The organism is Thermodesulfovibrio sp. 3462-1 (assembly GCF_040451425.1).
In the GTDB taxonomy this organism is placed as follows: domain Bacteria; phylum Nitrospirota; class Thermodesulfovibrionia; order Thermodesulfovibrionales; family Thermodesulfovibrionaceae; genus Thermodesulfovibrio; species Thermodesulfovibrio obliviosus.
On sequence record NZ_CP144374.1, the window covers coordinates 346,030 to 403,700 of the forward strand.

A 57,671-nucleotide genomic window follows, 5' to 3' on the forward strand; every position below is an offset into this window, starting at 1 on the left:
AAATTACTTTTATCTCAGCTTCTATCAAGGCAATGTTTTCTTTTAAACTCGTTAGGTCTTTCATAATTTACCTCTTATTTGTTTCTTCTTTGTGCTCTCATTTTTTTGCGAAGCTTTCTGTATTTATGTTTTTTTATCTTTTTTTTCCTCCACTTAAGAACACTTCCCACTCAATTCACCTCCTTTTTTCATGTTTTTAATTGTTTCCATAAAAGCTTCAAGCCATAGTTCATTAACAGTTGAGTTTGTTCCATCATAGGCAAGAGATATTACAGGGATATTATAATCCTTTTGAATAAATCTCAACAAAGCTGTAACAATGGCGCCTGGCATACATCCAAAGGGCATTGCATTAACAATGCCGCTAACACCTTTTTTAATCAAATCAATGCTTTTGCCAATACTCAAAATACTCTCTCCTTCAAAACTATCAGGAACATAGGGTGATGCAAATTTAAAAATTTCCTTTATGGAGGGCTCATGTAAAAAATTCATTGCTCCTTTAAAACAAGAAGAAAATTTCTTCTCCACCCTCCACTGGAAAAATTTATTAACAAGAATTTTTATAATAGCAGATTTATCCTTTTTTATCAAGGCTTTTCTTAAGGCCATTTTATTTACATAGTGAATCCACTCTTCAATTGGTGTAAGATATACTTCTGCGCCTAAGGCTTCAAGTCTTTTAATTAAATTTTCATTTGAAAAAGGATGACTTCTAACAAATATTTCACCAACAATTCCTATCAGAGGCTTTTTGTCTTTGTATACTGGTATGTTTTTAAACTCCTTTTTTATATTTTTAAGCAAAACTTCTAAATCACCGTTTCTACTTTTTAAAGTTTCATAGATTTTTACCATATAATGTTCATATAATGCTTCAGTTTCTCCAGCATTTTTTTCGTAAGGTCTTGTTTGAAGTAATAATTTATTGAGTAACCCATAGGCAACAACTCCCTGCCATGCTCTGAGAGAAAATTCTCCTCCTGCGATATTTAAATCTTTGTAAAATTGGGCATCCTGCTGGGGTGAATAAATGGGAACGCTCTCAAATCCTAATTTTTTAAGTATTAGCCTGTGAGAAACATTATACTGACCAAATCTGCATGGACCAGCTCCAGAAGGCATGAAAAAGGCTGTCCTTTGAGGATTGAAATCTTTTGAAAAAACGATCTTCAGCATATCACCGAGAGTTACAACATAGGGAAAGCATTCTCCTCCTGATATATATTTTCTTGCAAGCTCAACTGACTGATTGTCAGAAGGAGGCATTACTTCTGCATCAATCCCACAGTAGTTAAAGGCTGCCTTTAGAGCAAAGGCATGGTCAGACATTCTTGGAATATATATAATTCTTTTTGATAAATCTGAACTTTTAATCAATAGGGGAATGAATTTTTTTTCTGAATCCTTTTTTTCTCTATCTCTTACACTATCTATAAAAGCCTCAAGTCTTGTAACAACTCCAGCGTCAGCACTGTGTTCATCGATCTCAAGTATCAGATAAGGCTTTTTAGCCATTTCTTCTTTGAAATAATTTATTATAAAGGAGTCAGGTCCGCAGGAGAAGTTGGTGATAAATACAGGATATACCTCGTCTGACTTATGAATAAATCTTGAGGCTCTTATAATTTTTTGCCCTGAACGCCAGTATAAGTTGCTCCATTCATCTTTTATGTTTATTCCCTCAAGAGGAAGCATATCCATTGGAATTGGAAGAACATTAAGGCGGGTAAGTTTTCCTGAGATATCAAGACTGACTGCCTGATCAAAGGAATTATATGACCTGCCTAAAATAACTACAGTAGCTTGCTGACCGAGGGATCTATCTTTTGCTGTCTCAAGAAGCTTTAAACCTTCCTTTTGAATTGAAATAACAAACTCTTTCTGCTTATGTTTTGCAGTAGCTATTTTTTCATCAAGGTTTTTTATATTTATAATTCCCTTAAATGCCTGAATCAGTTCCTTTTTGAGATAATCAAAGCCTCTTGAGAAATCTATTCTTGGTATAATAAACTTTGCTTCTCTAAATAGTCTTCTGCTTACATAAGGAATTGTCTGAACAAGAGGACATGCAAGACCTCTTTCATACTCATCATAAAGATTAAGATTTATAAAGCTCGGAAGAAAGATCAAATCAACTCCCTTTTCAATTAAGTCTGCTATGTGTCCATAGGCAACCTTAAGAGGGAAACACGCCTCAGATAAAACCTTTTCAACGCCTTTATTAATAATTTCTTTGTTCGTCTTATCTGAAACCTTTACATTAAAACCGAGCTCCCATAAAAGTGTACTCCAGAAGGGAAGATGGTCATGAAAGAAAAATATGTAAGGTATTCCAATTACAGGTGCCTTTCTATCTCTGTATTGAGCCTCATATTCTTTATGTGCCTTCCATAGTAATTCCTCTCTCAGTTTTACAGGATCTGGAAGTCTTGAAGTAACATCCTGTCTCTCATATTTATCGCATCTTCCACCATAAAAAAGATAGTTTTCTTCACCTTCTATCTTAACCCTGTTTATTTCACAATAGTTGGGACAGCCTTTGCATTCAAAGGAAGAGATGCTGTAAAGCCTGTCTTTTAAAGAAAAGCCTTTGAATTTGCTTTCTTTGCCGTTTTTCATAAAATCTTTTGCAATCAGGGCTACACCAATTGCGCCCATGACTTCATGATGAGGTGGAATAATTAGCTCCAAAACACTGTCAACTCTCTCTTTTAAGAAATTCTCAAAGGCTGCAACAACTGCTCTGTTAAATGCAACCCCGCCCTGAAAGAATATTCTTTTACCAATAGATTTTCCAGCTACAACTCTGTTTATGTAGTTTTCCGCTATACTGTAACAAAGACCTGCAACAATGTCTTCTTTGCGAGCACCTTTATGTAGATTTATGACAAGGGAGTTTTCCATAAAAACAGTGCATCTTTCGCCAAGTTTGCAGGGTGTTTTTGAGCTAAAGGCAAGGCTCTGAAACTCTTCAAGGGTTATACCAAGTTTGTCAGCCTGTTCTTCTATAAATGAGCCTGTTCCTGCTGCACAGGCTTTATTCATCTCAAAATCAACAACTTTGCCATCTTTAAGCTTTATGTATTTTGAATCCTGTCCACCAATTTCAAAAATCGTGTCAATACTCGGGTCAAAATGAATTGCACCTCTGGCATGGGCTGTTATCTCATTTTTCACCACATCTGCACCGACAAAATCTCCAATCATATAACGACCAGAGCCTGTAACGCCAACGCCTTTTATCTGAATATTCTGAATTTCCCTGTTTATCTCACTCAAGCCTCTTTTTACTGCATCAATTGGTTTTCCTGCTGTGGGAAGATATTTCTTTGTGATAATCCTACCTTCTTCATCTATAAGAACAATGTTTGTGCTTACAGAACCAACATCAATACCGAGATAAGCATGCTGAGGCTTAAGAGGTTGAAAGCTGAAGACTGAAGATTTAAGGCTGGAGGCTGAAAGAGGCGGAAGTCCGTATTCAATCTCTGCTTTGAGCTTACCGAGTTTTTCAATAATTGCCTCATTTAGATAAGCTCCCTCTTTTTGAGCCTTAATCGCGGCACCAATTGCACCTGTCACTTCAAAATGCTCAGGTATGAGTATTTCATTTATGCCCAGCACCTTCTTAAATGCTTTTATCATTCCCCTGTTTGCTGCAACTCCACCTTGAAAGGCAACTTCTTTTTCAATGCTTCTGCCCTTAAACATAGTTGCCTTAAAGTTTCTTGCAAGGGCAAAGCAAAGTCCTGCAATTATGTCTTCCAGAGGAGTTGCAATCTGCTGAAGATGAATCATGTCTGATTTTGCAAAGACACTGCAACGACCAGCAATCTTTGATGGTCTTTCAGACTTTGTTGCAAGCTCACTGAACTGTTCTATTGTAAGTCCAAGTCTTTCTGCCTGCTGCTCAAGAAAAGAGCCTGTTCCTGCTGCACATATACTGTTAAGGGAGAAATCCTTTATTCTTCCTTTTTTATCAAGAAAAACAAGCTTTGAATCCTCTCCTCCAATCTCAATAATTGTCCTTACTTGAGGATAAAAAAATGATGTTGCCGTTGCCTGTGATACAATCTCATTTACATAGGGAGCACCAGCATTCTTTGCAATAAATCTTCCCGAGACTCCAGTAAAACATATTTTTAAATCACTGTATCTTGAGGCAATATCCATTAAAATGCGGGATACTATCTCAGCAGGCTTTCCGAAATGTTTCAAATATAGTTTTTCAATAATTCTAAAATCACTGTCAACAACTGCTATCTTGGCTGTCTCACTTCCTACATCAATGCCAAGGGAAAGCTCAGAACCCATACTCATGCCATTTTTTTGTGACAAGCTCTTTTATCTCTTCTGCCTGAGTGATTTCCTCTGGCCAATCTCTCATCATTCCTTCTTCACGGGTTTTACGGGTTGCATCAATTCCCATTTTACCACCAAATCTTGGCATGCTTGATGCATGGTCAAGCTCATCAACAGGTCCCTGAGAGATTATCACATCTCTCTGCCAGTCCACATTGTTAAGGACCTTCCATGCAGTAGTTGATAAATCCTGAACATTGACATCTTCATCCACGACAATTATGAGCTTTGAAAACATCATCTGTCCCATTCCCCATAGCCCGTGAATTATCTTTTTACCATGCCCTGGGTACTGCTTTTTTATTGAAACTATAGCAGCATTATGAAATACTCCTTCCATTGGAAGATTCATGTCTATTATCTCTGGAAATTGTATTCTGAGCAAAGGAAGAAAGATTCTCTCTGTTGCTTTACCCATGTAACAGTCTTCCATTGGAGGCTTTCCAACAACTGTTGCAGGATATATGGGGTTTTTTCTATGGGTAATGCAGGTTACGTGAAAAACTGGAAATTTATCCACTGGAGAGTAAAAACCTGTATGATCGCCAAAAGGTCCTTCATCTCTTAATTCATCAGACTCCACATAACCTTCAAGGACTATCTCAGAATTTGCAGGCACTTCTATATCAGAAGTTACACACTTAACCATCTCAACAGGACTTTGTCTTAAAAATCCAGCAAATACCATTTCATCAATTCCATAGGGAAGAGGTGCTGTTGAAGAATAAATAACCGCAGGATCAGAGCCAATTGCAACAGCAACTGGCATTGTTTTGCCAAGTTCTTTATATTTTCTGAAATGCGTAGCTGCATCTTTATGAATGTGCCAGTGCATGCCTGTTGTTTTTTCATCATACACTTGCATGCGATACATTCCGCAGTTCTGTTTGCCTGTTTCAGGGTCACGGGTAAAAACCATGGGAAAAGTAATAAATCTTCCACCATCCTTGGGCCATGTTTTAAGGATTGGAAGTTTGGTTAAGTCAGGATTATGATTTATAACTTCCTGACATGCTGCTTTGTTTACTCTTTTTGGCAGGTATTTTCTAATCTCAATCAATTCAAAAACTGTTTTTATTTTGTCTTTCAATGTCTTTGGCGGAGTTTGATGGATAAGCTTTTCAATTCTTTTGCCAATATCATCAAGGTTTTCAACCTCAAGAGCAAGACACATCCTTTCAAATGAGCCAAAAATATTTGTAACAACAGGAATTTCTGATCCCTTCACTTTTTCAAAAAACAAAGCCTTTCCACCACTGGGAGATTTACACATTCTGTCAGTTATCTCAGCAATCTCAAGCACAGGGTCAACCTCTACACTGACTCTGTGAAGTAATCCTTTTTTTTCAAGTAGGTTTAAGAATTCTCTTAAATCGTTATAAGCCATATAAAGTTATTATCCATACTCATGTAAAATTCTGTCAATCATTTGAATGTCACAAGTAATGTTAATATTTTGTGTAAATTCATAAATGTTTTCATTTTTTTTTGCTTTTATCAAATCAATTAAGACCTTAATAAAAAATTTTACACTATCTGGATTTTATCCTGACAAAATTGAGTATAATATAAAAAATTTTTCAGGAGGTGGAGTATGGGATTTGAAAAATTTACAGAAGCAGTGGAAATTAAAAATGGGAAAGTTACAGTAAAAAATAAAGAATCAATTAAAAATTTAATGGATGAACTCATATTTGATGCAGTTTTTGAAGAATCAGATGATGTAAGAACAAAAAAGTTTTTAATAATTAAAGAAATTGCAAAAGAAATGGGAGCAATACCAGCTTCAATTCAGGCACTTTATGAGGAAATGGGAAGAGAGTTTCCTGGATTTACAGTTCCTGCGATAAATATCAGAGGATTAACATATGATGTAGCAAGAGCAATTTTCAGAAAAGCAAAGGAAAAAAATGTTGGTGCTTTTATATTTGAAATTGCTCGTTCTGAAATTGGTTATACAAAGCAAAGACCTCTTGAATACTCAGCCTGTGTTCTGGCTGCTGCTGTCAGAGAGGGATTTACAGGTCCTGTTTTCATTCAGGGAGATCATTTTCAGATAGTAAGAAGACATTTTGAAAAAGATCCAGAAGCTGAGGTTAATTATGTAAAAGGCTTAATAAAAGAGGCAATTGAAGCAGAGTTTTATAATATAGACATTGACACTTCTACTCTTGTTGACCTGAGTAAAGATACAGTATATGAACAGCAAAGACCTAATTTTGAATATACTGCTCAGCTTGCAGAATATGTCCGCAGTTTTGAACCTGAAGGTATTACTATATCAATAGGAGGGGAAATTGGCGAAATTGGCGGTAAAAATAGCACCCCTGAAGAAGCAAGAGCATATCTTGATGGATTCAGAGATGTTTATAAAGGAAACAAAGGCTTGAGCAAACTGAGTGTGCAGACCGGAACAAAACATGGTGGAGTGGTGCTTCCCGATGGAAGCATTGCACAGGTAAAGATTGATTTTGAAACTTTAAGAGTTCTTTCCGAACTTGTAAGAAAAGAGTATGGTCTCAGCGGATGCGTTCAGCATGGTGCAAGCACTCTTCCAGAGGAAGCCTTTGATAAATTTCCTGAAACAGGAACATCAGAAATACATCTTGCAACAGGATTTCAGAATATAATCTATGATAGTAAAGCTCTACCAGATGATTTCAGGAAAATGATATATGAATATCTAAAAAAAGAGTTTCGCTCTGAATGGAAAGAAGGACAGACAGAGGAACAGTTCATTTACAGCACCCGCAAAAAAGGGTTTGGTCCCTTTAAAAAGGAGTGGTGGAGCCTGCCAGGACAAGTAAAAGAGCCAATAATGCAGGAGCTTGAGAAAAAGTTTGACCTTCTTTTTGAAAAATTAAGAGTAAAGGGCACAGAGGAGCTTGTAAAAAAGATTGTTAAGCCTGTAAAAGTTTCTGTAAAAATAGAGCTTTAGGAGGCATTTTATGGAAACAGTGGGAATCATTGTAGGAGGAGGACCAGCTCCTGGAATAAATGGAACGATAAGTGCTGCAACAATTGAAGCAATAAATCAAGGTAAAAAAGTTGTGGGAATAAAAGGCGGATTTAAACCTCTCTTTGACGGAGATCTTTCCTGTGCCATGCCTCTTACTGTTGATGATGTTTCAAGAATACATACAAAGGGTGGTTCAATTCTTAGAACCTCCCGTGAGCGTACTGAAAAGGTAAGAGAGAAATTTCCGATTTTGATGGAAACATTGAAGAAACTCGGGATTAAATATCTTATAACAATCGGTGGAGATGGAACTCTTTTTATGGCAAATTGGATTGAAAGAGAAGCAAGAGGAGAAATAAATGTAGTTCATGTTCCAAAAACAATAGACAATGACCTTCCACTTCCAGGAGGTGCTTCAACCTTTGGATATGAAACAGCAAGGCATTGGGGAGTGGAAATTGTTAAAAACATTATGGAAGATGCAAGAGTGACAGCAAGATGGTATTTTCTTACAATAATGGGAAGATACACAGGACATCTTGCTTTAGGAGTAGGTAAAGCAGCGGGAGCAACTATTACAATAATTCCTGAAGAGTTTCCAGAGGAGAAAATTTCTTTCAAAAAAGTGGCTGATATTCTCACAGGAGCAATAATTAAAAGAATGAGTATGGGAAGAGATCATGGAGTTGCCATACTTGCAGAGGGTTTGTCAGAAAAATTTGATCCTGAAGAACTCAGTGAATATGAACAGCTTGAAAAGGATGAAACAGGCAGAGTTAGACTCAGCGAGATTCAGCTCGGCAGAATTATGAAAAATTTTGTTAAAAAATCTCTTGAAGAACTGGGAATTAAAATAACAATAGTTGATAAAAACATAGGATATGAACTGAGGTCTGCAGACCCTATTCCTTATGATATTGAATACACAAGAAATCTTGGCTATGGTGCTGTAAGATACTTACTAAGAGGTGGCACAGGAGCAATGATAACCTTTGAAGAAGGTCATCTCATGCCAATTCCATTTGTTGAGCTTATGGATTACAGAACAGGTAAAGTAAAAATAAGAAAGGTTGATATTACCTCAGAAAATTATGAGGTAGGAAGAAAATACATGATAAGGCTTGAAAAGGAAGATTTTGAAGGAGACCGTCTCAAGGCACTTGCCAGTGTGGTAAGAATGACAGGGAAGGAGTTCAGGGAAAGATTCTACCATGTCACTTCATAAAAAGCGTATAAAGAACAAAAAAGAATTCATTCCGCTTGATTGGGAAAGAGCAGAAAAAATAAGAGAAGTTCTTCATTATCTCTACGAAATTAACAAGCTTGTTCCAATCATTGTGGAGGGCAAAAAGGATAAGAAAGCTTTAAGAGACATTGGTTTTGATGGTGAAATAATTACACTGCACAGCGGAAAATCCATATATGAGTTTACTGAAACAATAGCTCAAAAATTTGAAAAGATTGTTTTACTTATTGACTGGGATGAAAAGGGTGAAGAACTTTACTGCAAAGTGGGTGAAAATCTTCAGGGAATGTGGGAAGACTTTGCCTCCATTCGTGAACTTTTAAAATTGCTATGTCAGAAAGAGATTACTGAAATAGAAGAAATTCCATCACTTTTTCAAAGAATTGCAGGACATAGCCTTGATGTAAGACAGTGGGACGAATAGACCTTGGCAAAGACGGAGAGAAACTGGCAGTTGATTACCTTCTGTCCAGAGGATATAAAATCCTTGAAAAAAACTTTCGCACCCCTATTGGCGAGATAGATATTATAGCAAAGCATGGCGAATATATTGTGATCGTAGAGGTTAAGAGAAGAATGTCGGAGAATTTTGGGAATCCTGAGATAGCAGTGAATTACAGAAAGCAGGAAAAACTTAAAAAATTGGCACTTTTTTATCTAAGTAAACTGGGTAAAGAATATCCTGTAAGATTTGATGTTATAGCCATAAAAGACAAACAGATTGAGCACATTGAGAATGCTTTTTATTGAAATGTATTGATTTTTTTATTCTGAGTTTGCTATTTTTAAACATGCCTGTATTAAGTTTGCCAAAATCAGTAAGAGAACGCCTCGGAGAAGATGCAGCAGAGGCATTCATTGAATTTTTAAAAGAGTTTGAAAAAGAAATAAAAGATGACCTTGCCACAAGAAGAGACATTAAAGAGATTGAAGCAAGAATTAGAGAAGTTGAAGCAAGAATTAGAGAAGTTGAGGCAAGAATCAAGGAAGTTGAGGCAAGAATCAAGGAAGTTGAAGCAAATATGGAAGTAAAACTTGCCCGGTTTAAAGTAGAAATAATTAAATGGGTAGCAGGATTTTTAATTGCTCAAACTGCTATTCTTGCTGGTATTTTTGCAGGTCTTCTCAGGTTATTTTTCTGAAAAAATCAGTTTCACTGTTTTATCGCATAAAAAAGCTTCATTGATACAAATCCAAAAATTAAAGGTGTAATCCATGGTGATACAAAGGATGGTAAGATTTTTGAATAGCCCATAAACATAAAGATTGAATATACAAGCCAGTAAACTATTGTTATAATCAAACCTATTCCTACAGTTATAATTCCACTGCCTCCTCTGGTTTTTGAGAAAATAAAACTGAATTTTTCATGAGCACCAAGAGGCAAAGAAATTCCAAGCACCATCATGAAAAATGTTACAAAGTTATATGAAAGCCTTCCACTTATATCTGTATCAATTTTAGGATTGCTCAGTCCCGCTCTTTTAAGTTCTTTTCTTTTCTGAATAAGTTCTAATATTCCTAACTCCTCGATTTTTTTAATATCTTTAAATGTAGCAACAGATATCTTCAAATTAATTGGATAGTCTATTGATTCGGATTTTTCAACTTTGCCAGATAAGAAGTCATAAATCAGGGTATTTTTAAAAATCCAGTGGTTTTCTTTGATTTCTGCCTCCTGAGCATCTATTCTTTTGGTTAAGATATTGTTTTTTATAATAAATGCCTTTACATCCTTTGCCTTTCTCTGTCCTGCTAAATATTCTCCAATTTTTATCACAGTTCCATCCTTGGCTCTGAGAAAAATATCTTTTTGTACAGAATTTTTCCCTTTCATGGTCAATTTTTCAACCATGATATTTAATTTTTTCGTGAATTCTGGCTGAATAAACTCTCCAAATATAAAGCCAAAAATAGAGATGACAATACCTAAAATTAAGAAGGGCTTTAAAATAACTCTTAATTTTCCACCAGAAACAGAAAGAATTAAGAATTCTCTGCTTCTTACACCAACTGAAAATATAAAGAGAGATGTTACAAGGGTGATAAAAGGCATAAGATAAAAAATGTATCTGGGGATGCTGTATAAAGCATATTCAACAAAAAAAGTAGCTGAAGGTTTATAAGGTATAAAATCATCTATTTTTTCAATAAGCCCAACAATTGAGAGAAGAAGAGACATTGAAAAAAGCAGAATTAAAAAAGTTTTTAAAAACTCTTTTATGTAGCTCTTACATACGATATTCATTTTCTTCAGCTCAAACCTGTATTAGAATAATTTTAATGGTCATTTTTTAATCCTGAAATAAATAATGAAAGCTAAAAATCCCATGACTAAAACAGGCATAAGAGAGCCGATTTCTGCTGATGTTTTTCCAGCCTTTGCAACATTTGCTCCGTATATCATGAAAATGTAATAAATTGCAAATATAGCAAGCCCTACTGTAATTCCTCCAATTCTACCACTTTTCCCGACAATAAGACATAATGAAGGAGCTAAAAAAACACTTATAATGCATAAAATAGGTAAAGCCAATCTCTTATAAAGTTCCAGTTTATAATCTATGTTTTTTGAACCTTCAGTAACAATTTTTGAAATAAGTTCAATTAAAGAAAGTTCACTGATTTTTTTTGCTATTGGGTCTATATTTGGAGAAAGCTTGAATATATATTCTTTAAAGATTACTTCATTTAAGGATGTTCCTCTCTTAAAATAGGCTTTCCCGTCTAACAAACTTAAAATTATATCGTCTTTTTCCTTTTTAATAAGTCCTTCCCTGGCAATCACTATTTTTGTCTCTTTTTTTCTCTCATCAAAAATCACCACTTCTTTTAAATGTAAATTATCAGGTTTTTCTTTTACAAAAATTGTTACATCTTTAAATCCCTGATTAAAAACTCCTTCCTCCAGTCCAAGAGGTGCTCTTTCCACAAGAATATTTAAAATTTTTTCTCTCACAAGGCTTACTCCTGCTGGGGCAAGATAAAAACTCATCAGAGTAGTGAGAAAAAATGCTGCTGTTCCAATGTATAAAGCAGGTTTGAATGCCTTTTTATATGGCATACCGCTTACCATAAATATTGTCATTTCATTGTCTGCCTGAGTTCTTCCATAAGTAAGCAAAACACCAAGAAGCAAAGCCATCGGGATTGTGAAAATAAGTAACTGAGGCTGCAAAAGAATTATGAGCAAAAAAAGGTTTGGTAAATCTATTCCAACAGAGGCAAATATTTTACTTAGTTTAAACAATTTTTCAATTATCAAAACAGCATTTAAAAAGGCTATTGAAAGGACAATGTTCTGAATAAGCTCCCTGGTTAAAGCTCTGTAAATAACTTTCATTAAAAAATGCCTTTTTTAAGAATATCATGAATGTGAATTAAGCCTTTAAGTGTACCATCACTGGCAGGAACAACGAGGCTTGTTATAGAATATTTTTGCATTGTTGAAAGAGCAACTGCTGCAAGTTCTTCTTCATTTATTGTTTTTGGGTTTCTGGTCATAATCTCAGAAACCTTTAATTCAAAGAGTTCCTTACCGTATTTCTGAACACCTCTTCGCACATCGCCATCAGTAATGATTCCAAGAATTTTCATTTTTTCATCAACTATTACAACAACTCCGAGTCTTTTTGATGAAATCTCAAGCACAGCATCAAGCATTACAGTATCAGGATGGGCAACTGGAAGTTCTTCTCCCATGTGCATTAAATCTTTAACTTTTGTGAGCATTTTTCTTCCAAGAGAGCCTCCAGGATGAAATACTGCAAAATCCTCTTTTTTAAATCCATTTCGCATTATTAACGCAACTGCAAGAGCATCTCCCATTGCTAGTGTTACTGTTGTAGATGCAGTTGGAATAAATCCAAATGGACAAGCCTCCTCTTTTACTGATACATCCAGTGTCACATCAGCCTGTCTGGCAAGGGTTGAATTAGGATTTCCTGTGAGAGCAATAATCTTCACATTGAAATATTTAAGATAGGGAATAAGCCTTAAGACTTCCTCTGTTTCACCGCTGTTACTTATGGCAATTACAACATCATCCTCTGTAACCATGCCAAGATCACCGTGACTTGCTTCAGCAGGATGCATGAAAAATGAAGGCGTTCCCGTGGATGCAAGAGTTGCTGCAATTTTTCTTCCCACAAGACCTGACTTGCCCATTCCTGTTACAACAACCCTTCCCTTTGAGTTGTGAATTATCTCAACAGCTTTGAGAAAGTCTTCGTTAATTCTTTCTTTAAGCTCCTGAAGAGATTGTGCTTCAATTGTAAGAACTCTTTTAGCTACATCAATGAGATTTTCCATAAATTTTATTTTAAGTTAGTATGGAATTTATTTGCAAACAAAACCTATTTTTTATCCAGAATTAAAAATAAATCGCCCTCTATAAGATTATCTAAAACTTTAAATTTTCCTGTAAAGGTGGAGGCAAATCTCTGTAACTCTTTTACAGAAAAATAAGTAACACCGATGTCTCTTAATTTTGTTTTTTCATTAAGGCATGTAAGAATGACTCGCTCAGTTGTATGCTGAAAAAGTATTTTCAGGCATCTTTGCATAAGCTCTTTTACATCTTGCACTGCAAGATTGAATACACCAATTGCAACAGTAAGATCAAAAAACTCTGATAATGGTTCATTTTCAATATCCATAGCATGAAATTCAGCTTCAGGATAGTTTTTTCGTGCAAACTCTATGAGCGAAGGATTTATATCTATGCCAGTATAGCGACATCTGACACCCTTTTCCTTCAAAAAGCCGTAAAAATCTCCTTTACCACAGCCAAAATCAAGCAGAGTCTTACCCTCAGGCTCAATTAGTTTAAGAACTGTTTCATATCGGAGCAACTGACCTGTGCGTGTCCATCCCACTGATTCAGGAGAGTTTTTGAAGTGAATTAGTCTTTTCGTAAAAAAATCAATTACATACTCCTTTGCAAGTTCATCCATTTTTTTATGTTATACTAAGGAATGAAGATAATTCCAGCAATTGACCTCAAAGATGGAAAATGTGTAAGACTACTTCAGGGTAAGTTTGATAAAGTGACAGTTTATTATGACAATCCGGAGTTAGCTGCATTACGCTGGCAAGCTGAAGGCGCAGAAGTGCTTCATGTTGTTGATCTTGATGGAGCTAAAGAAGGTAGGCTTATTAATCTTTCATCAATAAAAAAAATCAGAGAAGTTTTCTATGGCACAATAGAAGTTGGTGGAGGAATAAGAAAAATAGAGGACATAGAATTGCTTTTAAATTCAGGAGTTGACAGAGTAATTCTTGGAACACTGTTAGCTCATAATCCTGATTTTGTAAAAGAGGTATGCAAAAGATTCCCGGGCAGAATAATTGCCGGCATTGATGCAAAGGATGGGTTTGTGGCAGTAAAGGGCTGGGTTGAAGTTACAGATCTAAAGGCAACAGAACTTGCCCTTAGAATGCAGGATTACGGAGTCTGGGGAATAATTTATACAGATATATCAAGGGATGGAATGCTTACAGGGCCAAATATAGAGGCAACAGAAGCGCTTGTTGAGGCTGTCACAATCCCTGTCATTGCCTCAGGTGGAGTTTCATCAATTGAAGATATAAAAAGACTTGCAAAAATAAAAAACCTCTGGGGAGTAATAACAGGCAAGGCAATCTATTCAGGTGCAATAAATTTAAAAGAAGCAATTGAGATGGTAAATGCGATTAAGTGAAGAGGTTATATAGATCAGATGTCTTATCGTTTTGGAAAGCTTCAGGAGACAATGGGAAAGGTGCTTAGAAATCTTTTGATTTTGGAGAGCCTATGCTTGCTAAACGCATAATCCCCTGTCTTGATGTTAAGGATGGAAGAGTTGTTAAAGGAGTAAACTTTCTCAATTTAAGGGATGCGGGAGACCCTGTTGAAAATGCTCTTTACTATGAGGAAGAAGAGGCTGATGAGCTTGTATTTCTTGATGTAACAGCATCCCATGAAAAAAGAAAAATAATAATTGATGTTGTTGAAAGAACAGCATCTGTTGTATTCATGCCACTTACTGTAGGTGGTGGCATAAAAACCATTGATGACATAAGAGATCTTCTAAATGCAGGTGCTGATAAAGTTTCAATAAATACAACAGCTGTCCGTGACCCTTACTTTATTCAGAAAGCATCAAGCCGTTTTGGTTCACAGTGCATAGTAATTGCAATAGATGCAAAAAGAGTTGATAAAACATTCAATCCAAAAGCTTATCCACCTGAACAATGGTTTGATGACCCTGAACTCAAGGATGTTCTTTATAATGAAAACTCAAAATTTGTTCTTTCCACTCATGGTGGAAGGCTCATGCGTCCAATTGATGCTATTGCATGGGCAAAGAAAATGGAAGAACTCGGTGCTGGTGAGATTTTACTTACAAGTATGGACAGAGACGGAACTCGTGAAGGTTATGACATAGAGCTTACGAAGGCAATTGGAGAGGCTGTTACAATACCAGTTATTGCCTCAGGAGGCGCAGGCACCTTAGAGCATCTCTATGAAGCCTTTGCCTTTGGCAGAGCAGATGCAGCCCTTGCAGCATCCATATTTCATTTCAGAGAATACTCAATAAGAGAGGCAAAGGAGTATTTAAGACAAAAAGGAATCCCGGTAAGAATTTGATTTTTTGATAAAAATATAAAAAAAATTTATAAAAAAATAGTTGACTTCCCCAATTTTATTATGGTAAAAATATTTTATGTTAAAAATAATATTAAAACCAATACTTGAAAATGCTCTGATAGTATTGATTTTGATATTTCTTCCCGCTTTGCTATCTGCAGAAGATCTTCTTCAAAAAGGAATTGAGCAATATAAACAGGAAAACTATGAGGAAGCCTTAGGTTTATTAAAAGAAGTTTATAAAACAAAGCCATCAACAACTGCAGCTTTTTATCTCGGACTCACATACAAACAGACTGGAGATTACATAGCTGCAAAGGATTATTTTTTACAAAGCCTTACTGGCAAACCAAAAATAAATGATGCCTATGTTGAGATTTCTGAAGTTTTATATCATCTTGGAGAGCTTGATGAGGCAATAAAGTGGCTTAATGAGGCTGAAAAGGAGTTTGTCATGCCTTCAAGGGTAATGTTTCTCAAGGGCCTTGTTCTTTCAAAAATGGGCAGGCTTGATGATGCAAGAAAAGCCTTTGAAAAAGCAAAATCTATTGATCCAGCACTCACTCAAGCAGCAGATTTACAGATAGCACTTACATATACAGCAGAGAAAAGACCAAAAGAAGCAATGAAAACTCTTGAGAATTTGATAAAGATTGAACCAAAAACTGATATTGCAGAGTTTGCTTCTGATTACCTAACAGCCCTTAAGACAGCATTCAAGCAATGGAGTATAACATTAAGTATGGCATATCAGTATGATGACAATGTTGTATCAAAACCTACAGGAACAATAGGAATTACAGCAGTAGATGAAATTTCAGGGAAAAGAGATTCTGCTATAATAAATACCCTGAGGCTTAGTTATAGAACACTGTCTGAGGGAGATTTATTTTTTACAGGAGAACTAAGTATCTACACAAAAAATTATTTTCATTCTTTCAAATATGACACTACTTTAAGCATGGTTACATTAACTCCTGGATTAAACATTAAAAATGGATTTATAACACTTCCAGTGAGTTACTCCCACATGTGGCTTAATGAGAGAGAATATATGTCATCTTTTTCAATTACTCCAACACTGAGCATTCAGATTTTTCCTGGACACATAGGACAGGTCTTTGTTGGATATGGTAAAAGAGAGATGCTTAAGTACATGGAAGGCTTTGATCCTGATGAAGACAGGGATGGCAATCAATACAGTATTGGAGCTGGATATTTTTATACTTTTAAAGAGAAGGGAGTTTTATATGCAAGATATGACTACACAGTTGATGATACTCAGGGAAGAAACTGGGATAGTGAAGCACACAGAGTTTCTGCCGGGCTCATATATCCTTTCAGTGAAAAATTAAGTCTTCAGATAGCAGCAGACCACACATGGCAGAATTACAAAAATATCAATACACTCACAGGAAGAGGAGTTAGAGGTTTTCCTCAAACAGCAGAAAAAAGAAGGGATAGGATTTATTCATTAACATCTGGAGTTATCTTTGATATTTCAAAAACTTTAAGGGCAAATCTTAACTATTATCACTTAAGAGATGACTCTAATTTTCCCATTTATGATTACAGGAGAAACATTTACACATTTGAGTTAAGCTTTAGCTTTTAAGGAGGATTAGATGTGTGAAAGTAAAATTAAAAAAACTTTCTTTTTTTCATTAATTATATGCCTTTTATTTATTTCTTTAGTCCATGCAGAGGAAGTGGGGAAAATCACTGCACTTCAGGGTAAGGTTGACATATTAAGGGCTGGCAAGCTTCCAGCAGTCCCTGCAAAGATAAATGAGCCTGTTTATTTAAATGACATAATAAGGACAAAGACAGACTCAAGGGCAGAGATAGTATTCAGGGATGGAACTGTTGTAAAGATTGCACCCCGTAGCAGGGTTGACATAAGCGAGTATTTTACTGACGGAGAGAGTCTCAGAGTTACTATAAATGTTCCAAGAGGCAAGGTGGGAGCTGCTGTAGCAGAAAAAAGCATTGAAAAGATAAAGGGTTCACCAAAAGCAAACAGATTTGAGATAAAAACACCAATAGCAGTTGCTGGAGTAAGGGGAACAAACTACATAGTTGCACACTATCCCACATATTCAACAGTAACTGTTATCACAGGAAGGGTTTACTGTTACAATAAAAATTTTCCAGACAGAATTGTTGATGTTGGAGCTGGTCAGAGCATAATAATAAAAAAGAACTCTCCTCCATCACCTCCAAGAACATTGACTCCTAAAGAAATAGAAAGGGAACAGAGAGATATCACGCATCTTAGAGAAAGAAGTGAAGAAAAAAAAGATAAAATAGGTGAGATTCCTGGAGGGGCTGAGCATCCTGCATTTTTACCTTCTGCAGAGAAGGTTACAGCAGAAACTACTCCTTCAGTAACAGAGACAACACCATCAATTACACAGACAACACCATCAATTACACAGACAACACCACCAATTACAGAGACAACACCATCAATTACAGAGACAACACCATCAATTACAGAGACAACACCGATTATAGAGCCTTTAAGTGTTAATTTTACACTTAAAAGCATTGAACCTGGCAGTATCTCCCTGAATTACGAAGTTTCAGCAAACAGAGAGGTAACTGTTCAGTACAGGATTAAACAAGGAAATACTTATGGAGATTGGATAACTATAAATACGGTCCCCAAGAATTTTGTTTATTTTCCTGTGCCTGTTATAGACGGTAATAATTATCAGATTGATATTAAAGCAACAGACAGTTATGGTAACACCCGGGAGTGGACCTCTCAAGAAATTCTTCCTCATGAGCATTCCTTTTCAGGAAGTATTGTAACTGATACCTCAGCAAACAGCACAGTAACTGGAAGTGTTGCAGGAGCAACTGGATTTAATAAGGGAGTGGCTAAGCTTACTATTTCAACTCCTGTTTCTTTTAATTCCGCATTTATTGCAGCAGGAGGTGATAGCTCAAGCGGATACTGGATATTGAAAGGAACTCCCTCTTCTTCCTATTTCAGGCTTCTTACGCCAGATTATCTTTTTACAGGAAGCGGTTATTCTTCAATCACTCTTGAATCTGGTGGTATAAAATCATTGATTACTTATCCATGGATAGAGTTGAAGCCACTTAATTTATCTGCCAGACTTACTGGATACTGTCATCATTATGATGGCACTAAAATAGATAAACTCTCAGGAGTAGATCAGTCCACTATATTTATTGGAAAAACAGGGCAGTTGAACTTACCATCAAGCATAAATGAATCAGTTACATATAATACTGAAAATTACATAGTTGGATATGTTCCTTCTATTATTATCTCTGAACCAATGATGCTATGGGGTAGTTTTCAAAACAACACTGCAAGCAGCCTAAAGCTTACAGGGTTTTTTGGAGCATTCGCGGAGGATTATTATGCTATCTATGGATTATACATTGGCTCTGACAGTTCTGCAGGAATCATTAAGGGATTACAAGGATCCAATAACTTGTATTATGAGGGTTTCCAAATCTTTTATAGTGAACCTATCATTGCATTAAAAAACAAAACAACTGGTTATTCCACAATGAATACATGGAGAAACTCCATTGAGGGCTTTTATCAGGGATTTTTTACAGGTGGTAGCGGAATTCCAACAATATCAAAGCAGGATATAAATGCTACATCTTACGGTACAATTGGTTCAGCAACTCTTTCTCTTAAAAAAGGAAGTCAAATTGAGCCATGGGGTGTTTTTGGAATAGAGCTTGGTGGAACTCACAGCGCAATATCACCAACAGGATTTATAATTGAATTTGGTGGTGATTCATGGGATAACAGAGATGATGATGCTGATACACCTGATTACTGGGTTGGCTGTATTCCAGATGCAAAGATTTCATCAAATAAAATGTCGGGAACATTCAATGGCAGATTCATGACACCAACTCATTACGGAATACTGGAAGGTAAACTGTTTGGTGATTTTGGTTCAGATAAATGGGTTGGAGTTGTGCTTGGAAGTTATGAGCCTACTGTAGAACTTTCACATTCAATCCATATTAACTCAAGTTACTTAGGTTATAAAATTTATAAAAATGATTTTTCACCAACAAATGCATACATCAATGCATATTTTGGTGGAGACAATTTCTGGAGTTCAGGCTCTGGAAGTCTTTATTCATTAGGAAAGATAATTGACAATGACAATGAAATAGATTTTAGCACAGGCTATTTATACTATACTCCAATTGAATGGTCATCTGACAATAACTATACAAATCACTATACTGGTTACTTAGTAGGAAGAATTGCAAAACACGAAGATCCATTATCAGTTGGTAGCTATAATTATAATTTTAGCTCCTATGTGGCAGGAATATACAATGATTCAACTAACAAAGGAATTTTTATTGGAAATCTCTCAACAGATGGAAGAGGAAATGTGCTCGTCCTTGAAAAAAGATTTTTCCTTGAAGGTGAAAATACAGTAAAAGCAGTAACTATTGCTGCAGATTATACAGGCGACATGTTTTATTTTCCTTCTTTTAATGATATTGATTCGAATCCTTTTGGAATTAATTTAAGCAAGCAGAATAGTGTAGTGCATATGTTAGTTAATGAATCTACAAAGGCATGGGAATTTGGGGTAGGAGTTATTGGCATGGGAGGTACATATGATAGTGCTCCTTCAGCTCCATTCAAAATAACGTATTCTGAAGGATTTGGGAGTTACGGAGTATTTGGAGCTATTTTAAAAGGAGATGTATGGGGAAATGATGAACAAAATCGTCAGAATGTAATTCATGGTAAAACCTATGGATATTTTGCAGATCCAGGAGCTTATAATGGAGCAACAGGAATATTTGTTGGTGAAACAATGGGAACTTTTGATCCAGCAAATAAATATTGGCAGACAGTGACAGCTGGAGTAGTTCTTGACACATCAAAGTTTTTGGCTATGGCATGTCCTAACGGAACATGCAATAAATCAGGAACGGGATTTACAGAGGATCAAGAAAAATTAAGAAAACTTGACATACCTGTTGTTGAAGTTGGACGGGCAAGTTTTAGTGGAAGTGGAAACAATTTAACAGTAAACATGAATGATGTTGTATTCTTTTCAACCCAAACAGGGCAGAAACCAATTTTGTGGTCAACTGCCAGTGTAAGTGGAACCTATACTGCAGATCCAACTCTAAATCAGCCTGTAACCCTCAATGCCACATCTGGAGCATCAGGTTCTGTTATTTTTGCTCCTACACAATGGTCTGGAGGAACTTGGGCAGCAAAAGTGCTGACAGATTCTCCTATAAATCTTTCAGGTGGTTCATACTCAGGTCAAGTTCATATGAAGGGTGCTGCAGGAGGAACATATAGTAGTGGTAGTTTTTCAGGGACAGCATCAGGATATGTAATCAGGATACAGGATATGTAAAATAAGATTATGCCACTTACAGAAATAGTTGCAACAAAGCAGGACATAGCAAATTTAGAGGTAAAGATAGAGAAAGTCAGTTCAGACTTAAAAGTAAAAATAGAAAAAGTTCAGGCAGATTTAGAGGTAAAAATAGAAAGAGTTAGGACAGATCTCATAAGATGAATGTTCATTTTCTGGGCTGGTCAGATTGGTGCTCTTGTTGCAATTCTTGCTTTATTTTTTAAGTAGTTTTCTTTATTTCATTCCAAAGACTATCCATTTCCTGAAGAGTCATGTCTTTTAGATTTTTGCCCTTTTGCTTGGCAATTTTTTCAAGTTTTTTAAATCTTTTCTCAAATTTTCTGTTTGTTTTTCTTAAAGCAGCTTCGGGGTCAATTTTAAGAAAACGGGCGAGATTAACAATACTGAAAAGCAAATCTCCAATTTCTTCTTCTATTCTGTTTTTTTCTTGACAAGCAATTGCTTCTTCAACTTCTTTAACTTCCTCTTTAATTTTTTCAACTACTCCCTGAGCATTATCCCAATCAAATCCAACCTTTGAAACTCTTGACTGAATTTTATATGCTCTCAGCAGTGCTGGCAATGCAAGAGGAATTCCATCAAGAATTGATTCATGAAGCTTTCCCTCTTCCTTTTTTCTTTCATCCCATTGGGCAAGAACTTCTTCTGGAGTTTTGAAATCAGCCTCTGCAAACACATGAGGATGCCTTCTTATCATTTTCTGAATGATTGTCTGTATTACATCATTTATGTCAAAATTACTATTTTGTTTTGCTATCTCACTGTGAAAAACAATCTGAAGGAGTAAATCTCCAAGTTCTTCTTTCATTGCTTTTGAATCTTTGTTTTCAATTGCTTCAATAAGCTCATAGGCTTCTTCAAGAAGATATCGTTTTAAAGTATCATGGGTTTGAACCCTATCCCAGGGGCAGCCTTTTTCAGAGCGAAGAATTTCTATTATTTTGACAAGTTCATCAAATTTTTCACTCAATTGTTTTCTCCAAAATCCAGTAAAAATTTACCCATACTGCCTCATCTCCACAAAGACTGAAGACATTTCTACCTTTTTCGCTGAGTTTAAGGAAATCTTTATCAAAGAAAACATAGTAGATGCTATCAAAGTGTTTTAAAAGCTCTTTTTCTTCAGATTCTTCAAACTCTCTGAAAGCCATGTTTATAATTAAAACTTTCTTTTTTGGAGTTATATTAAGCTCTTTAATCAATTCATTTATTCTTAAAGCAGCCTGGATACCAGTTTTAGTAAAAGTGCTTACTATAAATAAAAGATCAATTTTACTTAAAATGCCCCTGCTTATGTGTTCCATTCCAGCCTCATTATCAACAACAATGTATCTGTAATGTTGTGCAATTTCCTGAAGAATTCTTTTTAAAACATTGTTAACCGCGCAATAACATCCACTTCCTTCAGGTCTTCCCATAACTAAAAGGTCAAAACCCTTTGCTTCTTCAACAACTTTGTTTATTTGAATTTCAAGCCACTCATCAAGACTCATTCCTTCAGGCTTGTTTTTCAATGCATTTTCTCTTACTGAGGCTACTGTTTCCCTGACTTCAACTCCTAAAAGTTCTGGAAGACAATAATTAGGATCCGCATCAACCACTAAAACAGGTCCAAGTTTTTTCTTTGAAAGATACTTTACTGTGAAGGCAGCAAGAGTGCTTTTTCCTACTCCACCTTTTCCAGCAAAAACTATAAAATAACTCATAGCTCTCTCACAATTTTTAATAAATCGCTGAATTTATCAATTATAAAATCAGCCTCTTTTAAAATTTCTCTTTCCCTATATCCGTATGTAACCGCCACTGTCCTAACTCCTGCCTGTTTTCCTGCTATAATGTCAAGTTCACTGTCTCCAACAATTAATGTTTTATCCGTAGTGGTATTGAATTTTTTTATTGTTTCAATAATTGGTTTCGGAGAAGGTTTTCTTTCAGGAAAAAGGTCGCTTCCAGCTACAAAATCAAAATACTGTAAAAGGCCAAGACTTTCAAGTGTTTTAACAGTGAGTTCAGTTAGTTTATTTGAAATTACAGCTTTTTTAATATTTTTTAACTGTGTAAGAGTTGCATGGACTTCAGGATAAACTTTTGAAAAGTCTGTTATGTGTTCTTTATAGTATTTCACAAAACATTCTATCAATTCTTGAACTGGAAGACAGATTTTTTTTGCATCCAGAGCTTTTTCTATAAGACGGTTAACACCTTCTCCAACCATTTTTTTTACTTCCTCCTTTGAAAATCCTGAAATTCTTGATTTTTCAAGACAATAATTCAATGCCTGCGTTATGTCCTCACAGGAGTCCACTAATGTGCCATCTAAGTCAAAAATAATAAGCTCAATCATTTGCTTTTTAGTATAACATGACTTCACATCTTTTATTAAATCGTGCTATAATTTAAACATGGCTCGCATTGATGCTTTTTTCAAATTAATGCTTGAAAACAAAGCAAGTGACCTTCACCTTGTTGCTGGAAGCCAGCCTGTATTAAGAATTCATGGAGAACTTGTGAGGGTTCAGTATAAGGTTCTTGATAATCAGGAACTGAGGTCTCTTCTTTATGAAATCACACCAGAGGAAAAAATCAAAGTATTTGAAGAAACAGGTGATCTTGATTTTGCTCATGAAATCCCTGGTGTTGCTCGTTTTCGTGTGAACTACTTCATGCATAAAGAAGGAATTGGTGCAGCCTTCAGGCATATTCCCAATGAAATAAAAACAATTGATCAACTTGGTTTGCCACAGGTGCTAAAGCGCTTTGCAATGCTTAAGAAAGGAATTGTTCTTGTTACAGGACCTACAGGTTCTGGAAAATCAACAACCTTGGCTGCAATAATTGATTATGCAAATACTAATAGAAAAGAAAGAATAATCACCATTGAAGACCCAATTGAATTTATTCATCCCAACAAAGGATGTGTCATATCTTACAGAGAAGTGGGAACTCATACAGAGTCCTTTGCAAAAGCTCTGAGAGCAGCACTTAGAGAAGACCCTGATATAATTCTTGTGGGTGAAATGCGTGATATTGAGACAATTCAGCTTGCCCTTGAGGCTGCTGCAACTGGTCATTTTGTTCTGAGCACCCTTCATACATCATCGGCAATAAAAACAGTTGATAGAATTATTGATGTCTTCCCTCCTGAGCAGCAGGCACAGGTAAGAACATCACTGAGTGAGTCTTTACAGGCAGTTGTTGCTCAAACTCTTTTAAGAAGAGCTGATGGCCGTGGAAGAGTCGCAGCCTGTGAGATTTTGATTAATACCTATGCTGTTGGAAATCTTATAAGAGAGGGAAAAACTCACCAGATACTTTCAATTATGCAGACAAGTAAAAGCCTAGGTATGCAGACAATGGACGATGCTTTACTACAACTTCTTCAGGAAGGTAAAATCACTGCAGAAGATGCCTATGAAAGGGCAACAGACAAACAAAAGTTTGCAAGATTTCTTAAGGAAGTTCCTCAGGAAGGTATTGGATGAGGAAACAGGAGCTTGACTGGATACTTGATCAAATCTGTGAAAGCTATCCTGAACTTTCAGATATTGTCTTTACAGTTGGAAGGCCCTTTCAGGTGCTTCAGTGGGGTGAATTAAAACCTGTTTATCTTCAAAATGTGCCTATTCAGTTTTTAACCGCCTTTCATACAGAAAGAATAGCTCTTGCATTAATGAATAATCAAAAAAGACTTATTGAAAATCTTCTTAAAGAGGGCTACTGTGATACAAGTTATGCTATAGCAAAAGCAAGATTCAGGGTTAATATTTTTTCTCAAAGAGGCAATTACGCAGCTGTTTTAAGAAAGCTTCCAATGAAAATACCAACAGTTGAGGAATTGAAGCTTCCTCCTATTGTAAAAGAGATTGTAAACGAAAGAATGGGGCTTGTTTTGGTTACAGGAGCAACAGGTTCTGGTAAATCCTCCACTCTTGCAGCAATGCTGGAGATAATCAATGAAACAAGAGCATGCCATGTAATAACTCTTGAAGATCCCGTTGAATTTGTTCATCAGCATAAAAAATCCACCTTCAATCAGAGGGAGCTTGGCATAGATTTTCATAACTTTGCAGACGGACTCAGAGCTGCACTCAGGCAGGCTCCTCATGTAATACTTGTTGGAGAAATTAGAGACAGAGAAACTCTTGAAATTGCAATGCAGGCAGCAGAGACAGGGCATCTTGTGCTTGGCACACTTCATACAACTGATGCAGGACAGACAATCGGAAGAATGATTGGAATGTTTCCGCCACAGGATGAAAACTACATAAGATTGAGGGTTGCAGATACTCTTAAATGGGTTGTTAGCCAGAGGCTTCTTCCAAAAATTGGTGGAGGAAGAATAATAGCCACTGAAGTTATGCGCAAAAATCTCAGAATAAGAGAGTTGATTATAAATGGTGAGACTGCTGAGAAAACCTTTTATGATGTTATTGCTACAAGCGGAGCAGTTGGTATGCATACTTTTGATCAGTCTATTCTTGAACTCTACAGACATGGATTAATTACAGAGGAAACTGCAGTAGCCTATGCATCAAGAAGATCATATGTAATTATGGAAATTGATAAAATGAAAGCAGCACGTGGAGAAAAAACAACAGATATAGAAGGATTAAAACTTGACATTGATTATGGCAAAAAAGTAAAGGGATAAAAAATATGCCAAAGGCCATTGTATGTGAAAAAAATGAGGAAGTACAGAAATTTTTAACTGATTATCTAAAATCAGCAGGATTTGAATGTTTTAGCTTTTCTAATCCCAGAGAAGCTCTCAATGCAATTGAAGATGCGTCCTTAATTGTGATATCAGAAGAATTTAATGAAATAATTGAAGCTATGTCTTCTCTGCCAATGTATCAGAGAAGAGATATTATTGTGATTTTACTGTCTCTATCAATTCCAACAATGGACAGGCTTTCTGCCTTTGCAAAGGGTGTTGACTGCATTGTAAATATCAAAGATTTAAATAATTTTCCAGCAATTTTTAAAAGAGCCTATGTGGAACACCAGAAAACATACAAGCTTTTTAAAGAAACTCTTTCAAAGTTATTTTACTAAACTTTGAAGGCTATCCAGAGGAGGGAGATACTTCAGAGAGAAGATTTATTGTGATTTCAAAAAATTTTCTTGACTGTGAACTCTATACAAAAGGAAGACTGTTGACAGTTGTTGGGAAATTTAAAGGGTTAAAAGAAGGGAAAATTGATACAATGCCTTATACTTTTCCTCTTATTGAGGCTCAGGCAACATATTTATGGAAAAAAAGATATAAACCTTACTGGCATCCTTCTTTATGGTTGTGGTATGGCTCACCTCCATGGTATTTTGAATATGGACCTGGATGGTGGTAAATTTACAAAATAATGGGAAAAATTCAAATACTTCCTGAAAGCATTGTAGGAAAAATTGCTGCAGGAGAAGTTGTTGAAAGACCTGCCAGTGTAGTAAAAGAACTTATTGAAAACTCAATAGATGCAGGTGCAAACTCAATCTCTGTTTATATAAAAAATTTTGGGATTGCTGAAATAAAAGTGATTGATGATGGAGAGGGCATTGCTTCTGAGGATGTTTTGCTTGCCTTTCAAAGACATGCCACAAGCAAGATAAAAGACGACAGAGATCTTATTAGAATCTCATCACTTGGATTTAGAGGTGAGGCTCTTTATTCTATTGCCCGGGTAAGCAAAATAAAAATAATTACCCAGCATATAACAGAAAATACCGGCACAGAAGCCTATTTTGTTGCTGGCACTTTAAAATGGCAAAAACCAGCAGTAACCAAAGGAACAACAATACAGATTACAGATCTTTTTTTTAACACTCCTGTGCGTAGGAAATTTCTTAAGTCTTCTTATACTGAAAAAGCACACATTATTGAAACTTTTCAGAATTACTGTGTTGCCTATCCAGAGATTTCTTTTTCCTTATTCATTGATGAAGAGGAAATTTTAAACATACCCAGGGCAGACACAATTTATGAAAGAGTATTGCAGATTTTCGGTTCAGAAATTGTAGAAACTCTTAAATTTAAAACGATTTCAAAAGATTACTATAAAATTGAGCTTTTTATAGGAGAGAAGCCTAAAGAAAAATACAAAAAACTGCAACTGATTTTTGTAAACCGAAGGCCTGTACGGGAACAATCTATTGTGAGTACTATATACAAAGCTTTTAAACTTAATTATCCACAGTTTTTAATTTTTATAACTGTGCCACCACAGGATGTAGATTTTAATGTTCATCCAGCAAAAAAGGAGGTAAGATTTCGCAATTGTCAAAAAATTCATCAGCTTATATTTAAAATGGCTGAGTTTCAGTATAAATCATCAATGGTTGCTGAAGAAACTGTACAGTGGCAGGCAGATTCATCCTATTTAGAACAGATCTCTGTTTTTTCTGCAGACTCTGCAGAATTTGAATTTTTAAATCTCGGTGATTCAATTGTTGTTGTAAAGCAACCTCAAGGAGTAATTTTTCTTGATTACCATGCTGCACATGAAAGAGTGAATTTTGAAAAAATTTTAAATAAAATGAAAGAGAAAATTGCAAAACTTGTTTTTCCTGTAATTGTTAATCTAAGCTCTGATGATTATGTTTTAATAAAAGAGAATCTGCAAATGCTTCAAGAACTGGGTATTGAAGCTCATGATTTTGGTAAAAACTCAATAATAATCCGGGCAGTACCTGAAATTATTCAATATGCTGATATAGCAGGAATAATTGAAAGCATTGCTGTTACCATTAAAGAGGAAATTGATAAACCAGACTTTATTGAAATTAAAAGAAAAATTGCAGCTACTATCGCCTGCCACAGCTCCTTAAGGGCAAATGACAGAATTAACTGCTTTGAAATAAAAGCTTTATTGCAAGAGCTTAAAAAAACTTCTGATCCTGACCACTGTCCTCACGGAAGACCAATAAAAAAGTTTTTTTCAATTAATGAAATAAAAAAGTGGTTTTCAAGATAGGCTGTCAAAAACAAAATCTAAATGTCAAAAATTTGGCAATATTTAAATTTGTTTTTTTTCTAATGGTAATCTTAGACAATTTCCAGAATCTGGCATAAATTATGCTGAATGTTTTAAATTTAGAAAAGAACTCGAGGAGGTCAAGCTATGCCAAAAGAAACAGCCAAATTACAAAACAATGAAAATGAAGCAAAACAACAACCGGAAAAACCGAAGAAAAAAAGTAAATTTCTATTTTTGATTATTGCTATAGTATTGGTAGGTGGTGCAGCAGGAGCTTATTTTTTTCTCCTGGACAAAGGTAAAGGCACTGAGCATACTAAAAGCTCTACAGCAGAATCTCAGGGTGTAAATTTTGCTCTTGAACCATTTGTGGTAAACCTGATGGATCAGGGTGGAACAAAGTATCTTAAGGTCACTGTTCAACTTGAGCTTTCTCAGGCTAAACTTGCTGAAGAGGCAAAAAACAAAACACCCCAGATAAGGGATGCTATAATAACTCTTCTTACAAATAAAACATCTGATGAATTAATTACTCCTGAGGGTAAGCTACTTCTTAAGGACGAGATAAAGCAGAGAGTGAATCAGATTCTTGGCGAAAACACAGTTAAAAATGTTTATCTTACAGATTTTGTAATGCAGTAGCCATGCCAAACGACGAAATTTTATCTCAAGAAGAAATTGATGCTTTACTGAAAGGTATTTCAGGAGGAGAAGTAGAAACAGAGACAGCAGAAGTTCCTTCTGGAATAAGACCCTATGATTTTACATCTCAAGAAAAAATTGTTCGCGGTAGAATGCCTTCCCTTGATATCATCAATGAGCGTCTTGCAAGAAATTTCAGAATAGCTCTTTCTTCAGACATAAGAAAAATTGTAGAGATTGTCAATGTGAATGTTAACATAACAAAATTTTATGACTTTTTGCGTTCTGTTCCTTTCCCTTCGAGCTTAAATATCATAAAGCTTGAGCCTTTGAGAGGATTTAGTCTTGTTGTTTTTGATGCGCCAATGATTTTCTCTCTTATAGAGTTTTATTTCGGAGGTTCTGGTAAAGGATACTATAAACCTGAAGGAAGAGAGTTTACTCCAATTGAGCAGAGAATTATTCATAAAGTTGTAATGATGTTTCTTGAATCTATGGAAGAAGCATGGAAACCTGTGTTTCCTGTAAAACCTCAATACATCCGCAGTGAGATGAATCCTCAGTTCGTCACAATTGTTACACCTGTAGATGTAGTTATAGAAACAGAGTTTACGCTTGAGATTGAAACCAGAGAATGTAAAGTTATGGTTTGCATACCTTACTCTTCTGTAGAGCCAATCAAGGAAAAACTTTACAGTGCTTTTCTTGCTGACAGAGACGAAATAGATATGAAATGGATAGGAAGACTTAAGGCACAAATAAAACAGTGTCCTGTTAATGTAGAAGCAGTTTTAGGTAAGGTAACAATAGATTTTAAAACTTTATTGGAGCTTAAAGTAGGTGATATTGTTAATCTTCAAAAAAGAATAGACGAGGACATGGATCTGCTTGTTGAGGGTGTACCGAAGTTTAAAGGAAAGCTCGGCACATTTAAAGGAAACTATGCAATAAAAATATCAGGGGAGGCATAAAATGGAGGAAAAAGAAGTTAAAGAAACTACAGACGAAAATTTTGAAGAAGAGCTTGATATGGCAAAAGCTCTTGAAATGGAAAAGGCAATGAAGCAGCAGCAAGTGCAAACTCCTCAGATAGACGAATTTACTCTAACTCAAGAAAAACCCAAGATAAGAGACATAGAATTCATTCTTGATATTCCACTTGAATTAACTGTTGTTATTGGTTCTACAAAAATTCTTGTTCAGGAGCTTCTTCAGTTAACCCAGGGTTCTGTGGTAGCACTTGATAAACTTGCTGGAGAACCAATGGAGGTCTATGTTAATGGAAAGCTCATTGGAAGAGGTGAGGTAGTTGTGGTTAATGAAAAGTTTGGAATCAGGATTACTGATATTATAAGCCCGCAGGAAAGAGTAAAACAACTTGGATGAGGTGAGAAGTGGAGTATTTCAAGCTCATAGCATCTTTAATTTTTATTATTGCAGCCCTTTTCATTGTTCTCAGATTAATGAAAAATAAGATAAACCCGGGTAAAGGATTTATTCAGATTGTTTATTATCAACCAATAGGTTACAAAAAAGGCATAGGTGTTGTAAAAGCCTTTGATGAATATCTTTTAGTAGGAATTTCAGAAAATGGAATCAATCTATTAAGTAAACTTGATCCTTCAAAGATTAAAGTAATTTTTGAGGCAGAACAAACAGAAGAAAAAACTGTCTGGAAAAAAATTTTTAAAGGTGGCTTATTCTGTCTTGGTTTTATCTTAACGCCAGCTTTTTCATTTGCAGCACCTCAAGCTCAAGGTGGACTTTTTGGATTTTCATCTGCTGTTGATATTCTTGTATTTATCACTTTACTTAGCTTTCTACCTGCAATTTTGATTATGATGACTTCTTTTACAAGAATTGTTATAGTTCTATCACTTTTAAGACAGGCTCTTGGAACACCTGCTGTTCCACCAAATCAGGTAATCATAGGTCTTGCATTATTTCTCACACTTTTTATAATGTCTCCAACTATTGATAGGGTTTACAATGAAGCCTATGTCCCTCTTTCAAAAAAAGAAATAACAATGCAAGAGGCAATCAACAGAGCCTCAGTTCCATTTAAAGAATTTATGTTAAAGCAGACAAGGCAGAAGGACCTTGCATTATTTCTTAAACTTTCAAAAACTGAGGTAAAACCTGCAACTCCGATGGATTTACCAATGAAGATTGTTGTGCCTGCCTTTGCTCTTGGTGAACTTAAAAGAGCCTTTGAAATAGGATTTTTAATTTTTTTACCTTTTTTGGTTATTGATATTGTTGTGGCAAGTATATTGCTTTCAATGGGTATGTTTATGGTACCACCAGTTATGATATCAATGCCTTTTAAATTACTACTTTTTGTTCTGGTTGATGGATGGCAGTTAATAATTGGCTCTCTTGCAGGAGGTTTTAAATGACAGTAGAGTTTTTAAACTATATATCAAAACAAACCTTTGAGACAATACTTTTAGTTGGTGGTCCTGTTCTTTTGGTAAGCCTTATTGTTGGTCTTGTTATTGGTTTATTTCAGGCAATTACACAGTTACAGGAGATGACAATTAGCTTTGTTCCAAAAGTTATTGCTGTTTTCCTAACTCTTCTTCTTACAATTCCATGGATGGTCAATATAATGACAAAATTCACACGGGGAATTTTTGAGAATCTTTCCTTATATGTAAAATGAACTACCTGGAGTTACTTACAACTGAGATTTATAAATTTATTCCTGTTTTTATCAGAGTTTCTGTAATTGTGTTTTTTCTTCCATATATTGGAAGTAGAACAGTTCCTTTAATTTTTAGATTCTTTTTTGCCTTTTCAGTAGCTGTTGCAATTATGCCATTTGTCCCTGAGAAGGAAGAAAATTTTTTAATTTCTCTATTTAATGCTGTGGTTTTTGGATTAGCCATTGGTTTAATGGTAAGAGTTATAATAGCAGCAGTTGAGACAGCCTCTCAATGGATGAGCATGCAGATAGGTTTTGCAGTTGCCAATGTTTTTAATCCTCAGTTTGGTGAACTTATGGGACCGCTTACTGTTTTTTATGAGATGTTTATGATAGTCCTATTTTTTTCTCTTGATCTGCATCTAAGTCTTGTAGAAGTTATGGTTAAGACATTTGAGGCACCAGCAAAATTTTCATTTGCAGGAAATGTAATTGAGTTTTCCTATCTTCTTTTTCCTCTGGCATTAAAACTTTCAGCGCCTGTGCTACTTGTTCAAGTTTTGATGAATCTTGGACTTGGATTTCTATCAAGAATCATGCCTCAGGCAAATGTTTTTTTTGTAGGATTTCCTCTATTGCTTATAACAGGAATTGCAATTGTGTGGTTAAGTATTCCTATTTTTACAATGGTTATTTCAAAGGCATTTTTAAATCTTAAAGACGCTTTAATGGGTTTGCTGAGGTAATATATGCCAGAAGAACTTCAAGAACGAACAGAGCAAGCTACTCCGCGAAGACGGGAAAAAGCAAGACAAAAAGGTGAAGTTCCAAGAAGCAGGGAACTTACAAGCATAGTTGGTCCGTGTATGATTCTTCTTTATTTTGTTTTTTCAGGGACATTTTTAGTTTCAATAATAAACCACATGAAAGAGTCATTTATAAGGGTGAAAAATCCAGAATTTGTGAGCATTCTTGTAATCATAAAAGAGGAGACAAAATGGTTTCTCCTGCAGTTTGCGCCAATTGGAGGAATTCTTTTGTTTGCTGTTTTAGTTGTTCACTTTGTTCAAACAGGTTTTCTTTTTACAGGAGCTCCTCTGGTTCCAGATTTGTCAAGAATAAGTCCACTTAAAGGCATAAAAAGGATGTTTTCTCTCAATGCTTTATTTGAAACACTAAAGGGAATTTTCAAATTGGTTGCTTTGGGATTGGTAATATATTTTGTTTTAAAAAAAGATGTCAATATTTTGCCGCTTTTGGTTGATATGGATGTAAAAGCTATTGCCGGGATTTCATTTCAAAAGATTTACCAGCTCATGCTTGCATGCCTTATAATGCTTACTGTTTTTGCAGGTATAGATTTTGCATATCAGAGGTGGCAGTATGAAAGAAATTTAAGAATGACAAAACAGGAAATAAAAGAAGAATTTAAAGAGACAGAGGGTTCACCAATGGTTAGAGCAAGAATAAGAAGTCTTCAAAGAGAAATGGCTCGAAAAAGAATGATGCAGGAAGTGCCAAAGGCAGATGTTGTTATAACAAACCCTCTTCATATTGCTGTATGTATAAAGTATGATTCAAAGAATATGAACGCTCCTCAGGTAGTTGCAAAGGGAGCAAATATTCTTGCTGAAAAAATAAAAGAAATTGCAAGGGCAGCAGGTGTACCAATTTATGAAAACAAGCCTCTTGCAAGGGCTTTATATAAAATTCCTGTTGGAGGAGAGATTCCAGAAGCTCTTTATAAGGCAGTTGCAACAATTTTAGCAACTGTTTATAGACTTAAAGGGAGACAGATTGCATGAACATAATGAATTATATAAGAAGTGATGTTCTTGTTGCTGTTGGTATAATTCTTATACTTATTTTCATGATTGTGCCAATTCCTCCCTTTATGCTTGATTTATCTCTTACAATGAGCATAACTATCTCTATTCTAATTATTCTTGTTGCATCATATGTAAGAAGACCACTTGATTTTTCCGTATTTCCTTCAGTTTTATTAATTGCAACCTTAATGAGACTTTCACTGAACATTGCCTCAACCAGACTTATTCTTACTCGTGGAGAGCTTGGCACAGAAGCAGCAGGTAAGGTTATCAAAGCCTTTGGAGAATTTGTTGTAAGTGGAAACTTTGTAGTTGGCCTGATTGTGTTTTTAATTCTTGTAATCATTAACTTTATCGTAATTACGAAAGGTGCTGGAAGAATTGCTGAAGTTTCAGCCCGTTTTACTCTTGATGCAATGCCTGGAAAACAGATGAGTATTGATGCAGACTTAAATGCAGGTCTTATTGATGAAAAAGAGGCAAGGCGCAGAAGAGAAGAAATAAGCAGAGAAGCAGATTTCTATGGTGCAATGGATGGTGCAAGCAAGTTTATTCGTGGAGATGCAATTGCTGCGATAATTATTATGATTATAAACATTGTTGGCGGAATATTAATTGGAGTGCTTCAGAAGGGTATGTCCATAACTGATGCTGTGCAAACCTATGTAATTCTTACAATTGGTGATGGATTGGCAGCACAGATTCCTGCCCTGATTACATCAACAGCAGCAGGTATTGTTGTAAGCAGGGCAGCAACAGAGTCAAATCTTGGAGAGGATATTCTCAAACAGCTTTTTAAAAATCCTAAAACTCTTGCAACTGCTTCAGGAGTGCTTCTTTTACTTGGTTTGATTCCAGGACTTCCTCACTTTCCCTTTATAATTATCTCAGCTGTCTCTGGTGCAATAGCATATCTGCTTTTAACCAGAGAGAAAAAGGAAAAGGAAGTGCCTACTGTAGCTGCACCTGAAGAAAAACCTTTAACAGTTGAAGCTCAACTTGAGAGTCTTTTAAAAGTTGATCCAATCTCCCTTGAAATAGGATACAGTCTTATTCCACTTGTTGAAGGAGAGAGCTCTCTTGTTGAACGAATTCGTTCTTTGAGGAAACAGATTGCAATGGAAATGGGCTATATAGTTCCATCAATTCATATAAAAGACAATCTAATGCTTAAGCCTTCCCAATACAGTATTCTTATAAAAGGAGTTGAGATAGCAACATCAGAGATAATTCCTGGAAAATTCCTTGCAATTGGCGCCCGTCCTACTAAAGAACTTGATGGAATTCCAACAAAGGATCCTGCCTTTCATGTGGATGCTCTTTGGATTGATGAAAAAGATGTATCAAAGGCACAGATGCTTGGTTTTACAGTTGTTGATGCATCCTCTGTTATTGTTACTCATTTAAGGGAAATTTTGAAAAATTATGGTTATGAACTTCTTGGAAAACAAGAAACCCAGAGACTTCTTGATAATCTTGCAAAAACCCATCCAAGAGTTGTTGATGATTTAATTCCAAATCTTTTAACTCTTTCTCAGGTTCAGAAGGTTTTACAGAATCTTTTAAGAGAAAGAGTTTCTATAAGAGATTTACAGACAATACTTGAGACTCTTGCAGAGTATGCAAGCATAACAAAGGATCCTGACATTTTAACAGAGTATGTCAGACAGGCATTGTCAAGAAGAATAACAAAAAGCCTCCAGAATCCTGACGGTTCAATTTCTGCAATTTTATTTGATCCTTCTCTGGAGAGGACTTTCATTGAATCGTTACAAACAACTCCTCAGGGCACAGTTTTTGCTCCAGATCCTGTTTTAATGGAAAAAACTCTTGAAAAGGTAAAGGCAGTGGCTGATGAAGCCACAGTTAAAGGATATCAGCCAGTTTTAATATGTTCCCAGGCAATAAGAAGATTTATAAAAAGGGCAATGGAAAGGATAGCTCCTTCTTTGCCTGTGATATCACCACAGGAAATATCTTCAGGGGTAAAAATATTGATGCTTGCTACAGTAAAGCCTGATTAAGGAGGTTGCTATGAAAATAAAAAAATTTCAGGGTAAGAGCTTTAAAGAGGTTTTAGAAATAGTGAAAAATGAGATGGGACCTGATGCTGTGATTCTGTCAACCTCATCTAAAAAGGAGCCTTTTTCAAATAATTCTTATGTAGAGGTTACTGCTGCAATAGATGACAGTGAAGCATTTTATCAAGACAGTTTAAATAGCAGATTGACTACTGGTGTTGATCATGAAGTATTTAAAGAAATAGAAAGACTTAAAATTGAAGTAAGCCTTTTAAGAGAAAGTATTACAAAGTTATTCCCTTGTCTTAATGATATCTCAAAAAGAGGACTTTACAACTTTCTTATAAAAAACAATGTGGAACCTTATCTTGCTTTAATGCTTATAGAAAGAGCTAATGACATGAATGAATTAAGAACCGCTATTGAAAAGGACTTAAAAATATGCCAAAATAATTTTGATGAAGAAAAAGGATTTGTTTTTTATGGATTACCAGGTGTAGGCAAAACAACAACAATTTATAAAATAGGACAGATTTTAAGAACCAACAATCAAAAAATAATGCTTCTTTCACTGGACTCAAGAATATCATCTGTTGCTTATATAAAGGAATTGGCATTAAAGTTAAAATGTGAAGCAAAATTTGTAAAAGATTCAAAGGAACTTTACAAAGTAATGCACAAAGAAATTGACAGAAAAAAGATTCTTATTGATACTGCAGGAGATGCAAACATAAGCATAGCTAGACAACTCAAGAATTTGTTAAAAGACATGCCTGTAAAAAAATGCCTTGTTATGGATGCATCAATGTCATTAGGCTCAAGTATTAGGGTTTTAACAACAATGGATACTGCTTCAGTGGATTGTATAAGTTTCAGCAAAATTGATTTAGCACAAACTTACGGGAATTTATATAATTTATCAGTTTTATCAGGTAAACCTGTAAGTTTTATAACTTCAGGAGCCTATGAACACCCTGAAGCCCGGGTATTTCCTCCTGAGACAATAACAAATCTTGTTATAGGAGGAGCAAGTGAAAACTAATTTGCCAAGAATTATAGCTGTTTCAAGTGGAAAGGGAGGAGTTGGAAAAACCAACTTTGTAACAAATATTGCTTTAGTTTTCAGAAGCATGCAAAAAAGAGTGCTTCTTATGGATGCTGATATTGGTTTAAGCAACATAGACATAATGTTTGGGATAGCACCAAAATTTAATATAAAGCACCTGCTTTCAGGTGAAAAATCAATGAAAGATATTATTGTTAAAACTCCTGAAGGAATTGATATTATTCCTGCCAGTTCAGGAATAAGAGAGCTTACTCAGCTTAACTATGTTCATAAAATGAGAATTATTGAAGAGCTTGAAAATATTGACAAAGACTATGATATATTTCTCATTGATACAGGAGCAGGAATTTCAGATAATGTAACTTTTTTCTGCTCTGCAGCACACGACACAGTAGTGATTGTCACTGCTGAACCAACCTCCATTGCGGATGCATATGCACTTATTAAGGTGCTTTATAAAGAACATGGAGAACACAACTTTCGCATAGTTGTGAATAATACTAAAAATCATAAAGAAGCAAAAGAGACTTTTAGAAAACTTTCAATGGTTACTGAAAGATTTCTTGGTATTTCACTTGATTGGCTTGGAGAACTTCCCTATGACGAAAAAATAAAGGAGGCTGTGATTGCCCAGAAACCCTATATAACTCTTTATCCAACCTCTGATTTTTCAAAAAAACTTACAGAAATTGCAAAGCAATTACTTAAAAAAGAGGTTAATTTATTAAAAGGAGGTATGCAGTTTTTCCTCAAAAAAGCTTTAATTAAATAGTTTATGTTTTACTCTGACGATGATAAAGAAAAGCTTATTAAACAATTTTTGCCGAAAATAAAGCATTATGCTTTAAGATATTATCATATTGTTCAATCTGTTCTCGAACTGGATGATTTAATTTCTGCTGGGATAAAGGGATTGCTTGAAGCATTAAATAAATACGACCCTTCATTAAATGTTCCGCTTCATTCATTTATAGATTACAGAATAAGAGGAGCTATAATTGATGAGATTCGCTGTCTTGATGTTTTTTCAAAAGAGTTTAGGAAAAAGATACAAGATTTAAAAAACGCCTACACAGCCTTAAAACAATCTGGTAAAGATCCTACAGATGAAGAATTGGCGAATTTTTTAAATATCACCAATACAGAATTACAGAAAGTTTACCAGAGTATAACAGCTTCTGATGTAATAAGTCTTGATGATTTTGTAATGAGTAAAGAGGGAGATAAATTAAATCTGCTTGAAGTCATATCAGATAAAAAAGATATTTTTGAGGAGATTAACTTTCGTGAACTTAAAGAAAAATTGTCAGCTGCTTTAGAGAAACTGCCAAAAATTGAAAAGCTCGTTTTATCTCTTTATTATTATGAAGAGTTAAATATGAAAGAAATAGCAGAGATTTTGGGAGTTTCTCTTTCTCGAGTAAGTCAGATTCACGGTAAAGCACTTTTAAAACTGAGACACTTTTTTGAAAAATAAAATAAAAAATTTTGTATAATATTATCAACTGCCTTTGGAGGTTTAATTATGAAAAATATAAAGCAGATAGTTTTTAAGCTTTTAAACGATCCTGACCCATCGATCCGCAGAAAGGCAGCAGAAGAGCTTGCTCATGCTGATGAAAAAGCAGTTTATCCATTAATTAAAGCTTTAAAAGATGAAAACACAGCTGTTCAGGAAGCTGCGATGCAATCTCTAATTTCCCTTGGCAATGAAAACAGATTTTTAATAAATTCAGGCGAAGTTGTTACATATATGGTTATTCCGCTTTTAAGAGAGGAAGAAGCTTATTTAAGAAACACTGCGATTTTAATAATTAAAGAAATAGGGCATAGAGCACCAGAGGTTATTTACAAACTTCTCAAGGATAAAGACTCTGATATAAGAAAGTTTGCCCTTGATTTAATTGCAGATATAAAAGAAGGATTTGATGGAGCAAGAATTCTTCCTTTACTTAAAGATGAAAACGGAAATGTCAGGGCTGCTGCTGCTCATGCATTAGGAGAACTTGGATACAAAGAAGCAATTCCTATTTTAATTGAGTGTTTGAAAGATGAAGAATGGGTTGTTTTTTATGTTTTACAGGCTCTTGCTCAACTCAAGGCAGAAGAGGCTTCAGAAAGCATAGGCGAGCTTCTTTTAAGTACTGACTCTCTTTTAATTAAAGCAGAAGCAATTGATACTCTCGGGAAAATAGGAACAGAAAAAGTTGCTGCTCCCCTTTTAAAATATTTTCCTGTTGCAACAAAAGATGAAAAGAAGGAGATTGTTAAAGCCTTAATAAGAATAGGCATAATTCCAGATGGACAGGGTTTAAAGGAAGAAATTCTTTCTATTTTTGCAGAACAGGAGTGGGAAGAAAAGCTGATAGCTTTAAAGGCAGTAAAACTATTAAATCTTGTAGAGGCTGTTCCTCTTATTGTAGAAGAAGCTGGAGCTCTTGATCCAAGTTGTTTTGACTATGAAGAAAAAATAGAGGCTTTGCAAGAAACTTTACTTTCAATAGATTCAGAGGATGAACTTATTTCAATGATTGAAAAAAACAAACTTAAGTATAGAGCAAAAGCTTTTGTTATAAAAGTGCTTGGTAAATTAAGAAGTAAAAAAGCAGTCCCAGTTCTCATAAAACTTCTTGAAGACATAAAAAGGGACATAAGAATAGCATCTGCAAAAGCACTTGGCGAAATTGGTGACAAAGAAGTATTACAGCCACTTATAAAAAGGAGCACTGAAGACCCTGATGCAAATGTGAAAAAAGCAGCTATAGAAGCTCTTGGAATGATAAGAGTTCCAGAAGCCTATGAGCCTCTTTATCATTTACTTGAAAAAGAAGCATATCCAGACATTATTGAAGCAATTGTTGCAGCTCTTATATCAATTGATCAGGAGAGATTTTTAAAAAATTTAAAGTCTTATAAAAAAGAAGTAAAGCAGGCTCTGGCAGGAATGACTTATTCAATAGATATTTTAAATATGCTTTCTCAATGTGAAGACAAAGAAGTGCAAAAAGCTGCTATATACGGACTTGGTAGAGTTGCTACAGAAGAAGCTATAGCTAAAATTCTTGAATTTATTAAATCTGATGCCTTAGAGTTAAAAAAAGCAGCTATTTTAGCTCTTGGAGAAGCTAATTTTTGTTCTGATGTATTGTTTCAGTGTCTTGAAGATGAAGACCCATGGGTTAGATATTATGCTGTAAAATCAATTAGCAAAGCTTGTGCACCAGAAATTTTAATGGAAAAACTCATTCCTCTTCTGGATGATCCATTCCCTCCTGTTGTAATTGCTACAGTGGAGGCTTTAGGAGAAATAGGTGGTGCTCAGGTTTATGACATTCTTGCTTCTAAAAGAGAACATCCTCACAGGGAAGTTAAAGAAAAAATAGAGGAGGTTTTGCAAAAAATATGATAACTCAGACTACTTCCTCTTCTGTAACAATAAATGATGAAGTTTTTAAACAATTGAGGGATTTTATCTATGAAAAGACAGGAATATATGTGCCTGATAATAAAAAATACTTTCTTGAAAACAGACTGAGCAGAATTTTAAAGGAAAAAAATCTGCGTAATTTTGAAGACTATCTTTATTTCTTAAAATACAGTGCCAATAAACATGATATAGGAAGACTTTTTGACGCAGTTACAACAAATGAGACTTTTTTCTTCAGAGAACCTCAACAATTTGAAGTATTTTCAAATGATCTTATTCCGCAAATAATTAAGGAAAATGGCCAAATGGGCAGAAAGGACATAAAAATATGGTCCGCTGCTTGCTCTACAGGAGAAGAACCATATACAATTGCGATGATATTACTTGAAAAACCTGAATTAGTTTCAATTAGAAAGGAAATATATGCTTCTGATATAAGTGAATCAGTTTTAATGTCTGCAAGAAGAGGCATGTATGGCTCTTACTCTGTTCGAAATGTTCCACCTCAGTATATGGCAAAGTATTTTAAAGATTCAGGTGGTATTTATGTTCTTTCTGAAACTGTAAAGTCAATGGTAAAATTTATGAACATAAATCTTATAGAAGAAAAAGAAGTTAAACAACTTAAAGGCATGGATGTGGTATTTTGCAGAAATGTCTTAATTTATTTTGATGATAAGGCAAAGAAAAAGGCAGTTTCTCTTATCTATGATGTTTTGCGTCCAAAGGGTTATCTTTTTGTGGGGACATCAGAAAGTCTTCATAACATTACAAGGGCTTTTCGTCCTGTTGTTATAAATAAAGTTGTTGTATATCAAAAAGTTTAGAGAGGAGGAAAACTTTATGAAAATTCTTGTAGTAGATGATGATAAAACAACAAGAAAAATGATTACTCTGATTCTTAAAAGCAAAGGCTATGAAGTTGTTACTGCTGAAAATGGACTTGAAGCATTGCAGAAGCTTGGACTTGAGAAAATAAACTTAATTCTTACAGATATGAATATGCCATACATGGATGGAATAGAGCTAACAAAACAGGTAAAAGCAAATCCTGATTTTTCTCACATTCCAGTGGTTATGATAACAACAGAAGCTGATGAAGATGAAAAAAAGAGAGCTTTTGAAGTAGGTGTTGATGACTATCTTGTAAAACCTACAAATGCTGAGCAGATTACTGAGAGCATGAAAAAAATAATAAAAAAAATTTTTAATAGATAAGGGAGGGGTAAGATGTTTAATTTTAAAATAAAAGTTCTGGTTGTTGATGACTTTCCAACAATGCGGAGGATTGTAAAAAATCTTTTAAAACAGCTGGGATTTGAAAATATAGAAGAAGCAGAAAATGGAGAAGATGCTTTAAGAAAGTTAAAAGCAGGTGATTATGGACTTGTTGTTTCGGACTGGAACATGCCTGTAATGGAGGGAATAGAACTTTTAAAACATATAAGAAGTGACCCTCAGCTTAAGGATATACCATTTTTGATGGTTACAGCAGAAGCTGAAAAAGAAAAAGTTATTGAAGCAATTAAAGCAGGCGTTGACAATTACATAGTAAAACCTTTTACAGGAGAGGTTCTTAAAGAAAAGCTTGAAAAAATCGCCCAGAAAAAACCATCTCTTAAAGGAGGACAATAATGGCTGATGAGATGGATGAAATAATAAATGAATTTATAGTGGAAGCTGAAGAGATTCTTGAACAGATTGATCCTCTTTTTGTAGAGCTTGAAAGTAAAGGTGAGGACCCTGAAATTATAAATGAGATATTCAGAGGAATGCATACTCTTAAAGGTGCTGCAGGATTTCTTGGATTTCAGAATGTTGTTGATGTGGCTCATAGAGCTGAGACAATTCTGAAAAAAGTCAGGGAAGGTGAAATCTCAATTTCACCAGAACTCACCGATGCAATTCTTAAAGCAGTAGATACATTAAAAATCTTGATTTCTCATATTAAAGCAAGAGAAGAACCTAAAGAAGATATTAAGCCAATTCTTGATTTACTTGATAGTGCTCTTCAGAAAGCTTCTCAGAAAAAGGTTTCAGAAACCGGTGAAGTTTTTGAAAAAGTTGAAAAAATTGAATCTCAGGAGGTTGAAGTAAAAACTACAGAGCCCAGAGAATCCACTGCACAGGCTCCAAAAGAAAAAGAAGTCTCCACTCTTAGAGTTGATGTTGAAAGGATAGATAAGGTTATGGATCTTGCTGGAGAGATAGTTCTTGCACGTAACAGACTTTTAAATCTTTCAAATAAACTTGAAGCAAAATACGCAGGGGATGAACATATAGAAGGACTTGTTGAAACTACAGCCTTTCTTGACAGAGTTACTTCAGATCTTCAGCTTGCGGTAATGAAGATGAGAATGCAGCCGCTGCAAAAAGTATTTGTAAAATTTCCAAGAATGGTGAGAGACCTTGCAAGAACCCTCGGGAAAGAAGTGGATCTTGAAATTATTGGCGAAGATACAGAAGTTGACAAATCAGTTATTGAGCATATTGGAGACCCACTTGTTCATATAATAAGAAATTCAATAGATCATGGAATAGAAACACCTGAAGAGAGAATCTCAAAGGGAAAACCATCACAAGGCAAGATTGTTATTAATGCCTATCAAAAGGGAACTCAGATTGTTATAGATATATCTGATGATGGCAAAGGAATAGATGTTGAAGCAGTTAAAGCAAAGGCAATTACAAAAGGGCTTATAACCTTAGAAGAAGCTGAAAAGCTGTCTGAAGAGGCAATAATAAATTTAATTTTTCTACCAGGTTTTTCCACAAAGGATGTCTCAACAGAGCTGAGTGGCAGAGGAGTTGGAATGGATGTTGTGAAATCCAATGTAGCAAAACTAAATGGATATGTAGAAATATTTACTGAAAAAGACAAGGGCACAACTTTCAGAATAAGTTTACCTCTTACACTTGCAATAATTCAGGCTATGATGGTTCAGGTTGGGCAGGAAGTTTATGCTATACCTCAATCTATGATTGAGGAGACCTTAAGAGTAGATATTAATGAAATTAAAGAAGTAACAGGCCAAAAGGTTCTTACAGTAAGAAACAGAGTTTTGCCACTTTTTATGCTCAATGAAATTCTTGGAGCCTTTGGTAGTGCTGAAAATCAGAGAAAATATGTTCTTGTAGCAAGTGTGGGAGACAAAAGATTTTGTATCTCTGTGGACTCTGTGCTTGGGCAGGAAGAAATTGTCATAAAAACTATAAATGGTGTAGACTCTGAAGAATGTGGAATAATGGGTGCTACAATAACAGGAGATGGCAAGGTTGTTTTAATACTTGACCTTGCTTTGCTTTCAAGAAAAGTCTTAACTATGAAATAAATTTAAGGAGATGGCAAATGAAACAGTATATTGGTTTTATTCTGGGTAAAAATGAATACACTATTCCTATTCTTCAAGTTCAGGAAATTATTAAGCTTCCTCAAATTACGAAAATGCCTGGAGTGCCTTTTTATGTTGAAGGAGTCACAAATCTTCGTGGTAGAGTAATTCCCATTGTAAATCTAAAAAGAATTCTTGGCATTGAAGAAGAAACAGTTGCAGGAAAAGTAGTTGTTGTCTCATCGGGCAGGGCAGTTTTTGGTGCCTTAGTTGATAATATTACTGGAGTGGTAAACATAGATGAAAAAGAAATTGAATCCGCTGAAGAGTTTATGCAGCATGGACAGAGTGCCATAGAAGGAGTTGCTCGTTTAAACGATAGATTACTTGTTTTACTTGATATAAAAAAATTAATTCCTGCAGAAGACCAGAGCCTTTTTGAGGAAGAAATAATTGAAGTTCATGAGGAGGGAGATAAAGTAGAAGTTGTAAAAAAAGTCAGCAGCATTGCAGGAGAAGTCACAGTAAGTGAAATTGTAGATCCCATAAGATTTTACGAAAAAAAAGGTATAACAAAGGATGATCCAAAATATCTTTTACTTGAGGAAATAACCAGTTTTATGAATGCAGTTGCTCAAGGAGACTATGAGTATGCAGACAGAATAATGAATAATATAATTCAGAAAAGTCAGAGTGATCTATTTAAAGAAGTAGGAAAAGTTGCCAGAAAACTACATGACTCTTTGAAAAGCTTTAGAGAAGCTCTTGACCCAAGATTAAAAGAAATAGCTACTGAAAGAATGCCAAGAGCAGTTGATCAACTTCAGATGGTAATTGATAAAACAGAAGAGGCAGCAAATAAAACAATGGAAATTGTTGAAAAATATATTTTAAAAATGGATGATCTGGCGAATCATATAAGAGGACTTCAAGGACCACAGGAAAGCATAGAATTCTTAAGAGATTTTAAAAATTCTCTTGAAGATGATTTAACAGAGATTCTCACAACTCAGTCTTTTCAGGATCTTACAGGCCAGGTTCTTAAAAAGGTAATCAATCTTGTAGGAGACCTTGAGATTGAACTTATCCGTCTTATAACCACTTTTGGATTAAAAATTGAGGAAAAGGAAGCTGTCACAAAAGAAGTTGAGAAAGTTTCACAGGAAGATGTTGATGAGCTTCTTAAAGAATTTGGTTTTTAAGGAGTGTTAATTATGATAAAAGTTTTAGTAGTTGATGATTCTGCTTTTATGAGAAAGGCAATAACAGCTATGCTACAGGAAGACCCTGAAATTAAGGTAATTGGAACAGCAAGGGATGGAGTTGAGGCTGTTCAGATGGTTCAGGAACTCAAGCCTGATATTGTAACGCTGGATGTTGAAATGCCAAGAATGGATGGCATAACTGCGCTGAAAGAGATAATGCAAAAATGTCCTGTTCCTGTTATTATGGTAAGTTCTCTGACAACTGAAGGAGCAAAAGTTACTCTTGAAGCATTGGAACTTGGTGCAGTTGACTTTATCCCTAAAAATCTTGCTGAGCTTTCTGTAAACATTGTAAAAATTAAGGGAATGTTAATTGATAAAATTAAAACAATTGGCAAACGAGGGCTTGTAAAAAGAAAACCTGTTATTAAACCTGCTGAGCCCAAAATTGAAGTTCCTAAGGTTGAGATTCCTAAAACAAGAATAACAACAGAAAGAAAAGTAGGTATTGTATCCATAGGAACATCAACAGGAGGACCAAAGGCTCTTCAGGAGATTATTCCAAAACTACCTAAGGATTTTCCTGTTCCTGTAGTAATTGCTCAGCATATGCCACCTAATTTTACAAAGCCTTTTGCTGAAAGACTTGATCAGCTAAGTCAGCTTTCAGTAAAAGAGGCTGAAGAAGGCGAGCCTATAAAGCCAGGTGTTGTATATGTTGCTCCTGGTAGAGGACATATGAGAATTAAAAGAAGAGGCATTGAAACTTTTGTTTCTATTTCAGAAGACAGAGAAGAATTTATCTATCGTCCAAGTGTGGATGTGTTGATGATGTCTGTGGCAGAATCCTATCCTGGAAGGACTCTCGGAGTAATTCTTACAGGAATGGGTAATGATGGAGCAAAGGGATGCAGGAAAATAAAAGAAACAGGTGGAAGGGTATTTGCTCAAAATGAAGAAAGTTGTGTAGTATATGGTATGCCGAGAGCAGTTGTAGAGGCAGGATTGGCTGATAAAGTGGTATCTCTTGAAGAGATGGCTGGTGAAATAATAAATGCAGTGTAGGAGGTATTTTTGCAGGAAGAAATTATAGAAAGAATAATTCTTAAAACAGTTGACATACCTTCTTTGCCACCAATTGCCATGAAAGTTATGGGACTTATTTATGATGATCATGCTTCTTTAAAAGCTCTTGAGGAGATAATCTCCAGAGATCAGGGATTTGCAACAAGACTTTTAAGAATAGCAAATTCTCCTTATTATGGTCGTGATAGAAAAATTGAGAATATTTCTCAGGCAATACTTCTCATTGGCTTTGAAACTCTTAAGTCGCTTGTTATTGCAACTTCATTAAGGGATTTATATAGAAATTTTGGAGTATTTGAGCAAAGACTGTGGGAACACAGTCTCGGAGTGGCTCTTTGTTCAAGTTTACTTGCTATGGCAACTCAGATGGTAACTTCAGATGAGGCATTGGTTTGTGGACTAATCCACGATGTAGGTAAAACAGTTATAAACAATGCAATGCCAGAAGTTTATTTTCAAATCTATGAAAAAATGTATAAAGAAAATCGTCCGGTAATAGAAATTGAAGATGAAACCTTAGGATTTAACCATACGCTTATAGGCAATCTTATTGCAAAAAAATGGAAACTTCCAGAAAAATTAGAAATGGTAATAACCTACCATCATACAAATCCATATCCAGATTATGAAGATCAGGCATTTGCGGATATATGTAATATTGTGAGAGTTGCAGACCAGATATGTCTTAATCTTGGGATAGGATTAAAAGAGCCATTTATAACTCAGATAGACTTTGAATCTCTTGGTTTGACAGAGGATGCTATAAATGAGCTTATAGGACTCTTCAAAATTAAGTTTGACCAACAAAAAGATTATTTACTGAGTTAAAAAATGAACCCTGAAGATAAAATAGATCCCCTGGGACCTTACAGCGCTATAAGATCTGTAAAAGAAGGTTCTGTTTTTGCAAAATATAAACTGAGAAAAAAATTTAAAAAGAAGGAAGAACAACCTGAGGGTAAAACTACACCCCGAGAATCTTCAGAACATAAAATAGACATTGAAGCATAAAATTCCATTCAGGAAAAATTTCCCATTTCAGCATAATGGTAGAGGGCATTTTTAAATCTGACGCTGTAGTTGGAGAGAATACTATTGTCAGTGTTCTCAAACTGACAAGGAAGTAGTTTTTTTAAAAAATAAAGGAGAGGTGTGAACCTCTCCTTTGAAAATTAATCTAAAAGAATTTTCTGAGCTTCCTCCATATCAGCTTCCATTACATAAGGAATACCTGTTACTTCAGAGGCTTCTTTTGTAAGTGCTACAAGGTCATTTCTGTCAAGATACTCAATTGAGAACTTTCTTGCACCAGCCATAAGCTGTTTTAATCCAAGAGTAAGTCGATCAACAAAGGTATACATGGCAATAGCACTCCATGGAAGTTTTTTGAAGGCTTTGCCGTATTTGTTCTTCAATAGTTCAGATGTTATAAAGATTTCTTCCACAGAGTTTCCATATTTTGCTATGTCCGCAGGAAGTTTGCCATCCTCATGCCATTTTTGTATATTCTTTCCGACAAAGGCTGGAATCATCAAGGCTCTTCCCATACATACTGCTTTAAAGTATGGTGCGCCTAATGCCAGTGCCTTGAATATGTGGTCTTCAAGAGAGAATCCACCAGCTATTGCAAGGTCTGGAACATATTTTTTCTTTGCTGCAAGCTGTTTTGCAAAGTTATAGGCAATTGACTGAAGATAAATTGTTGGAATACCCCATTCGTTCATCATTCTCCATGGGCTCATTCCTGTTCCACCACCAGCACCGTCAATTGTTACGAGATCTATTTCTGCATCAGAGGCAAAACGAATTGCTCTTGCAAGGTCAGTAATTCTATAGGCACCTGTTTTAAGGGAAATAAACTTTGCACCAGATTTTCTGTAATGTTTAACTGATTTTTCAAAACTTTCGTAGTCTACCATGCCCAGTCTTGAATGTCTTTCAAACTCCTTAAATTCACCATCTTTATAGGCTTTCTGAAAAATCGGGTCTTCAGGGTCTGGAAGAACTATATAACCTCTTTTCTTTAATTCAAGAGCTCTCTCTAAGCTTTTAAGTTTTACCTCTCCGCCAATGTCCTTTGCTCCCTGCCCCCACTTAAGCTCAATGCAAGTTACACCAAGTTTTTCTATAGCATATTCAGCTGATCCGAGTCTGACATCTTCTACATTTTGCTGAAGAATTATTTCGCCATATCCATCATACCATTCTTTAAAGCATTTTACTCTTCTTTCAAGCTCCGGAGATTTTGTGACTTTACCGTTTTTTCCAAACTCAGCTTTTGGATCCATGCCAACTACATTTTCACCAATTACAACCATAATTCCTGAAATTGCCGCACCTATGGCAAGCCCTTCCCAGTTGTCTTTTGCAATGTCTGTAGAACCAAGAGCACCTGTAAATATAGGAATGCGAAGCTTAATTTTATAGTTCTTCCCGATTTCTCTTTCAACATTAACAGCAGGGAATATAGCTTTATCAGGATCAGGCTCAATTCCTATTGCACCGACGCATGTTCCCTGAATATTAAGATGAGAGTAATCAACAGGATACTTTTTTGTTGCTCCTGCTGTGACCTTTCCAAAAGGTCCTGGATAAATTACTTCTCTTCCTCTGAATGAAGATTTTCCAACTTCGCAGAATGCCGGGCATCCATCAAGACAGACAGAACAGATGCCTGAAGACGGAGCTGGGTCAGAAACCCTGTTACGGGTTCCTGTTGCTGAACTTGCATTTGGTTGACCTGGAAATACATTCATGATAAACCTCCTAAAGTATTAATAAATTTTTCCCGAGTTAGTTTAGTATTACTAACTCTTAAAGGCAAAAAAATATCAATCATATTTTTTGCCTCTTTAAAAAATTGAGAAAAAATAAATAATTATCTGCTAATAATCAATAACTCTGCCTTTTCACCTCCTTTGTTATACCATTTTTCTGGCATAGATTTTTTAATATACAGAAAGTCTCCTTCCTGGAGATTGTAAGTAAAGCCATTTAAAGTTACTGAAATTTCTCCTTTTGTTATAAAGGCAAACATCAATTCTTTTTTTATGGGAAAATGTTCTTTTACAGAAGAATTGGGAGGCATCACAACAATATAGGCTTGAAATTTTTCATCAGATAAAACTTTATACACCTCTGCAAAGGAAATTTTATGAGGAAGCTTGCATAGTATATCTTGTTTTTTTATGACAGGTTTTTCTTCTATTCTGTTTTCAGTCAATATCTCACTTGCTCTAACTCCAAGAACTTCACAAATTTGTATAAAGGATATAATAGACGGAACTATCTGGTTGTTTTCAATCTGGGAAATAAATCCAGGTGTAAGATTAACTTTTTCTGCTAACTCTTTTTGGCTAATGTTCTTCAAGATTCTTATCTCTCTTAACTTGCTTCCAATATCCAGTGCAGGTATTTGATCAGTTGTTTTAATTTGTATTTCTTCACTGTCAGTTATTTCATAAATATGAGGTTTGAAGGCATCACGATTTTTTCTCCTTGACAATTTAAGTGCCTTAATGTAAAGATTATTTTTCCTTCTGTATAGTTCCAGAACTACCTGAGTTATATGTCTGATATTTGCTTTAAAATTCTGACTGTGGGCGTCTTTATCTAAAATCCAGTAGGCTACACTGTCAAGGTCAAATAGTCTTGGACACATATAAGTAAAAAAACTATAAGTATAACTCTCATCTTTAATAAGATTTTGCATTCCGGTTAAACTGTCAAATATATAGTAGATCTGAGAGGAAATTTTGCATTCAACTTTAGATATGGCATCTGTAAGCTTGTCGAGATTTGAAGGATCTGACAGTCTAATAATGTCAATTCTTTTACTAATTTCTTCATAGTCCCTTAAAAAAGTTGCATCGTTTTTACCTTTTCCTGAAGTAAAACAATCAATTATATGGAATTTATCGTTGATACAGTTATTAAATTCTTTTAAAAGGGTTTGAACTGATTTGTTGAAACTCACATATACAATATCTTTTGAATTAAAATACGAGGCTTCAATGAATTTTTTTATAAAAATTTCATAAGAAGTTCCTGAATTAACTTCCCATACAACATTATCACCAGGATAAATAAAATCAATTAGATTATCTAATCCTTTTATGCCTGAAGATATTTTTTCCATGGTAAACGGTTACCTCTTAGAATTACATTTTAGTATTAATAAAATCTTTTGTCAAGATTACGAATGTTCCTCAGATTGCCGATAGGAAACTCACTTTTGCTGTTAAAAAATCTCTGAGAAAGCGAAAGTGAATTTTCCATTGGCAATTTCAGGTTTTAGAAGAAATAGGAAAATTTTTCCTACCTGCAAGTATCTTTCGCTTAATACACTTCTTAATTTTTTTAACTTTTCCCAAATAGCAACTATTTAAAAAGTTGGCATAGCTCTTGCTTTACAATTTATCAGGATGTATAAAGGAATTTACATAACAATGACTGGCATGTTCATGAGAGAAAAGGAGCTTGAAGCTGTATCTCATAATCTTGCAAATATTAATACAACAGGTTATAAAAGGCAACAATTTGCAAGCAGGCTTTATCCCCTTCTTTCAGGAAGACCATCTGAGCTGAATGCTATTTATCAGGATGCAAGAGCTCAAACATATTTTGCAACCCAATATATTGATACATCACAGGGTGTTCTAAAACAAACGCAGAATCCATTTGATCTTGCGATAAAGGGAGAAGGATTTTTTGCTGTAAGGCAAGGAGATAAAATTTTTTACACTCGTGAAGGTTCTTTTACAAGAGATAAAGAGAACTTTCTCATCACCCAGGCAGGTCTAAGAGTTCTTGATGAAAATAACAATCCAATAGTAATTGATGGGACAAAAATAGAGATTGGCAAAGATGGCAGTGTCTCAGTTGATGGAAATCCTGTGGGAAGAATTAAAGTTGTAAAACTTAATAATCTCAGGCATCTTGGAAATTCTCTTTATGAAGGATTAGAGGCAGGACAGGCAAATGGTGAGATTCTTCAGGGCTGGATTGAAGGATCAAATGTAAATCCAATGAGTGAAATGGTTCAGATGATTCAGGCTATAAGAAATTTTGATCTGACTCAGAGAGCAACAAGAAATTTTGATGAGCTTGCCCAACGAGCAGTTAATGAAATTGCAAGAATATAAAGGAGGTAGAAAATGTTAAGGTCTCTTTTTACAGCAGCTACTGGAATGTATGCACAGCAACTAAATTTAGATGTTATTTCTCATAATCTTGCAAATGTGAATACAACAGGATTCAAAAAAGGAAGAGCAGAGTTTCAGGATTTACTTTATCAGAATATTATTAATCCTGGCGCACCTTCTGATGATGGAACACAATATCCTACTGGAATTCAAATTGGTCTTGGTGTTAGACCTGTTGCTGTAGCAAAATTTTTTACTCCTGGTGATCTTGTAAACACTGGTAATGACCTTGATCTGGCAATTGATGGAGATGGCTTTTTCCAGGTTACACTGCCTGATGGAACTATTGCTTATACAAGAGCTGGTAATTTCAGAATTGATAAAGATGGAAGAATTGTAACAAATGATGGATATCCAATCGAACCTGGAATTACTGTTCCAGCTGATGCATTAAAAATAACAGTTGGTGCTGATGGAACTGTAACAGTGTTACAGCCAGGCACAGTTGCACCTGTCCAGATTGGAACTATTGAACTTGCAAGATTTATAAATCCAGGTGGACTGCAGGCAATTGGTAAAAATCTTTTCATTGAAACAGATGCATCAGGCACACCTACAACTGGTGCTCCAGGCACAGAAGGAAGAGGAAGAATTGTTCAGGGCTTTTTAGAAATGTCAAATGTAAATATTGTTGAAGAGCTTGCAAATCTAATTATCGCACAAAGAGCTTTTGACATCAATTCCAAGGCAGTGCAGACCTCTGATGAAATGTTACAAACAGTGGCTTCTCTTAAGAGGTAAAAAATGCGTAAAGTTTTAGTTTTTTTGATAATTTTTATTTGTTTTTTGCTAATTTCATCAAGCTTTGCTTTTGATAGCAGTATTTTAGCAGAATTGCTTTCAAAAGAGATAAAAACATCGGTTAACCAAAAAGTCCAGATTGGACAGATAAAATTTATAGGTTTTGAACCTCAAAAAAGCTGTATCCCAGAAAATATAAAAATTAGAGAAATAAAAAGGCCAAGCTCAATAGAGTTTACCTTTAATTGCAATGCAAGACAGTATAGAGCTCTGGCAAATTATGAAATCCTAACCACAGTTTATGTTACTCAAAGAGTTTTAAAGAGAGGAGAAATCATAAAACAAGAAGATATTCTTGAGATACAACAACCTTTAAGCAGAATCCCTGTGGGAGCAATTACAGAGCGCAATTTAATAATAGGAAAAACACTCAAAAAAACTCTTGCTAAAGGTTTGATAATTAAAGAAGATTATCTTTATCCTAATACACCAGTTAAAAAAGGAAATGTTGTAAGTGTAATACTGCAATCTGGACAGGTCACTATAATGACAGAAGGTGTTTTGAAATCTGACGCTGTAGTTGGAGGGAATGCATGGGTAAGATTACAAACTGGCAAAGAAATTGTTGGCAAACTAATTGATAAAGATAAAGTGAGGGTAGGATTATGAGAAAATTAATTTTAGCGAGCCTTTTTATAATTTTTCTTACATCCTGTTCAGAACTTAAAGAAGTAAGAGATATTAAAAATGCAGGAATGCCTCCAAAATATTATCCTGAACCTCCTCAAACTGAATTGACAACAGAGGGTTCTTTATGGAGGAACAAAGCTTCTTTGTATGAAGATAAAAAAGCCCGAAGAGTAAATGACCTTGTAACCATCATAATCAATGAATCAACATCAGCACAGAAAAAAGCTTCAACCTCTGCATCAAGAGATTCCGGAGCAAATTATGGACTTAATACATTTTTTGGCATGAATACAGATTTTAATATCCAAAATCTTCCTCTTATAAATGGATTTTACAAAGCGGGAAATGTTTTTTCTCCATCAGTTAAAGGTTCTGCAAAAAGCGATTTTAAAGGAGACGGAGACACAGAGAGAGCAGGTAAGATTACTGGAACAATTACAGCAAAGGTTGTTGAAGTTTTACCTAATGGTAACCTTGTCATAGAATCAAGAAAAGAAATCATTATAAACAATGAAAAAGAAATTCTTGTTTTAAGAGGAATTATAAGGCCTGATGATATAAGTCAGAATAATACAATTCTCAGTCAGTATGTGGCAGATGCACAGATATATCTTGTTGGTGAAGGCACAATTGGTGATAAACAGTCTCAGGGCTGGCTCGTAAGACTGCTTGACAAAATCTGGCCCTTTTAAGGAGATTGTTTACAATTACTCCGTAATGGAAAAAGGAGGCGATGGATGAAGTTAAAATTTAGACTTCTTCAAAGCTTTAAAGAAGAAGTCATTCCATGCACCCTCAACGGGTATCCTGTTTTATTTTTTATATTTCTTGCTATTTTTCTTTTTATATCAAATGCTTCTGCTGAAAGAATAAAGGATATCGCAAACTGGGCAGGCATAAGAGAAAACCAGCTTGTTGGCTATGGTCTTGTTGTTGGTTTAAATGGAACAGGAGACAAAGACGGCACCTATCTTTATCAACCAATTGCAAATATGCTCAGCAGAATGGGAATTACTGTGAATGTAAAAGATCTGAAAGGAAAGGTGAAAAATGTTGCAGCTGTGATGGTTACTGCAAAGTTACCTACTAATGTCAGACCAGGTACAAAGATTGATGTTCAGGTTTCATCAATTGGAGATGCAAAAAGCCTTCAAGGTGGAACACTTCTTATGACTCCTCTTACAGGTCCTGATGGAGAAGTTTATGCAGTTGCGCAGGGTCCTGTTTCAATAGGTGGATTTATTGCTGCTGGAAGGGCTGCTCAGGCAATAAAAAATCACCAAAATGTTGGATACATTCCTGAGGGAGCTATTGTAGAGAAAGCAGTTCCAGTTAATTTAAATGCAAAAAATGAGCTTCAACTTCTTCTTCAGTTTCCAGATATAACCACTGCCAGGAATATTGCTGAAAAAATCAATGATACCTTCAAAACAGGGATTGCAAAAGCTTTAGACCCAAGCACTGTAGCAGTTAGTGTTCCATTGAATTATAGAGGAAATGTGCTTGATTTCATGGCTGAGGTTGAAAAAATTGAAGTTTCAACAGATTTGCCAGCTCGAGTAGTAATAAATGAGAGAACTGGCACTGTTGTTATTGGCTCTCATGTAAAAATAACTCCTGTAGCACTTTCTCATGGAGGCTTAACAATTACAATTAAAGAAACTCCAGAAGTAATTCAGCCACCTCCTTTAGCTCATGAAAGAGCAAGAACAGAGACTGTTCCGAGAACTGAGGTAAAAGTTGAAGAAAAACAAGCGTCCCTTCTGGAAGTAAAAGGCTCTACTGTTGGAGAGCTTGTTAAAGCCTTAAACGCTCTTGGAGTAACTCCAAAAGATTTAATTTCAATACTCGAGGCATTAAAGACTTCTGGTGCTTTAAAGGCTGATTTAATCATAATGTGAGGTAATTATGATAGAGAAAGTTAATACACAAGATATAAAGGTTTCCCACGATGCTAAAGAACTTTCAAAAAAAATTGAAACAGTTTTTCTTACTGAGTTATTAAAGGTCATGTTTGAAAATACATCTTTTGGTCAAGACAGAACAACATCCACTTATATGACAATTGTAATTCCCCAGATAGCGGAAATGATGGCTGGTAGTGTTGGAATAGGAAATTTTTTAACTGAGAATCCGAATTTTTTAAATAGTATTTCAAAAAACCAGAAAATTGAACTGAAACCTCCTTCAGAAAAACAGGAACAACAAAATAATCTGCCTAATAAGCTTTCTTTACCAGTTTCAGGTAGAATAACATCCTCCTTTGGATTAAGAATTGATCCAATAGATGGAAAGCTAAGGCATCATAATGGAATTGATATAGCAGTTCCGGAGGGCACGCCTGTTAAACCAGTTTTATCTGGAAAAGTTGTTTACTCTGGCTGGAGAGGTGGATATGGAAACTGTGTTATAGTTGATCATGGAAATGGGATTCAGACTGTTTATGCTCATAATTCAAAAAATCTTGTCAAAACAGGGGATACTGTTACTCCTCAGAGTGTTGTTGCTCTTTCAGGCTCCACAGGAAGAACAACAGGACCTCATCTTCACTTTGAAGTTCGTAAAGATGGAAAGGCTATGAATCCGGTAGCTCTGATAAATAATTTTGAAAAATCGACGATTTAATATATTAAACAATATCAAAAAAGGAGGTGTTTTAAATGATAGGAGGTCCAATAAGAATAGATGGAATAGCACCAAATGCTCAGCTCGCACCTGAGAAATCGCAGGGAAAGAATCCAGAAAGAACAGAAGAGGTTCTTACAAAAGATCAGGTTACTGTCTCTGAGGCAGCAAAGAATATTGCAAGGCTTATGGTAGAAGTAAGCAATATTCCAGATATAAGAGCTGACAAAGTGGATGAGCTTAAAAATACAATAAATTCAGGCACATATGAAGTTAAAGGAAGTGAAATAGCTGGAAAGATGATTAAGGAGGCTTTAATTGATAAGCTTGTATGAAGAGCTTTTAAAAATTCTTGAGGAAGAAAAAACTCTTCTTGAAGCTCTTTATAAAATTGTTTCAGAAGAAAGAGACGCTATTGTGGCATTGAAGGGTGATGAGCTTGAAAAAATAATGAGAGACAAAGAAACAGTTATAATGAAACTTTCTTTATGGGAGCAGGAAAGACTAAAGCTTCTTAAAAAGCATGATTTATCTGATAAATCTCTATCTGAGATAATCTCGCAGATTGAAAGCACTCAGGATGCTCAAAGACTGAAACAAATATATTCAGCAATGAAAACTCTTTTAGGTGCTACTTCAGAAATTCAGAAAGTAAACGAGCAACTTATTGATCGCTCAATAATTCACATTAACACAGCTATCAAATTTCTTGAATCCTTCGGCATAGCACCAAAGCAGAGCCTTTCAAGGGAGGCATAGATGGCACTCACTGCTCTTTTTGATATTGGCAAGACAGGAGTTTTAACATATCAGAAAGCTCTGGAAGTTGTATCCCATAATATTTCAAATGCAGCAACAGAGGGATACACAAGACAGGATGTGATTTTTCAAAATATGCCATCAGGAGTCATAAGTGCCCAGGGAGTCTCTGGCAGAGGAGTAAAAATTTCAGATATAAGAAGAATGTATGACTCATTTATTGAGCTTCAACTTAAAACAGAAAGTTGTCGTCTTGCCTACTGGAATGTTGTTCAGAATGGAATGCTGAGGCTTGAAAATATTTTTAATGATGCTTCTGATGTTGCCTTAAGCAATGTAATAAATGATTTTTTTAATACCTGGCAAGAACTGAGTCAGAATCCACAGGGAACCACAGAGCGTTCTTTACTTATTGACAAGGCAAATTATCTTGTTCAGAGAATGAATACTTCATACAAATCGTTAATTGATGAAAGATACGAGATTTATCAGGACAGTAAGAGTCTTGTTGACCAGATAAATCAGTATATTGATCAGATAAATGAATTAAACGAAAAGATTGCTGCAAGCCCTGGTGCTCTTGATGCAAAGGACCAGAGAGAGAATCTCCTAAAGCAGCTTAATGATATTGTTAATATTACCTATTTTGAAGACAATGCTGGAAGATATTCAATTTTAGTTGGAGGCATGCCTCTTGTTGATGGAGGAAAGGTTTACCATATGAGTGTTGGACTTGACAGCAATCAAAACATGCAGTTTAAAGTTGAGACAGCATCAGGAAGCATTGATGCAACAGAATTAATTCATGGAGGAAAGCTTAAGGCAGAGATTGATTTAAGAGATAGTGTAATTCCTGAATACATGAACAGACTTAACATGTTTGTTTTTGACTTTACAGAGGCAATAAATGCTCAGCACAGAAAAGGATATGGACTTGATGGCTCAACTGGAGAGAATTTCTTTAGTAGCCTTTATGATTTAAACATAAACTCTGGTTCAATTGGCAATCTTATTTTTAAAATTAACAATGTAAATCAGAGCACCTATTATGAATATAGAGTTCAATATGATGGCACTAACTGGACTGTAACAGATACTACAAATTCTTTACCTGTAACGCCTGCCATAACTTCATGGACAGAAGGCACAGACACTTACTACAAGCTAAGCTTTAATGATATGGAAATAACAATAAAAAATCCTTCAAATCCTCTTGATTTTAATTTCCAGATAAAAGCAAACACAGCTCTTTATTTTTCAGTTGCAATAACAGATATAAATAAAATTGCAGCAGCAGGCAGTGATCCTACTTCCAGTTCAGGTCCTATGGATAACACAAATGCAAGAGCAATTTATTCACTTCTTGATGCTCCAGTAATAGGGAATGCAAAACCAGTAGATTTTTATAGGTCAATTGTCTCAGAGATAGGTGTTTACTCTTCAAGTGCTCAAACTCAAAAAAACTTTCAGGATGCTTTAGTTCAGGAAATGCAAAAACGAAGACAGGATATTTCCGGTGTGAGTCTTGATGAAGAAGCTGTTAATCTTGTTAAATATCAGAAAATGTATGAAGCATCTGCACGGGTAATAAGAGTTGCAGATGAAATACTTTCAACACTTTTTGATATGGTGAGGTAGATATGAAAGTTACAACAAGCTTTTTTTACAAAACTTTTTTAAGCGATCTTAACAAACAGCTTGATGCAATGTTTAAGGCACATGAGCAGCTTGCAACAGGCAAAAGAGTTTTGTCTCCAAGTGATGATCCTGTTGCTGTATCAAGAATTGTTAAGTATAAATCAGAAATTTCAGCACTTGATGAATACAAAAGGGTAATGGATACAGCAAAAAACAATAACTCTGCCATTGAAACAGCAATTGATGATCTTAAAAACATGTTAATAAAAGCAAAACAGTATGCAGTTAATGGTTCAACTGATACACTATCGGCAACAGACAGATTAGCACTGGCACGGGAAGTGGATACATTAATTCAACGAAGCATTGAAACAATAAACACCAAATTCGCAGGAAGATATATTTTTGGAGGATTTAAAGCAGACACTCCTGCAGTCAATGCTCAAACAGGGCTTTATCAATCAGACAACAATCTTCAATATCTTGACATAAGCTTTTTCCTTGATGTTGCAGTGAATCTTCCAGCAACAGAGTTTTTCACATATACAGTAGACCCTGCAGATCCAAGCAGGAATTTGAAAGTTTTAACTCCTTATAATTACAATTTTACTCACGATCCGAATGCTCCTTATGATGCAGATCCTCTTGGAGCCTTACTTATGCCTCAACCTTCAAGTGGTGCCATAACTAATCCAGCTTCGGTATTCACCACCAATGGAGGAACTCTTACAATCAAATTAGCTCAGAATGAGGCAATAAATGTCAATATTTCAGCAGGCGCTTCGTTAGATGATATAAGAAATGCGATAAACAATGATCCACAGGCTTGCAAATATGTTAAAGCATGGGTTGTAAATGTAGGAGACTTTCCTGACTACCGTCTTGTCATTGGAAGTATTCCCAATGGAAAGTCTCAGATGATAAGAATTGATGTGAATACTTCATCAGGAGATAATCTAAATCTTTTAGCTTACAATCCAGAATCTGGCAGTGTTTCAATGAGTTTTCAGGAAAATATCCAGGGATACAACTACATCACAAACCCTAATGATCCAAATTATTACAGCTTCAACAATAATTATCTCAATGAAAATTACTACTTAAGGGCACTTCACTTTCTAAAAGTTGCTCTTGAAAACAATGACCAGGGAAGAATTCAAAAAG

General features: G+C 35.3%; 58 protein-coding genes and 1 pseudogene (2 of these 59 only partly in view). 46 read left to right on the top strand and 13 right to left on the bottom strand.

The genetic code is table 11. From position 1 onward, the window contains the following. The 4 genes in view from V4D31_RS01700 to V4D31_RS01715 are tightly spaced (at most 10 nt apart) and all read right to left on the bottom strand, a layout consistent with a single transcriptional unit that may run on beyond the window. Positions 1-64: the beginning of a hypothetical protein gene (locus tag V4D31_RS01700; RefSeq protein ID WP_353686522.1), read on the bottom strand. It extends 152 nt beyond the left edge of the window; only the first 64 of its 216 coding nucleotides appear in the window; the start codon lies at positions 62-64; its stop codon lies off the left edge, out of view. 10 nt (positions 65-74) lie between these two features. Further along, positions 75-170: an AURKAIP1/COX24 domain-containing protein gene (locus V4D31_RS01705; protein ID WP_082673659.1), complete on the bottom strand. Its 96-nt coding sequence runs from the start codon at positions 168-170 to the stop codon at positions 75-77. Further along, positions 154-4,317 (bottom strand): acyl-CoA dehydratase activase, encoded by a 4,164-nt coding sequence (locus tag V4D31_RS01710; RefSeq protein WP_353686523.1) that lies wholly within the window; start codon positions 4,315-4,317, stop codon positions 154-156. The genes V4D31_RS01705 and V4D31_RS01710 overlap by 17 nt, the downstream gene beginning before the upstream one ends. Next, a complete protein-coding gene (locus tag V4D31_RS01715) occupies positions 4,307-5,752 on the bottom strand; it encodes a menaquinone biosynthesis decarboxylase (protein WP_353686524.1) in 1,446 nt (481 codons plus the stop codon). The genes V4D31_RS01710 and V4D31_RS01715 overlap by 11 nt, the downstream gene beginning before the upstream one ends. Before the next feature lie 207 nt (positions 5,753-5,959). Between V4D31_RS01715 and V4D31_RS01720 the strand changes: the two genes are divergently transcribed. Genes V4D31_RS01720 through V4D31_RS01740 form a run of 5 tightly spaced genes read left to right on the top strand, consistent with a single transcriptional unit; the run spans position 5,960 to position 9,712 of the window. Then, entirely contained in the window at positions 5,960-7,303 is a 1,344-nt protein-coding gene (locus V4D31_RS01720; protein ID WP_353686525.1) for a class II fructose-bisphosphate aldolase, read from the top strand. 10 nt (positions 7,304-7,313) lie between these two features. Next, positions 7,314-8,549, top strand: coding sequence for a diphosphate--fructose-6-phosphate 1-phosphotransferase (pfp, locus tag V4D31_RS01725; RefSeq protein WP_353686526.1), 1,236 nt, complete (start codon positions 7,314-7,316; stop codon positions 8,547-8,549). Further along, positions 8,536-8,994: a toprim domain-containing protein gene (locus tag V4D31_RS01730; RefSeq protein WP_353686527.1), complete on the top strand. Its 459-nt coding sequence runs from the start codon at positions 8,536-8,538 to the stop codon at positions 8,992-8,994. Before pfp ends, V4D31_RS01730 begins: the two co-directional genes overlap by 14 nt. Further along, complete coding sequence (locus tag V4D31_RS01735) at positions 8,982-9,320, top strand: YraN family protein (RefSeq protein ID WP_353686528.1); 339 nt, start codon at positions 8,982-8,984, stop codon at positions 9,318-9,320. Before V4D31_RS01730 ends, V4D31_RS01735 begins: the two co-directional genes overlap by 13 nt. 41 nt (positions 9,321-9,361) lie before the next feature. Continuing rightward, on the top strand, positions 9,362-9,712 hold the full coding sequence (locus V4D31_RS01740; protein ID WP_353686529.1) for a hypothetical protein: 351 nt from the start codon (positions 9,362-9,364) through the stop codon (positions 9,710-9,712). Positions 9,713-9,723: 11 nt separating this feature from the next. Here the strand turns inward: V4D31_RS01740 and V4D31_RS01745 are convergent, their stop codons facing one another. The 4 genes from V4D31_RS01745 to V4D31_RS01760 are packed head-to-tail and all read right to left on the bottom strand — an operon-like array spanning position 9,724 to position 13,525. Further along, positions 9,724-10,818: an LptF/LptG family permease gene (locus tag V4D31_RS01745; protein WP_353686530.1), complete on the bottom strand. Its 1,095-nt coding sequence runs from the start codon at positions 10,816-10,818 to the stop codon at positions 9,724-9,726. Positions 10,819-10,857: 39 nt separating this feature from the next. Then, complete coding sequence (locus tag V4D31_RS01750; RefSeq protein ID WP_353686531.1) at positions 10,858-11,913, bottom strand: LptF/LptG family permease; 1,056 nt, start codon at positions 11,911-11,913, stop codon at positions 10,858-10,860. Next, the gene (locus V4D31_RS01755) at positions 11,913-12,881 is read right to left on the bottom strand and encodes a KpsF/GutQ family sugar-phosphate isomerase (protein WP_353686532.1); all 969 of its coding nucleotides are present in this window, start codon (positions 12,879-12,881) and stop codon (positions 11,913-11,915) included. The genes V4D31_RS01750 and V4D31_RS01755 overlap by 1 nt, the downstream gene beginning before the upstream one ends. Positions 12,882-12,925: 44 nt before the next feature. Further along, positions 12,926-13,525 carry a class I SAM-dependent methyltransferase gene (locus tag V4D31_RS01760; protein WP_353686533.1) on the bottom strand — a complete coding sequence of 200 codons (600 nt, stop codon included), beginning with the start codon at positions 13,523-13,525 and terminating at the stop codon, positions 12,926-12,928. A 21-nt stretch (positions 13,526-13,546) separates the two neighbouring features. On the opposite strand from V4D31_RS01760, the gene hisA reads away from it, so the two are divergent. The 5 genes from hisA (at position 13,547) to V4D31_RS01785 (ending at position 20,768) form a co-directional block, all read left to right on the top strand. Further along, on the top strand, positions 13,547-14,272 hold the full coding sequence (gene hisA, locus V4D31_RS01765) for a 1-(5-phosphoribosyl)-5-[(5-phosphoribosylamino)methylideneamino]imidazole-4-carboxamide isomerase (protein ID WP_353686534.1): 726 nt from the start codon (positions 13,547-13,549) through the stop codon (positions 14,270-14,272). Positions 14,273-14,364: 92 nt separating this feature from the next. Further along, complete coding sequence (gene hisF, locus V4D31_RS01770; RefSeq protein WP_353686535.1) at positions 14,365-15,201, top strand: imidazole glycerol phosphate synthase subunit HisF; 837 nt, start codon at positions 14,365-14,367, stop codon at positions 15,199-15,201. 76 nt (positions 15,202-15,277) lie between these two features. After that, on the top strand, positions 15,278-16,816 hold the full coding sequence (locus tag V4D31_RS01775) for a tetratricopeptide repeat protein (protein ID WP_353686536.1): 1,539 nt from the start codon (positions 15,278-15,280) through the stop codon (positions 16,814-16,816). 10 nt (positions 16,817-16,826) lie between these two features. Then, entirely contained in the window at positions 16,827-20,603 is a 3,777-nt protein-coding gene (locus tag V4D31_RS01780) for a FecR family protein (RefSeq protein ID WP_353686537.1), read from the top strand. A 9-nt stretch (positions 20,604-20,612) separates the two neighbouring features. Beyond that, positions 20,613-20,768 carry a hypothetical protein gene (locus V4D31_RS01785; protein WP_353686538.1) on the top strand — a complete coding sequence of 52 codons (156 nt, stop codon included), beginning with the start codon at positions 20,613-20,615 and terminating at the stop codon, positions 20,766-20,768. 58 nt (positions 20,769-20,826) lie between these two features. Here the strand turns inward: V4D31_RS01785 and mazG are convergent, their stop codons facing one another. The 3 genes from mazG to V4D31_RS01800 are packed head-to-tail and all read right to left on the bottom strand — an operon-like array spanning position 20,827 to position 22,971. Further along, a complete protein-coding gene (gene mazG, locus V4D31_RS01790; RefSeq protein ID WP_353686539.1) occupies positions 20,827-21,597 on the bottom strand; it encodes a nucleoside triphosphate pyrophosphohydrolase in 771 nt (256 codons plus the stop codon). Continuing rightward, positions 21,590-22,333 (bottom strand): AAA family ATPase, encoded by a 744-nt coding sequence (locus tag V4D31_RS01795; RefSeq protein WP_353686540.1) that lies wholly within the window; start codon positions 22,331-22,333, stop codon positions 21,590-21,592. The genes mazG and V4D31_RS01795 overlap by 8 nt, the downstream gene beginning before the upstream one ends. Next, positions 22,330-22,971: an HAD-IA family hydrolase gene (locus V4D31_RS01800; protein ID WP_353686541.1), complete on the bottom strand. Its 642-nt coding sequence runs from the start codon at positions 22,969-22,971 to the stop codon at positions 22,330-22,332. The genes V4D31_RS01795 and V4D31_RS01800 overlap by 4 nt, the downstream gene beginning before the upstream one ends. Before the next feature lie 58 nt (positions 22,972-23,029). Between V4D31_RS01800 and V4D31_RS01805 the strand changes: the two genes are divergently transcribed. The 26 genes and pseudogenes from V4D31_RS01805 (at position 23,030) to V4D31_RS01930 (ending at position 45,861) form a co-directional block, all read left to right on the top strand. Further along, positions 23,030-24,109 carry a type IV pilus twitching motility protein PilT gene (locus V4D31_RS01805; protein ID WP_353686542.1) on the top strand — a complete coding sequence of 360 codons (1,080 nt, stop codon included), beginning with the start codon at positions 23,030-23,032 and terminating at the stop codon, positions 24,107-24,109. Then, positions 24,106-25,278, top strand: a complete 1,173-nt coding sequence (locus V4D31_RS01810) for a PilT/PilU family type 4a pilus ATPase (RefSeq protein ID WP_353686543.1) — start codon at positions 24,106-24,108, stop codon at positions 25,276-25,278. Before V4D31_RS01805 ends, V4D31_RS01810 begins: the two co-directional genes overlap by 4 nt. A gap of 5 nt (positions 25,279-25,283) precedes the next feature. Beyond that, positions 25,284-25,682 carry a hypothetical protein gene (locus V4D31_RS01815; RefSeq protein ID WP_353686544.1) on the top strand — a complete coding sequence of 133 codons (399 nt, stop codon included), beginning with the start codon at positions 25,284-25,286 and terminating at the stop codon, positions 25,680-25,682. Positions 25,683-25,732: 50 nt separating this feature from the next. Further along, positions 25,733-25,975 (top strand): Slp family lipoprotein, encoded by a 243-nt coding sequence (locus V4D31_RS01820; RefSeq protein ID WP_353686545.1) that lies wholly within the window; start codon positions 25,733-25,735, stop codon positions 25,973-25,975. 12 nt (positions 25,976-25,987) lie between these two features. Continuing rightward, positions 25,988-27,592, top strand: coding sequence for a DNA mismatch repair endonuclease MutL (gene mutL / locus V4D31_RS01825; protein WP_353686546.1), 1,605 nt, complete (start codon positions 25,988-25,990; stop codon positions 27,590-27,592). 147 nt (positions 27,593-27,739) lie between these two features. Further along, entirely contained in the window at positions 27,740-28,237 is a 498-nt protein-coding gene (locus tag V4D31_RS01830; RefSeq protein WP_353686547.1) for a flagellar basal body-associated protein FliL, read from the top strand. 2 nt (positions 28,238-28,239) lie between these two features. Further along, positions 28,240-29,208, top strand: coding sequence for a flagellar motor switch protein FliM (fliM, locus tag V4D31_RS01835; protein ID WP_353686548.1), 969 nt, complete (start codon positions 28,240-28,242; stop codon positions 29,206-29,208). 1 nt (position 29,209) lies between these two features. Then, on the top strand, positions 29,210-29,623 hold the full coding sequence (gene fliN, locus V4D31_RS01840) for a flagellar motor switch protein FliN (RefSeq protein WP_353686549.1): 414 nt from the start codon (positions 29,210-29,212) through the stop codon (positions 29,621-29,623). Positions 29,624-29,700: 77 nt separating this feature from the next. Continuing rightward, positions 29,701-29,892, top strand: a pseudogene (locus V4D31_RS01845) (flagellar biosynthetic protein FliO); the annotation flags it as partial. Between the two features lie 27 nt (positions 29,893-29,919). Then, on the top strand, positions 29,920-30,636 hold the full coding sequence (fliP, locus tag V4D31_RS01850; RefSeq protein ID WP_353687071.1) for a flagellar type III secretion system pore protein FliP: 717 nt from the start codon (positions 29,920-29,922) through the stop codon (positions 30,634-30,636). After that, complete coding sequence (gene fliQ, locus V4D31_RS01855; RefSeq protein WP_353686550.1) at positions 30,633-30,902, top strand: flagellar biosynthesis protein FliQ; 270 nt, start codon at positions 30,633-30,635, stop codon at positions 30,900-30,902. The genes fliP and fliQ overlap by 4 nt, the downstream gene beginning before the upstream one ends. Continuing rightward, on the top strand, positions 30,899-31,630 hold the full coding sequence (locus V4D31_RS01860; protein ID WP_353686551.1) for a flagellar biosynthetic protein FliR: 732 nt from the start codon (positions 30,899-30,901) through the stop codon (positions 31,628-31,630). Before fliQ ends, V4D31_RS01860 begins: the two co-directional genes overlap by 4 nt. Positions 31,631-31,633: 3 nt before the next feature. Beyond that, entirely contained in the window at positions 31,634-32,689 is a 1,056-nt protein-coding gene (gene flhB, locus V4D31_RS01865; protein ID WP_353686552.1) for a flagellar biosynthesis protein FlhB, read from the top strand. Continuing rightward, the gene (flhA, locus tag V4D31_RS01870; protein WP_353686553.1) at positions 32,686-34,737 is read left to right on the top strand and encodes a flagellar biosynthesis protein FlhA; all 2,052 of its coding nucleotides are present in this window, start codon (positions 32,686-32,688) and stop codon (positions 34,735-34,737) included. Before flhB ends, flhA begins: the two co-directional genes overlap by 4 nt. Positions 34,738-34,747: 10 nt before the next feature. Next, a complete protein-coding gene (locus V4D31_RS01875; RefSeq protein ID WP_353686554.1) occupies positions 34,748-35,776 on the top strand; it encodes a hypothetical protein in 1,029 nt (342 codons plus the stop codon). Next, entirely contained in the window at positions 35,766-36,572 is an 807-nt protein-coding gene (locus V4D31_RS01880; protein WP_353686555.1) for a MinD/ParA family protein, read from the top strand. The genes V4D31_RS01875 and V4D31_RS01880 overlap by 11 nt, the downstream gene beginning before the upstream one ends. A gap of 3 nt (positions 36,573-36,575) precedes the next feature. Continuing rightward, a complete protein-coding gene (locus V4D31_RS01885) occupies positions 36,576-37,277 on the top strand; it encodes a FliA/WhiG family RNA polymerase sigma factor (protein ID WP_353686556.1) in 702 nt (233 codons plus the stop codon). Between the two features lie 48 nt (positions 37,278-37,325). After that, entirely contained in the window at positions 37,326-39,206 is a 1,881-nt protein-coding gene (locus V4D31_RS01890) for a HEAT repeat domain-containing protein (protein WP_353686557.1), read from the top strand. Beyond that, positions 39,203-40,054 carry a protein-glutamate O-methyltransferase CheR gene (locus V4D31_RS01895; RefSeq protein ID WP_353686558.1) on the top strand — a complete coding sequence of 284 codons (852 nt, stop codon included), beginning with the start codon at positions 39,203-39,205 and terminating at the stop codon, positions 40,052-40,054. The genes V4D31_RS01890 and V4D31_RS01895 overlap by 4 nt, the downstream gene beginning before the upstream one ends. A gap of 16 nt (positions 40,055-40,070) precedes the next feature. Next, entirely contained in the window at positions 40,071-40,445 is a 375-nt protein-coding gene (locus V4D31_RS01900) for a response regulator (protein ID WP_353686559.1), read from the top strand. A 12-nt stretch (positions 40,446-40,457) separates the two neighbouring features. Further along, positions 40,458-40,862 (top strand): chemotaxis response regulator CheY, encoded by a 405-nt coding sequence (locus V4D31_RS01905; protein WP_353686560.1) that lies wholly within the window; start codon positions 40,458-40,460, stop codon positions 40,860-40,862. Next, entirely contained in the window at positions 40,862-42,559 is a 1,698-nt protein-coding gene (locus V4D31_RS01910) for a chemotaxis protein CheA (RefSeq protein WP_353686561.1), read from the top strand. Before V4D31_RS01905 ends, V4D31_RS01910 begins: the two co-directional genes overlap by 1 nt. Before the next feature lie 17 nt (positions 42,560-42,576). After that, entirely contained in the window at positions 42,577-43,761 is a 1,185-nt protein-coding gene (locus V4D31_RS01915; protein ID WP_353686562.1) for a protein phosphatase CheZ, read from the top strand. Between the two features lie 12 nt (positions 43,762-43,773). Further along, on the top strand, positions 43,774-44,829 hold the full coding sequence (locus V4D31_RS01920) for a chemotaxis response regulator protein-glutamate methylesterase (RefSeq protein WP_353686563.1): 1,056 nt from the start codon (positions 43,774-43,776) through the stop codon (positions 44,827-44,829). Between the two features lie 9 nt (positions 44,830-44,838). Beyond that, entirely contained in the window at positions 44,839-45,678 is an 840-nt protein-coding gene (locus V4D31_RS01925; RefSeq protein ID WP_353686564.1) for an HDOD domain-containing protein, read from the top strand. 3 nt (positions 45,679-45,681) lie between these two features. Beyond that, positions 45,682-45,861: a hypothetical protein gene (locus V4D31_RS01930; protein ID WP_353686565.1), complete on the top strand. Its 180-nt coding sequence runs from the start codon at positions 45,682-45,684 to the stop codon at positions 45,859-45,861. Between the two features lie 161 nt (positions 45,862-46,022). On the opposite strand, the gene V4D31_RS01935 is transcribed toward V4D31_RS01930, so the two are convergent. Together V4D31_RS01935 and V4D31_RS01940 are read right to left on the bottom strand one after the other, a co-directional pair. Further along, a complete protein-coding gene (locus tag V4D31_RS01935; RefSeq protein ID WP_353686566.1) occupies positions 46,023-47,606 on the bottom strand; it encodes an FMN-binding glutamate synthase family protein in 1,584 nt (527 codons plus the stop codon). A gap of 122 nt (positions 47,607-47,728) precedes the next feature. After that, positions 47,729-48,988, bottom strand: a complete 1,260-nt coding sequence (locus V4D31_RS01940; protein ID WP_353686567.1) for a helix-turn-helix domain-containing protein — start codon at positions 48,986-48,988, stop codon at positions 47,729-47,731. Between the two features lie 286 nt (positions 48,989-49,274). Here V4D31_RS01940 and flgF point away from each other — a divergent pair, with 286 nt between their 5' ends. The 10 genes in view from flgF to flgL are tightly spaced (at most 45 nt apart) and all read left to right on the top strand, a layout consistent with a single transcriptional unit that may run on beyond the window. Further along, a complete protein-coding gene (flgF, locus tag V4D31_RS01945; protein WP_353686568.1) occupies positions 49,275-49,994 on the top strand; it encodes a flagellar basal-body rod protein FlgF in 720 nt (239 codons plus the stop codon). 12 nt (positions 49,995-50,006) lie between these two features. Then, complete coding sequence (gene flgG / locus V4D31_RS01950) at positions 50,007-50,795, top strand: flagellar basal-body rod protein FlgG (protein ID WP_353686569.1); 789 nt, start codon at positions 50,007-50,009, stop codon at positions 50,793-50,795. Between the two features lie 3 nt (positions 50,796-50,798). Then, positions 50,799-51,464, top strand: coding sequence for a flagellar basal body P-ring formation chaperone FlgA (gene flgA, locus V4D31_RS01955; protein WP_353686570.1), 666 nt, complete (start codon positions 50,799-50,801; stop codon positions 51,462-51,464). Further along, positions 51,461-52,177 carry a flagellar basal body L-ring protein FlgH gene (locus tag V4D31_RS01960; protein ID WP_353686571.1) on the top strand — a complete coding sequence of 239 codons (717 nt, stop codon included), beginning with the start codon at positions 51,461-51,463 and terminating at the stop codon, positions 52,175-52,177. The genes flgA and V4D31_RS01960 overlap by 4 nt, the downstream gene beginning before the upstream one ends. A gap of 45 nt (positions 52,178-52,222) precedes the next feature. Then, positions 52,223-53,386 carry a flagellar basal body P-ring protein FlgI gene (locus V4D31_RS01965; protein ID WP_353686572.1) on the top strand — a complete coding sequence of 388 codons (1,164 nt, stop codon included), beginning with the start codon at positions 52,223-52,225 and terminating at the stop codon, positions 53,384-53,386. Positions 53,387-53,393: 7 nt separating this feature from the next. Then, positions 53,394-54,110: a M23 family metallopeptidase gene (locus V4D31_RS01970; RefSeq protein ID WP_353686573.1), complete on the top strand. Its 717-nt coding sequence runs from the start codon at positions 53,394-53,396 to the stop codon at positions 54,108-54,110. Positions 54,111-54,145: 35 nt separating this feature from the next. Then, positions 54,146-54,445: a flagellar biosynthesis anti-sigma factor FlgM gene (gene flgM / locus V4D31_RS01975; RefSeq protein ID WP_353686574.1), complete on the top strand. Its 300-nt coding sequence runs from the start codon at positions 54,146-54,148 to the stop codon at positions 54,443-54,445. Beyond that, a complete protein-coding gene (locus V4D31_RS01980; protein WP_353686575.1) occupies positions 54,429-54,869 on the top strand; it encodes a flagellar protein FlgN in 441 nt (146 codons plus the stop codon). The genes flgM and V4D31_RS01980 overlap by 17 nt, the downstream gene beginning before the upstream one ends. Then, positions 54,870-56,507 (top strand): flagellar hook-associated protein FlgK, encoded by a 1,638-nt coding sequence (gene flgK / locus V4D31_RS01985; RefSeq protein ID WP_353686576.1) that lies wholly within the window; start codon positions 54,870-54,872, stop codon positions 56,505-56,507. A 2-nt stretch (positions 56,508-56,509) separates the two neighbouring features. Next, a protein-coding gene (gene flgL / locus V4D31_RS01990; RefSeq protein WP_353686577.1) for a flagellar hook-associated protein FlgL crosses the window boundary here: on the top strand, positions 56,510-57,671 show its 5' portion. It continues 260 nt past the right edge of the window; the window shows 1,162 of its 1,422 coding nt (coding positions 1-1,162); the start codon lies at positions 56,510-56,512; its stop codon lies beyond the right edge, outside the window.

Excerpts from the sequence above, each read along its gene's own strand:
- V4D31_RS01710 (WP_353686523.1), bottom strand. The coding sequence starts at position 4,317 with ATGGGTTCTGAGCTTTCCCTTGGCATTGATGTAGGAAGTGAGACAGCC.
- V4D31_RS01715 (WP_353686524.1), bottom strand. The coding sequence starts at position 5,752 with ATGGCTTATAACGATTTAAGAGAATTCTTAAACCTACTTGAAAAAAAA.
- V4D31_RS01720 (WP_353686525.1), top strand. The coding sequence starts at position 5,960 with ATGGGATTTGAAAAATTTACAGAAGCAGTGGAAATTAAAAATGGGAAA.
- pfp (WP_353686526.1), top strand. The coding sequence starts at position 7,314 with ATGGAAACAGTGGGAATCATTGTAGGAGGAGGACCAGCTCCTGGAATA.
- V4D31_RS01730 (WP_353686527.1), top strand. The coding sequence starts at position 8,536 with ATGTCACTTCATAAAAAGCGTATAAAGAACAAAAAAGAATTCATTCCG.
- V4D31_RS01740 (WP_353686529.1), top strand. The coding sequence starts at position 9,362 with ATGCCTGTATTAAGTTTGCCAAAATCAGTAAGAGAACGCCTCGGAGAA.
- V4D31_RS01745 (WP_353686530.1), bottom strand. The coding sequence starts at position 10,818 with ATGAATATCGTATGTAAGAGCTACATAAAAGAGTTTTTAAAAACTTTT.
- V4D31_RS01750 (WP_353686531.1), bottom strand. The coding sequence starts at position 11,913 with ATGAAAGTTATTTACAGAGCTTTAACCAGGGAGCTTATTCAGAACATT.
- V4D31_RS01755 (WP_353686532.1), bottom strand. The coding sequence starts at position 12,881 with ATGGAAAATCTCATTGATGTAGCTAAAAGAGTTCTTACAATTGAAGCA.
- V4D31_RS01760 (WP_353686533.1), bottom strand. The coding sequence starts at position 13,525 with ATGGATGAACTTGCAAAGGAGTATGTAATTGATTTTTTTACGAAAAGA.
- hisA (WP_353686534.1), top strand. The coding sequence starts at position 13,547 with ATGAAGATAATTCCAGCAATTGACCTCAAAGATGGAAAATGTGTAAGA.
- hisF (WP_353686535.1), top strand. The coding sequence starts at position 14,365 with ATGCTTGCTAAACGCATAATCCCCTGTCTTGATGTTAAGGATGGAAGA.
- V4D31_RS01775 (WP_353686536.1), top strand. The coding sequence starts at position 15,278 with ATGTTAAAAATAATATTAAAACCAATACTTGAAAATGCTCTGATAGTA.
- V4D31_RS01780 (WP_353686537.1), top strand. The coding sequence starts at position 16,827 with ATGTGTGAAAGTAAAATTAAAAAAACTTTCTTTTTTTCATTAATTATA.
- V4D31_RS01785 (WP_353686538.1), top strand. The coding sequence starts at position 20,613 with ATGCCACTTACAGAAATAGTTGCAACAAAGCAGGACATAGCAAATTTA.
- V4D31_RS01795 (WP_353686540.1), bottom strand. The coding sequence starts at position 22,333 with ATGAGTTATTTTATAGTTTTTGCTGGAAAAGGTGGAGTAGGAAAAAGC.
- V4D31_RS01800 (WP_353686541.1), bottom strand. The coding sequence starts at position 22,971 with ATGATTGAGCTTATTATTTTTGACTTAGATGGCACATTAGTGGACTCC.
- V4D31_RS01805 (WP_353686542.1), top strand. The coding sequence starts at position 23,030 with ATGGCTCGCATTGATGCTTTTTTCAAATTAATGCTTGAAAACAAAGCA.
- V4D31_RS01810 (WP_353686543.1), top strand. The coding sequence starts at position 24,106 with ATGAGGAAACAGGAGCTTGACTGGATACTTGATCAAATCTGTGAAAGC.
- V4D31_RS01815 (WP_353686544.1), top strand. The coding sequence starts at position 25,284 with ATGCCAAAGGCCATTGTATGTGAAAAAAATGAGGAAGTACAGAAATTT.
- mutL (WP_353686546.1), top strand. The coding sequence starts at position 25,988 with ATGGGAAAAATTCAAATACTTCCTGAAAGCATTGTAGGAAAAATTGCT.
- V4D31_RS01830 (WP_353686547.1), top strand. The coding sequence starts at position 27,740 with ATGCCAAAAGAAACAGCCAAATTACAAAACAATGAAAATGAAGCAAAA.
- fliM (WP_353686548.1), top strand. The coding sequence starts at position 28,240 with ATGCCAAACGACGAAATTTTATCTCAAGAAGAAATTGATGCTTTACTG.
- fliN (WP_353686549.1), top strand. The coding sequence starts at position 29,210 with ATGGAGGAAAAAGAAGTTAAAGAAACTACAGACGAAAATTTTGAAGAA.
- fliQ (WP_353686550.1), top strand. The coding sequence starts at position 30,633 with ATGACAGTAGAGTTTTTAAACTATATATCAAAACAAACCTTTGAGACA.
- V4D31_RS01860 (WP_353686551.1), top strand. The coding sequence starts at position 30,899 with ATGAACTACCTGGAGTTACTTACAACTGAGATTTATAAATTTATTCCT.
- flhB (WP_353686552.1), top strand. The coding sequence starts at position 31,634 with ATGCCAGAAGAACTTCAAGAACGAACAGAGCAAGCTACTCCGCGAAGA.
- flhA (WP_353686553.1), top strand. The coding sequence starts at position 32,686 with ATGAACATAATGAATTATATAAGAAGTGATGTTCTTGTTGCTGTTGGT.
- V4D31_RS01875 (WP_353686554.1), top strand. The coding sequence starts at position 34,748 with ATGAAAATAAAAAAATTTCAGGGTAAGAGCTTTAAAGAGGTTTTAGAA.
- V4D31_RS01885 (WP_353686556.1), top strand. The coding sequence starts at position 36,576 with ATGTTTTACTCTGACGATGATAAAGAAAAGCTTATTAAACAATTTTTG.
- V4D31_RS01890 (WP_353686557.1), top strand. The coding sequence starts at position 37,326 with ATGAAAAATATAAAGCAGATAGTTTTTAAGCTTTTAAACGATCCTGAC.
- V4D31_RS01895 (WP_353686558.1), top strand. The coding sequence starts at position 39,203 with ATGATAACTCAGACTACTTCCTCTTCTGTAACAATAAATGATGAAGTT.
- V4D31_RS01900 (WP_353686559.1), top strand. The coding sequence starts at position 40,071 with ATGAAAATTCTTGTAGTAGATGATGATAAAACAACAAGAAAAATGATT.
- V4D31_RS01905 (WP_353686560.1), top strand. The coding sequence starts at position 40,458 with ATGTTTAATTTTAAAATAAAAGTTCTGGTTGTTGATGACTTTCCAACA.
- V4D31_RS01910 (WP_353686561.1), top strand. The coding sequence starts at position 40,862 with ATGGCTGATGAGATGGATGAAATAATAAATGAATTTATAGTGGAAGCT.
- V4D31_RS01915 (WP_353686562.1), top strand. The coding sequence starts at position 42,577 with ATGAAACAGTATATTGGTTTTATTCTGGGTAAAAATGAATACACTATT.
- V4D31_RS01920 (WP_353686563.1), top strand. The coding sequence starts at position 43,774 with ATGATAAAAGTTTTAGTAGTTGATGATTCTGCTTTTATGAGAAAGGCA.
- V4D31_RS01930 (WP_353686565.1), top strand. The coding sequence starts at position 45,682 with ATGAACCCTGAAGATAAAATAGATCCCCTGGGACCTTACAGCGCTATA.
- V4D31_RS01935 (WP_353686566.1), bottom strand. The coding sequence starts at position 47,606 with ATGAATGTATTTCCAGGTCAACCAAATGCAAGTTCAGCAACAGGAACC.
- V4D31_RS01940 (WP_353686567.1), bottom strand. The coding sequence starts at position 48,988 with ATGGAAAAAATATCTTCAGGCATAAAAGGATTAGATAATCTAATTGAT.
- flgF (WP_353686568.1), top strand. The coding sequence starts at position 49,275 with ATGTATAAAGGAATTTACATAACAATGACTGGCATGTTCATGAGAGAA.
- flgG (WP_353686569.1), top strand. The coding sequence starts at position 50,007 with ATGTTAAGGTCTCTTTTTACAGCAGCTACTGGAATGTATGCACAGCAA.
- flgA (WP_353686570.1), top strand. The coding sequence starts at position 50,799 with ATGCGTAAAGTTTTAGTTTTTTTGATAATTTTTATTTGTTTTTTGCTA.
- V4D31_RS01960 (WP_353686571.1), top strand. The coding sequence starts at position 51,461 with ATGAGAAAATTAATTTTAGCGAGCCTTTTTATAATTTTTCTTACATCC.
- V4D31_RS01965 (WP_353686572.1), top strand. The coding sequence starts at position 52,223 with ATGAAGTTAAAATTTAGACTTCTTCAAAGCTTTAAAGAAGAAGTCATT.
- V4D31_RS01970 (WP_353686573.1), top strand. The coding sequence starts at position 53,394 with ATGATAGAGAAAGTTAATACACAAGATATAAAGGTTTCCCACGATGCT.
- flgM (WP_353686574.1), top strand. The coding sequence starts at position 54,146 with ATGATAGGAGGTCCAATAAGAATAGATGGAATAGCACCAAATGCTCAG.
- flgK (WP_353686576.1), top strand. The coding sequence starts at position 54,870 with ATGGCACTCACTGCTCTTTTTGATATTGGCAAGACAGGAGTTTTAACA.